Raw genomic sequence first — 56,691 nt, 5'->3', positions numbered from 1 at the left:
TAGCGGGCGCCAAACCAGACGCCGCGGTGTATCAGGCAGATCGCGTCAACCAGGGTGCGTCTCCTGCGGAGCCGATCGCAGCCTGCGGCAGCGGCTACGGATGCATCGCGCCATGCCCCCTTTCAACGGCTCAACAACGGATTTTGAACGATGGACCTGACCCCACGCGAAAAAGACAAACTGCTGATCTTCACCGCCGGCCTGGTGGCCGAACGGCGCCTGGCCCGTGGCGTGAAGCTCAATTACCCGGAAGCCATGGCCTATATCTCCGCGGCGCTGCTCGAAGGCGCCCGCGACGGCCAGACCGTGGCCGAGCTGATGCACTACGGCACCACCCTGCTGACCCGCGAACAAGTAATGGAAGGCATCCCGGAGATGATTCCGGAAATCCAGGTGGAAGCGACTTTCCCCGACGGCACCAAGCTGGTCACCGTCCACCAACCGATCGCCTGAGGCCGCCCATGACGTACTCCATCCGCGATGCCGTGCATGCCGACCTGCCGGCGATCCGCGATATCTATAACGACGCCGTACTCAACACCACGGCGATCTGGAACGAACAGGCCGTGGACCTGGGCAATCGCCAGGCCTGGTTCAGCGCCCGCCAGGCCCAGGGTTATCCGATCCTGGTGGCGGTCGACGCCGACGAAAGCGTGCTCGGCTATGCCTCGTTCGGCGACTGGCGGCCCTTCGACGGCTTCCGCCATACCGTCGAGCACTCGGTGTATATCCGCAACGACCAGCGCGGCAACGGCCTCGGCCCGCGCCTGATGCAAGCGCTGATCGAACGCGCCGGGGCCTGCGACAAACACGTGATGGTCGCGGCCATCGAAAGCGGCAATGCCGCCTCGATCCGCCTGCATGAACGCCTGGGCTTCGTCACCACCGGCCAGATGCCGCAAGTGGGCACCAAGTTCGGGCGCTGGCTGGACCTGACGTTCATGCAATTGACCCTCGATCCGGGGGCGCCACCGCCCACCGTCCACAAGGAGTGATACCCGATGAACGCCGCCCAACTGCGTCGAGTCCATGCGGAGAGCTTTGCCCACTATCGCCAGGGGTTGATTGATCTGTTGTTCGACGCCGTGGGCCACGGCGCCTCGGTCGGATTCATGGCCGACCTCGACGAGGAACAGGCCCGCGCCTACGTCAACAGCGTCCAGGCCAGCGTGACCGACGGCAGCCTGCTGCTGTGGGTGGTGGTGCAGGACGAGCGGGTCCTGGCCAGCGTGCAACTGGCGCTGTGCCAGAAGCCCAACGGCCTCAATCGCGCCGAGGTACAAAAGCTGCAGGTGCGCCACGACGCCCGCCGCCGTGGCCTGGGCCAACAGTTGATGCACGCCGTGGAACAGGCGGCGCGCCAGCACAAGCGCGGCCTGCTGTACCTGGACACCGAAGCCGGCTCGGACGCCGAAGCCTTCTACAGCGCCCAGGGCTACACCCGCGTCGGCGAACTGCCGAACTACTGCCAAAGCCCGGACGGCACCTACAGCCCGACCGCCATTTACTTCAAGACTCTGGGGCAACCCGTATGATTCCAGGCCAATACCAGATCCAGCCCGGCGACATCGAACTCAACACCGGCCGCCGCACCCTCAGCCTGAGCGTCGCCAACAGCGGCGACCGGCCGATCCAGGTGGGCTCGCACTATCATTTTTTCGAAACCAACGACGCCCTGACCTTCGACCGCGCCGCCAGTCGTGGCATGCGCCTGAACATCCCGGCCGGCACCGCCGTGCGCTTCGAGCCGGGGCAGACCCGGGAAGTCGAGCTTGTCGATCTGGCTGGGTTGCGGCGAGTTTACGGGTTCGCGGGACGAATCATGGGCGACTTGTAGACTTCAGCCGCAAGTCTCTAGCTGCAAGCTGCAAGAAAAAGCACTTCGCGGCGCTCCCCCTACATTGTTTTTACTTGAGGCTTGCAGCTTGAAGCTTGCAGCTCATAGGCGAGGATCATGGCAATGAAAATCAGTCGTCAGGCATATGCCGACATGTTCGGCCCCACCGTCGGTGACAAGGTGCGCCTGGCCGACACCGAGCTGTGGATCGAAGTCGAGAAGGACTTCACCACCTACGGCGAAGAAGTGAAGTTCGGCGGCGGCAAGGTGATCCGTGACGGCATGGGCCAGGGCCAACTGCTGGCGGCCGAGGTGGTCGATACCCTGATCACCAACGCGCTGATCATCGATCACTGGGGCATCGTCAAGGCCGACGTCGGCCTCAAGGACGGGCGCATTGCCGCCATCGGCAAGGCCGGCAACCCGGACATCCAGCCCGACGTGACCATCGCCGTCGGCGCCAGCACCGAAGTCATCGCCGGCGAGGGCATGATCCTCACCGCCGGCGGCATCGACACCCATATCCACTTCATCTGCCCGCAGCAGATCGAAGAGGCGCTGATGAGCGGCGTCACCACCATGATCGGCGGCGGCACCGGGCCGGCCACCGGCACCAACGCCACCACCTGCACCTCGGGGCCGTGGCACATGGCGCGCATGCTCCAGGCGGCGGACGCGTTCCCGATGAACATCGGCTTCACCGGCAAGGGCAACGCCAGCCTGCCGGAACCCTTGATCGAACAGGTCAAGGCCGGAGCCATCGGCCTCAAGCTCCACGAGGACTGGGGCACCACCCCGGCCAGCATCGACAACTGCCTGAGCGTCGCCGACCAGTACGACGTGCAGGTGGCGATCCACACCGACACCCTCAACGAATCGGGCTTCGTCGAAACCACCCTCGGCGCGTTCAAGGGCCGCACCATCCACACCTATCACACCGAAGGCGCCGGCGGCGGCCATGCCCCGGACATCATCAAGGCCTGCGGTTTGCCCAACGTGCTGCCGAGCTCGACCAACCCGACCCGGCCGTTCACCCGCAACACCATCGACGAACACCTGGACATGTTGATGGTCTGCCACCACCTCGACCCGAGCATCGCCGAGGACGTGGCCTTCGCCGAAAGCCGCATCCGCCGCGAGACCATCGCCGCCGAAGACATCCTCCACGACCTGGGCGCCTTCTCGATGATCAGCTCCGACAGCCAGGCCATGGGCCGGGTCGGCGAGGTCATCACCCGCACCTGGCAGACCGCCGACAAGATGCACCGCCAGCGCGGCCCGCTGCCGGGCGACGGCGCCGGTAACAGCAATTTCCGGGTCAAGCGCTACATCGCCAAATACACGATCAACCCGGCGATCACCCACGGCATCAGCCACGAAGTGGGCTCCATCGAAATCGGCAAATGGGCCGACCTGGTGCTCTGGCGTCCGGCGTTCTTCGGGGTCAAGCCGACATTGATCCTCAAGGGCGGGGCCATCGCCGCCAGCCTGATGGGCGATGCCAACGCCTCGATCCCGACCCCGCAACCCGTGCATTACCGGCCAATGTTCGCAAGCTACGGCGGCAGCCGGCACGCCACCAGCCTGACCTTTATCAGCCAGGCCGCGCTGGCGGCCGGGGTGCCGCAACAATTGGGGCTGAAAAAGCAGATCGCGGTGGTCAAGGGCTGCCGCGACGTGCAAAAGAGCGACCTGATCCACAACGACTACCTGCCGGATATCGAGGTCGACCCGCAGACCTATCAGGTCAAGGCCGACGGCGTGCTGCTCTGGTGCGAACCGGCGGAGGTGTTGCCGATGGCGCAGCGCTACTTCCTGTTCTAGAAAGCTGGCTGTTCTAGAAACCTGGATCCAACGGGCGCCCATCCGGGCCGCCCAACGGTCAGCAAAGCCGGACGTCTTACCGTGTTGAACGGCTCAATCGCGACTAGAATTCGACACGCCGTCCTCACTCTGCTGCCTGACAAGGTTCCCGGCCATGCGTCTACCCGATTTCATCGTGCAACAGGTTGATCGCATCGTTGATGAGTGGGAGCGGTTCGCCCGATCCATTGCCCCCGATACCGACTCCCTGACCCGCCTGCAATTGCGCGACCACGCCAAGTCCATCCTGCTGGCCGCCGCTCGCGACATGCGCACTGCCCAGACCGCCAGCGAACAGGCCGCCAAGGCGCGAGGCGAAGGCCCGGAAAAGACCCCGAGCCTCGACGAAGCCGCCGCCAGCCATGGCGAATTGCGCCACAACGTGGGCTTCGACCTGGTGCAGATGACCTCGGAATTCCGCCACCTGCGCGCCTGCGTGATCCGCCTCTGGGTCGCCAGCCTGGAGTCGCCGGAACTGGCCTATTTCCAGGACATGATCCGTTTCAACGAAGCCATAGACGAAGCATTGGCCGAGTCCACCGCGGCCTATGCCGAACAGGTCAACCGTTCGCGGGATATCTTCCTGGCGATTCTCGGCCACGACCTGCGAACCCCCTTGCAGGCGGTGAGCATGTCCACCGAGATGCTGGCGCGCAAAGTCGCGCTGGACGCCGATGCGCTGGCCTACGTGTCGCGGATCAAGAGCAGCTCCCGGCACATGGCGACGATGGTCGGCGACCTGCTGGAGTTCGTGCGCAGCCGCCTGGGCAGCAGCCTGCCCATCGAGCCCGCGCCCATGGACATGGCCAGTGCCGCCAAGGCAGCCATGGACGAAGCCTGCGCCGGCTGGCCGGACTGCACGCCGGCGCTGAACTTCCATGGCGACAGCCATGGCATCTGGGATCGCGGGCGCATCGAGCAGATGCTGCAGAACCTGATCGGCAACGCCCTGCAGCATGGCAGCAATAACCACACCGTGACCGTCACCCTCACCGGCGCCGCCGAGCAGGTGCTGCTGACCATCCACAACTACGGCCCGCCGATCCCCAAGGAAGCCTTGAGTACCCTCTTCGATCCGCTGGTACGCAGCGCCAACGAAGAACTCGGCAGCTCCTCCACCAGCCTCGGCCTGGGCCTGTTCATCGTCAAGGAAGTGGTCACCGCCCACCAGGGCAGCATCGAGGTCAGCTCCAGCGAGGCCGATGGCACCACCTTCACCGTGACCCTGCCGCGGGTGTCCCACGCCGAATAGTCGTAGAGAGCAAACGGCCGACATCCCTGTAACCGCTGCCGAGCCTGCGAAGCTGCGCTCGACCGCGAAGCGGTCGTAAACCAGGCACTGCTTTCCTTCAGGTAAACCGCTAATACAGGTTTTGCGAGGACTCCGTCCTCGAACGCAGCCTCGCGAGCTCGGCAGCGCCTACAGACGCTCGTCACTCGCTGAGCAGACGCCCCAGGCGCTGCTTGAGCATCTGGTTTTCCGTGCGCAATTCGCGGACTTCATCGAGCAGTTCCAGCGCCAGGGCGACGCCTTCCCACTCCAGTTCCAGATCGCGCCGCAACTTGGCGGCGCGCTTGGCGACCGCCAGTTCGTAATCGGTGAAACGCCAGTCCCGTGGCGCCGAGCCATGGGGATCGAGGATCCCGTGCTCGACGATTTCCATCACATAGGCGGCCGGTAGATCGGCCACCTCGCAGAACTCTTCCATATCCAGCTGAACGATCAGGGTGCTCATGGTTAGCGACTCCTTGTTTCAGATCAGAATGGGTTGCAGATCAGAAATGCTCCCGCGGATTGAAGGCGGCCTTTTTCGCCAGCTCCTGCCACAGCGCCTTGACGTCGTCGCCGGAGGCCTTGGGCATCACGGCCTTGAGCTGCACGAACAGATAACCGCGATGCCCGGCCTTGTTCAGCAGGCCATGGCCCTTGGCGCGCAGGCGTTGGCCGTTCTGGCTGCCGGCCGGCACCTTGAGGTTGATCTTGCCGGTCAGGGTCGGCACCGCGACCTCGGTCCCCAGCGCCAGCTCCCAAGGGGCCAGCGGCAAGGTGATGATCAGGTTCTCGCCCTCGATATCGAACTTCGGATGGGGCGCGAAACGAATGGTCAGGTACAGGTCGCCATTGACCCCGCCACCGACACCCGGCGCGCCCTGGCCCTTGAGGCGGATACGCTCGCCGTCGGTGACGCCGGCCGGGATCTTCACGTTCAGGCTCTTGCTGGTGTTGCTGACGTGCTGGCCGGCAGCGTTGTACTGCGGCACCTTGAAGCTGACCTTCTTCGACTCGGCCGACAGGGTCTCTTCCAGGAAGATCGGTAATTCCATTTCCACGTCTTGCCCCCTGCGCCCGGCGCTGCGCGATTGTCCACCGCCGAAACCCGGCCCGCGGTTGCCGAAGATCGAACTGAAGAAGTCCGAAAAATCCCCGCCATCGCCGAAACCGCCGGCATCCGCGCGACCCTTCCAGCCCGGTGGGCCCTGGAACGGCTGGCCGTGCTGGCCGTAACGCCGCAGATCGTCGTATTCGGCCCGCTTGTCCGCGCTTTTCAGCGCTTCGTAGGCTTCCGACGCGTCCTTGAACTTGGCTTCGGCGTCTTTTTCCTTGCTGACATCCGGGTGGTATTTGCGCGCCAGCTTGCGGTAGGCGGCCTTGATCGCCTTGTCGTCCGCCGTCGGCTCCACCCCGAGAATCTTGTAATAGTCTTTGAAGTCCATCTAAGGATCACCATCCGTTATCAATATGGCGCGGCGGGACGTACAGCATGCACTCTTGAACAGCGTCAAGGCTGATCGATCTCAATACTGTGACTCACGCGGCGCAGCAGAAGTTTATCGGCAGCTGGCGGCGGTTCTTGCGACCGCCCGATGGCTGCCCGGCCCATGCCTGCAAGTTTGGGGTGAAGAATAGTCTTTCAAGGCTTGCGGGTTTCGATTTAGCGGATAGTCGGCCTTCGATTCTGCGAACGACTGGCATACACTGCGCGGCCGTTTTTTCCAACCGGAACTCGAAAGACATGAAAAACGCATCTGCGGCCCGTGCCTGCGGTATCGACTTCGGCACGTCCAACTCCACGGTCGGCTGGCTGCGCCCCGGCATGGAAACGCTGATTGCGCTGGAGGACGACAAGATCACCCTGCCGTCGGTGGTCTTCTTCAACATCGAAGAACGCCGTCCGGTGTATGGCCGCCTGGCACTGCACGAATACCTGGAAGGCTACGAAGGCCGGCTGATGCGCTCGCTGAAGAGCCTGCTGGGTTCCAAGCTGATCAAGCACGACACCAGCGTGCTGGGCACGGCGATGCCGTTCAAGGACCTGCTGGGCCTGTTCATCGGCCAGCTCAAGAGCCGCGCCGAAGCCGCCGCCGGCCGGGAGTTCGAGGAAGTGGTGCTGGGTCGCCCGGTGTTTTTCGTCGATGACGACGCCGCCGCCGACCAGGAGGCCCAGGACACCCTGGTGGAAGTGGCGCGCAAGCTGGGCTTCAAGGAAGTCTCCTTCCAGTACGAGCCGATCGCCGCGGCCTTCGACTACGAGTCGACCATCGAGCGCGAAGAGCTGGTGCTGATCGTCGACATCGGCGGTGGTACCTCCGACTTCTCCCTGGTGCGCCTGTCGCCCGAGCGCCGTGGCCTGGACAACCGCCACGAGGACATCCTCGCCACCGGCGGCGTGCACATCGGCGGGACCGACTTCGACAAGCAGCTTTCGCTGGCCGGCCTGATGCCGCTGTTCGGCTACGGCAGCCGGATGAAGAGCGGCGCCTACATGCCCACCAGCACCCACATGAACCTGGCGACCTGGCACACCATCAACTCGGTGTACTCGCAGAAGTCCCAGCTGGCCCTGGGCAGCATGCGCTACGACATCGAAGACACCGGCGGCATCGACCGCCTGTTCAAGCTGATCGAACAGCGCGCCGGGCACTGGCTGGCCATGGAGGTGGAAGAGACCAAGATCCAGCTGACCCACGCCGACAACCGCGTGGTGCCCCTGGACCGTATCGAGGCCGGCCTGAGCGTGGACCTGAGCCGGGCGCTGTTCGAGTCGTCGATCGACAGCCTGCTGGAGCGCATCCGCGGCAGCGTCACGCAACTGCTGGGCGATGCCAATGTCGGCGTCGGCCAGGTCGATACGGTGTTCTTCACCGGCGGTTCCAGCGGCATCCCGGCCCTGCGCCAGAGCGTCGCGGACATGCTGCCCAACGCCCGCCACGTCGAAGGCAACATCTTCGGCAGTATCGGCAGCGGCCTGGCGATCGAAGCGAAGAAACGGTACGGATAAAAGCAGCGGCAAGTTGCAAGCTACAAGCCGCAAGTAAAAGCAGAAGCCTTATCTGCCTCAAACTTGCGGCTTGCAGCTTGCAGCTGCTTTTAAACCAACCCCGCCAGCTTCAATTCACTCTTCAGATAGGCGTAGTAAATCGGCCCGGCCACCACCCCCGGCAGGCCGAACGCCGCCTCGAACACCAGCATCGCCAACAGCAACTCCCAGGACTTGGCACTGATCTGCCCGCCGACGATCCGCGCGTTGAGGAAGTATTCCAGCTTGTGGATAAAGATCAGGTAGCCCAGCGCCGCCGCGGCCACCCAGATCGACAGCGACATGCCGACGATGGTGATCAGGGTGTTGGAGATCAGGTTGCCGATCACCGGCAACAGCCCCAGCAGGAAGGTCAGCACGATCAGGGTCTTGGTCAGCGGCAGCTTGACCCCGAACATCGGCAGGATCAGCGCGAGGAAGATCCCGGTGAAGAAGGTGTTGAGCAGGGAAATCTTGATCTGCGCGAAGACGATGTTGCGAAAGGCCTGGACCAGCAGGTGCAGGCGGTCGAACAGCGCGGCCGCCAATGGCTTGCGCTTGGTCAGGTCGGGCACGCGCTGCAAGGCGATGATCGCCCCCAGCACCATGCCGATCAGCAAGGTCACGAACATGTGCGCCGCGTCCTTGCCCACCAGTTGCAGCTCGCTCAGGTGCTTGCTGGCCCAGGCGCCGATGGCCACCTGGAACTCCGCCGCGCTGGCCGGCAGATAGGAGTCGAGGAACGGCGGCAGCTGGCCGCGCGCCTTGTCCACCACCGTCATGAACTTGTCCAGGGAAGCCCCCGGGTTCTCCGCTTCGTGCAGCAGGAAGCTGATGGCGCCGGCGAACAGCAGCGTCAGCACGCTGACCACCAGGGTGCCGAGCAGGGCCACCGCCAACCAGCGCGCCCGCCGACCTTCGATCAGCCGTTGCAGTTGCGGGGTGAGCATGTTGACCAGTTCGAACACCAGCAGGCCCGCCAGCAGGCTCGGTAATAGCCGCAACGGTATTACCAGCAACAGGCCGCCGAAGATGATCACCCAACTGAACAACAACAGATGACGCTGAGAAAACGTTGGCATACAGCCTCAAACAAACAGCGTGAAAGGATTGGCAGTCTGCCAGCGTTGCACTGGCGATGCGAGGCCGACAGGCGCGGGTTTGCTGGCGATCAACGATACAGGGTGTGTCAGGCAAACCGCCGCGACCGGACCGTGAACAAGCTCGCGCCTGCGAGGGAGAAGGTTATTGCTTCTTCAGGCACGTGCTCATGAAGGTCTTGCGCTCATCGCCCTTGAGGGCTTTGGCAGTGGCGTCGGCGTTGCAGGTCTTCATCCGTTCCTGCGGGGTTGCCGCGGCAGCCGGGGTGGCTTTCAGGCAGGTGCTCATAAAGGCTTTGCGTTCATCGCCCTTGAGGGCTTTCGCGGTGGCGTCGGCGTTGCAAGTGGTCATTTTGTTCTGCTGGGCGGTGGCGGCAAAGCCTTGGGAACAGAGCAGCAGACCGACCATCAACAAAGGGATACGCAGCATCTTCATGGAGTTTTCTCCTTGTTACCGCACCGACGGGCGCGGCCTCCAGCGCAGTGTAGACAAACCCTGTTACAGGTTCACCTGTTCTGTAGGCTGGTGCGCCGGTACTGCTCGGGGGTGCAACCGGCCTGGCGCTGGAACATCGCGATAAATGCCGAGGCGCTGCTGTAGCCCATGTCGAACGCCACCTCCTGGACACTGCGCGCGCTGTCCAGCGCCTCGATGGACGCCAGGAAGCGCAGGCGCTGGCGCCACTCGCCGAAACTCATGCCCAGCTCGCGCACGAATTGCCGGGCCAGGGTGCGTTCGCTGACATGAATCTGCCGCGCCCAATCGGCCAGCGCACGGTTATCCCCCGGGGCGGCCTGCAACGCTTCCAGCACTCCGAGCAAAGCCGGGCTGCTGGCATACGGCAGGTAACCGTCATGCACCGGCGCCTGTTGCAACTGGTCGAGCATTACCTGGGCCAGGCGGCCGTCCGCTTCCTGCTCGGGGATCTGCACATCGCGCGCGGCGAAGTCCTTGAGGATCGCCTTGAGGATATCGCTGATGGCCAGGGTACAGGCCTGCTGCGGCAGCGCCTGGCACAACTGCGGGGCCAGGCACACGGCGCGGTACACGATCGGCTGCGGGCTATAGAAACTATGCTCGGTACCCGGCGGAATCCAGATGGCGTACTGCGGCGGCGACATAAAGCGCTGGCCGGCGATTTCCATGTGCATCACGCCATGGGCCGAGTACTCCAGGCAACCCCAGGGGTGGCGATGTTCCAGCGCATGGCTGTGGGCGTCGAAATCGGCATAGCGGAAGTACACCGGCGCCGGCAGACCGCTGAAGGGCAGCAGGTCGATGTGTTTTTTGCTCATGCTGTCCGGATTCAGGGGCGGGTTGTCTGGATCGAAGTATAGGCCTGGATCCAGACAGAGGGATAATCACCCTTCATCAACGTTCTGGTTTTCCTCATGCAATACGCTTATCCGTTACTGGCCGTCTTTATCTGGGCCGGCAATACCGTCATCAACAAACTGGCGGTCGGGGCGATCTTCCCCGCGGAGATCGGTTTCTATCGCTGGCTGCTGGCCGGCCTGTTGTTCACGCCGTTCATGCTCAAGGCAGTGGTCGCCCATTGGGCGGTGATCCGCCCGAACCTGGGCAAGATCTTCATCCTCGGCGTGCTGGGTATGGCGGTGTACCAGAGCCTGGCCTACTTCGCCGCGACCCTGACCTCGGCCACCAACATGGGCATCATCCTCTCGCTGATGCCGCTGATGTCGCTGGCCATGGCCATCGCCAGCCTCGGCCAGCGCCTGACGGCCGGCGCCCTGGCCGGTGCCGTGTTGTCGTTTGCCGGGGTGCTGGTGGTGGTGTCGTCCGGCAGCCTCGACGTGCTGCTGGAACAGGGGGTGAACCTGGGCGACGCGATGATGCTGATCGCCACCCTGGCCTACGCGATCTACAGCACCCTGCTGAAAAAATGGCAGCTGCGCCTGCCGCCGCTGGTGCTGCTGTACCTGCAGGTGCTGGTGGCCGTGGTGGTGCTGTTTCCGCTGTTTCTGGCCTCGCCGAAAACCGGCCTGACCCTGCACAACATTCCCCTGGTGCTCTATGCCTGCCTGCTGGCCTCGATGCTCGCGCCGCTGGCGTGGATGCAGGCAGTGGTACGCCTGGGACCGAGCCGCACCACGCTGTTCTTCAACCTGCTGCCGCTGATCACCGCGCTGATTGCCGCCGTGGTGCTGCATGAACAGCTGGCGTTGTATCACCTGGTGGGTGGGGTGCTGACCCTGGGCGGGGTGATTCTGTCGGAACGCTGGACCACCGCGCTGGGGCGCAAGGCCAGCGCCGCCTGACAGATCGTCATCGCGAGCGTGCTCGCGATACACCTCAAGACCGCCACATCCCTCTCTGGCTATACCCCCGCCGCCTTCAACCGCTGCGCATGCTCGACGAACAGCCGGATCGGCTCGGCGCCCTTGCCCACCAGCCCCAGCGACTGGTTGACGATATCGAAGTGGTCCAGGGGGTAATCGTCGCCAATCACCGTGCCCAGGTGCGAGCTGTAGCGGCCGACCATGCCATCGCACTGCCCGGCCTCGCGGACAAAGGTCCTGGCGAACAGCCGGCAAGTGCGGTTGGTGCCGTCGAACAGGTTGCGCCCGCGATTGGTCTTGCCCGGCTGCAAGGTGCCGGACCAGGAGTAGTAGCGCACCCCGTTGACCTCTTCCGGCCCCTGCCCGCCCCAGGTGTCCGGCAGGCCCTGGGGATACTGGCGGTTGAACAGTGCCACGCCCTCGCTGGTCAGCGAGCGGTGCGAGGCATGGATATCCGCCGGCAGCTTCGGCCCGCGATAGCCGGTGTCGAGCCAGCTCATCAGCACGGCAATCACCCGCAGGATAAAACTCAGCACACGCCCGCGCAGGGTGTCGATGGAATGGTGGCGCTCGATGTAGTCGGCCAGTTCGGAGCCATGATTGGGCCCGGCCACCGAGGTCACCGAGGCCACCCAGTCCGGCCGTTTGGCCGCGGCATAGCGGGCGGTGAGCGAGCCCTGGCTGTGACCGATCAGGTTGACCTTGTCCGCGCCGGTTTCGCGGCGGATCTCCTCGATCCGCGCCAGCAACTGCTCGCCGCGCATCTCAGTGGAGTGCAGCGGCGAGACCTGCACGGCAATCACCGTGGCCCCGCCGCGGCGCAACGCCGACTCGATGCCGAACCAGTAGGAGTACAGCACCAGCCGGATAAACCCCAGCATGCCGGGGACCAGGACCAGCGGGTAACGCGTGGCAAGCTCTTGGGACATGGGAACATCCTTGTGATCGGACTTGTATCAGGGACCGCGGCGCCCAAGGCTGGATGCAGGACAGCAGCCAAGAGCATCGACAGCCAAGATGACAGCTTCACGACCACTGTATGACATTCCCCGGGATCCATCCCCTTCTACTTCAGCCCCACCACCCCGGCCACGATCAGCCCCACCGACAGCAGCTTGACCAGCGTCAGGCTCTCCCCCAGCAAGGCGAAACCGAGGAACACCGTGCCCAGGGAGCCGATGGCGGTCCAGATCGGGTAGGCGATGCTCACCGGCAGTTCACGCATCGCCAGGGTCAGGAAGTAGATGCCGCCCAGCGCGGCCACCACCGTCAGCAGCGACGGCCACAACCGGGTGAACCCCTCGGCGTACTTCATGCCCATGGCGAAGGTGACTTCGAAGGCGGCGGCGATCAGCAAGAACAGCCAGGCCATGTCGCCTCCTCAGAAGGTTCGCGCCAGTGCCAGCAGGCGCTGCTCGGCTTCGGCGCAGGACACCTGGAACGTGCGCTCGGCCGATTCCTCGCCTTCGGCCGCGACCACCGTGACGTCGTCGATACCGATAAAGCCCAGCGCCGTGCGCAACCATGGATCGGCATGGTTCATGGCCTCCAGCTCGCCGCCCGGGCCGAAGCCGAAGCCGCCGCGACTGGTGACGATCAGCGCTTTCTTGCCCCGCACCAGCGGCTCGTATTGGGCGATGCCGTTGTCCTGGACGGTATTGAAGGTCAGGCCCAGGCGCACGATCTGGTCGACCCAGGCCTTGAGGCCGCTGGGCACGCTGAAGTTGTACATCGGCGCCGAGATCACCAGCAGCTCATGTTCCAGCAGCTCCGTCACCAGCTCGTCACTCAGGGCCAGGTCGGCCTGCATCGACAGGGGCCGCGCCTGGGGTTCGGGATAAAACGCCGCGGCGACGAAGGCCTCGCTGACATGGGGCAGCGAAGCGCGACCGATTTCCCGGCGGGTCAACCGGCCCTGGGGATGGGCCTCGAGCCAGGCCTGGAGAAAGCGCTCCGTCAGCCGCCGCGAATGGGAACGTTCACCACGGGGGCTGCCATGTACTGCTAGAATTCTGCTCATCTGTCATTCCTCATCCTGGATCATTCTGGAAGACCGTAAAAGCCTTCCTGGGCGAGGAATAAAGCTATTGATGCAGGCCCCCTGGAACAAATGAGCAATAGTTGATCAGGATGAATCCATTTCACCCATAAGGTGACCCAGTATGTTTGCCAACCTGCCGTTGACCGCCCTGCGCGCCTTCGAATCGGCGTCCCGGCTCCTGAGTTTCAAGGCCGCCGCCGAGGAACTGTCGGTTACGCCCACGGCGATTTCCCACCAGATCCGCTCCCTGGAAAGCTGGCTGGGCGTGCCGCTGTTCCAGCGCCTGCCGCGCCAGGTGCGCCTGACCGAATGCGGCGAACGGCTGTTTCACAGCCTGCACGGCGCCTTGCTGGAAGTGGCGCAGAGCGTCGACAGCCTGCGCCCGCAACGCAGCGGCGCGAACCTGATGATCTCCACCACGCCGGCCTTCGCCGCGCTGTGGCTGGTGCCGCGCCTGGGGCGCTTTTATGCCCGGCACCCGAACATCAACCTGCGCCTGGACACCAACTGCGAGGTCATCGACCTGCAACAGGATGCGAGTGTCGACCTGGTGATCCGCTACAGCCTGGACGACTACCCCAATCTCTATGGGCTGTGCCTGTTCGACGAGTGCTTCGCGGTCTACGGCTCGCCGGAGCAGGTGGCCCTGGCCCGCCAACAGACGCCGACGCTGATCAGCGTGCGCTGGCACAATTCCAAGCTCTACGCCCATGGCTGGGAGGCCTGGTGCGACAAGGCGCAGGAAAGCTGGATGCAGGGCCGCCCGGTGATTCGCGAATACGACGAGGAACACTACGCCCTGCAGGCGGCCATTGCCGGCCAGGGCCTGGTGCTGGCCAGCAATATCCTGGTGTCGGAAAGCGTGACCAGCGGCCTGTTGCTGCCGTATCGCCCGGAGATCCATGTCGACGGCGCGGGCTACAGCGCCTTGTGCGTACCCGGGCGCGAACGGCATCCGCCGGTGCGGGCGTTTTTCCAGTGGTTGCGCGAAGAGGCCCAGGCGGCCGGGCATCCGATGCTCGCCGCTGGCTAATGCCCCAGGGACCAGGCAGGAGCGAGCTTGCTCGCGAAAAGATCGCCAAGGATGACCAGTTTTGGCAGACAGGTCGCCGCTTCGCGGCTATCGCGAGCAAGCTCGCTCCTACAGGAAAACTCCGTTTGCTCTCAACGCGTCGGCTTGACCGCCACCGGCGCCTTGCCCGAACGCATCTGCTCGAGTAGCGGCGCGCACTGGTTCGGCTCGCCACCGCTCGGAGCCACCAGCGCCAGCAATCCGGCCGCCGGCCCGGCGATCACCCCCAGCGCCACCATGCCGGCGCCGCGCAACATCAGCGGCACGGCCTCGACCCCAGCCTCCGGCTTGATGAACTTGCCTCGCACATAGAGCGGCGAGCGCAGGGAGAACAGGCGCAGGCCCTTGGATTCCGGAGTGATGGTCAGGTCCAGTTGCTCGCTGGCCATGTTCGCGGTGCCGTCGATGTAGACGATCGCGTTCTCGGTATCGAACACGAACAGGCGAGTGGTGGCCAGGCCGGTCTTGATGCCGAAGTCGGCGGCGGCGCAATTGATCTTCACTTCCTTGTCGCCAAACATTTTGCCGATCACATAGTTGCCGACGTTGAGCCCGGCGATCTCCATCAGGCTGCGGCTGATGGCGCCGTCGTTGATCAGCATCTTCAGCTCGCCGTTGGCGCTGCCGAGCAGGGCCGCCACCGAGTTGCCGCGCCCGGCGATATCGGCATCGCCATTGAGTTCGCCGAAGCTGGTTTTCATCGGCTCGAAGGTCGGGAACAGCTGCTTGAGCTTGAAGTTGCGCGCGGTCAGCTTGGCACGGCCTTCCAGCGGCGTGGCCTGGCCGTTGAGGCGAATCTGCGCATCCAGCTTGCCGCCGGCCACGCCGAAACGCAGCGGCTCCAGGCTCAGGCGCCCGTCGTCGAGCACCAGGTGGGTGTACAGGTCGGTGAAGGGCAAATCGGCGCTATGGACGATGCGCTTGCCGGTGAACTCGACATCGGCGTCCATGTCGCGCCAGCGCTCGGTGCGGAACTCTTCCACCGGCAGCACCTTGTCCGCCGGCTGCTTGCTGTCGCCGCCCCGGGCCTTCTGCTTGGCGTTGGAGTCGGCGCCGATCAGCGGCGCCAGGTCGCTGAACAGCAACTGATTGGACACCAGCGCACCAGTCAGCTTGGGCCGCGGCTGGCTGGCGACGTAGGTCAGGTTGCCGTGGATGTCGCTGTCGCCGATCTTGCCGTTGAAATCCTGGTACTGGAACTTCGCCCCGGCCGGGTCGCGCAACTGCGCGCTCAGGTGGCCATCGGTGGCATAGGCCGGCGAGTCCGGCAGGGTCACGCCAGTCAGCGGGTACAGGTTGCCCAGGCTGGTGCCGGCGAGCTTCATGCGCAGATCCAGGGCGCCGAGGTTGAGCGGGTCGGTCAGGGTGCCGGCCAGTTCGACGCGGGTATCGCCGATCGTTGCCTGAACTTGCAGCGGAAACGGCTTGCTCGCGTCCTGCAGCGCCAGCAAGCCGCCGATCTTGCCGGAGCCGGTGAGCGCCTGGCCGTGATATTGCCCCTTGGCCTTGAAGGCAAAGGCGTAGGACTGGGGAGCCGCGCCCTTCTCCTCGGCTTTCTTCGCCGCCTTGTCGCCAACGATGTCGCTGAACGGAATCGGCTTGCCCAACGGGTCGATCAGCAGGTCGAGGCGGGTTTTCAGGCTTTGGTCATTGAGGATGACATGGCCTTTGTCGAAGCCGATGGCGCCGATGTCCACCACCCAGTTGGAGGGTTCGGCGTTCGGGTCTTTCGGGTCGAACTGGAAAGTCCAGTTGGCGCGGCCGTCGGCCAGGCGTTCGAGGGCGGCGTTCGGCTCGGTGAGGTCGATGCGCGGAATGCGCACGCGCTGCGCCAGCAATGCCAGGGGCGAAATGCGCAACTCGACGCGCTTGAGGCTGACCATCTGCGGCACCTTGGACCAGTCGGGGTTGCCCAGGGTCAGGTCTTCGGCCACCACATGCGGCCACGGCACCCAGGCCCGCCAGCCGCCTTCGTCAAGTTCGCGTTGCCAGATCACCGCCAGGTTGCCGTTGATGGCGAAGGGGCGATGCAGTTCTTCGGAGACTTTGGCATTGAGTGGCGGCTTGATCCGGTTCCAATCGAAGAACGCGATGATCAGTACCAGCACGGCCAGCAGCAGGAAAAGGCTACCGACTGTCCAGGCGAGAATTTTACGAGTGCGCGTCATTGCACGGGGCTCCTGACTACCTGACGGGCGCCTGGATGGTGACGCCCTTATGAACTGCCGGGGTTGAAATCCACCGGTCATGGAAACTAGGACTGACAAACGGCCCGCAGGTTTAACCCGAAGCCGCGAATCAGACACAAAAGCACGGATTTTCCTGACCGAAGCGCCAGCTTGGCGTTACCGCCGCCGCACTTTTGCGAGGCGCAGATGGGTCGAAAATACCCACCCCGGTGCAAAACCCTTCTTCGGAAACGCCCGTTCTAGAGCCCTCGGGCAGAACAATCAATTCTGTTGATTATTACCATTGTCTTTATGAACTTTTATATCGATTTTGCGCGCGTAACATTGGCTCCGTACCCACTTTATCGCCCTCCCAAGGAGCAACCCATCATGAAACGCCAATTACTGCTTAGCCTGACCCTCTCGATCCTGGCAGCCAACGCTTTCGCCCTGCCAGCCGCTGAACAGGCTACCCCCCAAGTCAAGGCCAGCACCTCGGTATTCACCCAGACCCTGGCTTCCGACGGCGGCGACCGCACTCCACAAGGCCAGACCCTGGCTTCCGATGGCAGCGACCGCACCCCACAAGGCCAGACCCTGGCTTCCGACGGCAGCGACCGCACCCCACAAGGCCAAACCCTGGCTTCCGATGGTGGCGACCGTACCCCACAAGGTCAGACCCTGGCTTCCGATGGCAGCGACCGCACCCCACAAGGCCAAACCCTGGCTTCCGATGGTGGCGACCGTACCCCACAAGGTCAGACCTTGGCTGAAGACGGCTTCGATCGCACTCCCCTGGGCCAGGCTGTAGCCGAAGGCGGCCGTGATCGCCTGGAAGAGAAAGGTCTGGTTTAAGACGGCAACGACCGTTTGGCCTAATGCAACCCAGCTGTGAGTCAAGCCCATGATGCCTCTACAGAAAAGCCCGGTCCCTGGATCGGGCTTTGTTTTTTCCTGAGCCGCGCCGTTTTTTTTCTGCGTCCACCGCTCCGATCCAGGTCTCGCCTTCAGCCTACCGCCCCCACTAGGTTCGACGCCGGCAAAGTTGATTTGCTAGAGTGCGCCGCTCTCTTGATCAGAAAACCAGCCCGCCGATGCTGCCCCGCGCCGAACAGAAACAACAGACTCGCAACGCTCTGATGGACGCTGCCCGCCACCTGATGGAATGCGGCCGCGGATTCGGCAGCCTGAGCCTGCGCGAAGTGGCGAAAACCGCCGGCATAGTGCCGACCGGTTTCTACCGGCATTTCGACGATATGGACCAACTCGGCCTGGTACTGGTCAGCGAAGTCGGCCAGACCTTTCGCGAAACCATCCGCCTGGTGCGCCATAACGAATTTGTCATGGGCGGCATCATTGATGCCTCGGTGCGGATCTTCCTCGATGTAGTGGCAGCCAACCGCTCGCAGTTCCTGTTCCTCGCCCGCGAGCAGTACGGCGGTTCGCTGCCGGTGCGCCAGGCGATCGCCAACCTGCGGGAAAACATCAGCGCCGACCTGGCGGCCGACCTGACCCTGATGCCCAAGCTGCAACACCTGAACATCGCCGACCTGACGGTGATGGCCGACCTGATCGTCAAAAGCGTGTTCGCCACCTTGCCGGACATCATCGATCCGCCTGCGCAAGCCCTGCCCGAGCACCTCACGCCCCAGGCGAAAATCACCCAGCAACTGCGTTTCATCTTTATCGGCCTCAAGCATTGGCAAGGGCTGGGCAGCACCGAATAACCCCCGTCGCTGCGCTCAACCGCACAACCTCCTCCACCACCTCATCTGCCCGCCATGGCTCGCGCCAGAGCGGCGCTTCGCCGCGCATCAAAAAACAGCACAACGCACCAAGTCAGTGCTATAAATCAGCGCACGCCCTGAATTTGTAACAAAATAAAACAAAAGCCTGCCCCATTTTCAGGCGCTTTCCACCCGTTTCCGATCAGACCGCGCGATTGGCAAGGCACTTGCTCTACACCCTGCATCGCTCATAGCTGGAAGCCTTCCAATGCTGGTGATTCATCGCAGAATCGCGCCGCAACCCGACTGGTCCGCCGAGTTGCACCTGACCTTCGAAGCCCGCAGCAAAAGCCGCTTGCGCTGTTTTAGTGCCGACGGCGAAGACGCCGGGCTGTTTCTGGAGCGTGGCCAGCCGCCGCTGCACGACGGCGAATGCCTGCAAGCCGAAGACGGCCGGATCGTGCGGGTCTGTGCGCGTCCGGAAACCCTGTTGCATGTCACCTGCCGCAATGCCTTCGAACTGACCCGCGCCGCCTACCACCTGGGCAACCGCCACGTCGCGCTGCAAGTCGGCGATGGCTGGCTGCGCCTGCTCGACGATTATGTGCTCAAGGCCATGCTCGAACAGCTCGGCGCCAATACCGAAACCATCGAGGCGCCGTTCCAGCCGGAACACGGCGCCTACGGCGGCGGCCATCATCATTCCCGCCACGGCGACGAGGACTTCAACTACGCGCCGCGGCTGCATCAGTTCGGCGTCCGCCCATGAACCCGGCCTGGGCCCTGCTGCGCCTGGCCAGCCCACAACTGCCGATTGGCGGCTACAGCTATTCCCAGGGCCTGGAAATGGCCGTGGAACAGGCCAGGGTCAACGACCCGCACAGCGCCCGACGCTGGATCGGCGACCAGTTGCTGCTCAACCTGGCGCGCTTCGAAGCACCGCTGTTGCTGGCCCATTGTCAGGCGGCCACCGACGAGGATTGGGCGCAATTGCTGCAGCTGTGCCAGGAACATCGTGCCAGCCGCGAAACCCGCGAGCTGCACCAGGAAAGCCGGCAAATGGGCTATTCCCTGCAACAGCTGCTGAACGGCCTGCCGGAGCTGGATCCGCCGGCCCGCGCCTTTCTCGCGCAGATCGCCGAGCCGCATCTGGCCCTGGGCTGGGCCCTGGCCGCGCGGGCCTGGCGGATCAGCCCGCAGGACGCCCTGGCCGCCTGGCTGTGGAGCTGGCTGGAAAACCAGCTGGCGGTGCTGATGAAAACCCTGCCCCTGGGCCAGCAGGCTGCTCAGCGCATGACCAGCGAACTGTTGCCGTTGCTGCAAGAGGCCCAGCGCAATGCCTCGAACCTCGACCCCGAACATTACGGCAGCGCCACCTTCGGCCTGTCCCTGGCGTGCATGGCCCATGAGCGCCAGTACAGCCGCCTGTTCCGCTCCTAGGTCTTTTTAGTTTGGCGCCTTTTACTTGGTGCCTTTTATTGTGGAGAGTCACATGAACGCACAACCTCTGCGCGTCGGCATCGGCGGCCCGGTGGGCTCCGGCAAGACCGCCCTGACCCTGGCCCTGTGCCTGGCCCTGCGCGAACGCTACAACCTGGCGGTGGTGACCAACGATATCTACACCCGCGAAGACGCCGACTTCCTGGTGCACAACCAGGCCCTGGCGCCCGAGCGCATCATCGGCGTGGAAACCGGCGGCTGCCCGCACACGGCGATTCGCGAAGACGCCTCGATCAATCTCGAAGCGGTGGATCAGCTGAACCGGCGTTTTCCCGGCCTCGACCTGATTCTGGTGGAGTCCGGCGGCGATAACCTGTCGGCGACCTTCAGCCCCGAACTGTCCGACCTGACCATCTACGTGATCGACGTGTCGGCGGGCGACAAGCTGCCGCGCAAGGGTGGCCCGGGCATCTGCAAGTCCGACCTGCTGGTGATCAACAAGATCGACCTGGCGCCCCTGGTCGGCGCTTCGCTGGAGATGATGGACGGCGATACCCAGCGCATGCGCGGTGGCAAGCCGTTCGTCTTCAGCAATCAGAAGACCGGCCAGGGCCTGGAGGAAATCATCGCCTTTATCGAACGCCAGGGACTGCTGATCGCGGCCTGATCGCTCTTTTCAAAAAGCTCAACAAGGAAGCCTGTCCATGACACTCAAACGCATTCTCGGCACCCTCGCCCTGCTGCTGACTCCAGCTTTGGCCTTCGCTCACCCGGGCCACGGCGACAACGGCCTGATGGCCGGCATCAGCCACCCGATCGGTGGCCTCGACCACTTGCTGGCGATGGTTGCGGTCGGCCTGTGGGCCGCGCAGCAGCAAGGCGCGGCGCGCTGGGCACTGCCCTGCACCTTCGTCGGCACCATGCTGATCGGCGGCGTGCTGGGTTTTGCAGGGCTGAACCTGCCGGCCCTGGAAAGCGGGATCGCCGCCTCGGTCCTGGCCCTCGGCCTGGCCGTGGCCCTGGCGGTGCGTCCGCCGTTGAGCCTGGCGGTGGCCGCCACCGCGCTGTTCGCCCTGTTCCACGGCGTGGCCCACGGCCTGGAACTGCCGGACATGTCCAGCCCCTGGACCTATGCCGCAGGCTTCGTCGCCGCCACCGCGGCACTGCACGCGGCCGGTTACGCCGTGGTCCGGGTCCTGCCACAGGCCGCTGCGCCGCTGGTGCGCCTGGCGGGCGCGGCGTCCGCCGCGACGGGCGTGTGGTTGCTGGCCGGCTGAGTCGCCCAATACCGGCGCTCCTGTAGGAGCGCCGGTCGAAGCTCGATTGCTCGCGATGCGTTCTTGGCGACATACCCCGTCGCCTGGATCGCGAGCAAGCTTCGCTCCTACCCCGCACACCACGATCCCCGGGGCCTTCTCTGCTACCATGTCGCGCATTCCACCCTGCCGTGACGACGCCAGCCAATGCCCGATGTTTCCAGCCCCACTTCCCCGTCTGAATCGACCGCCCTGTTTACGGCCGTGCAACAGCATTTCCACAGCGTGATCGTGCCGCTCTGGCAGGGGCCGGGCTGGAATCCGGAACTGGCGTTGCCCTTCGAGGCGCTGGACGCCGAACATGCCCCGCTGCCGCCTCAGCGTTATCGGGCCATGGCCTGCGCCCGGCAGCTGTACCTGTTTTCCAGCCTGATCGGCGATGGTCGTACGCCGCTTGCCGAAGCGCGCGCCGCAGCGCTGTTCCGTTCCCTGCAACGGCACTTCCACGATGCCGAGCACGGTGGCTGGTTCTACAGCATCGATGCCCAGGGCGCGCCGCTGGACAGGCGCAAGGACCTCTACACCCACGCCTTCATCGTCTTTGCCTGCGCCCATTACTGGGCCAGGGTCCGCGAGCCGCTGGTGGAATCGGTGCTCAATGCCGCGCTGAAAGTGGTGGCCGAACGTTTTGCCAGCGGCGATGGCCTGTACGAAGCGGTCCTCGCCGAAGACTGGTCGTCCCTGGCTTGCGGCCCCTTGCAGAACCCGCTGATGCACCTGGCCGAAGCCTTCCTCGCCACCCTGGCCGTGCGTGACGACGCCGCCGTGCAAAGCGCGCTGCTGGCCCTGTGCACGGCCATGCAGCAGCGCTTCATCGAGCCACGGCATGGCCTGATGATGGAGAAACCGCTGGGGGCTGTGGATAACTGGTTCGAGCCGGGGCACCAGTTCGAATGGTTCTTCCTGCTGCAATCCTCGGCCTTGCTGCGCGGCTGCCCGCTGCACGCCTCGCTGGAGCGGGCCTTCGCCTATGCCGAGCAGGTTGGAGTGGATAACTCCAGCGGTGCGGTGAGCGGGATGCTGAGTGTCGAGGGCGACGTGCTCGACCCCACCCAACGCATCTGGGCCCAGGCCGAATACCTGCGCGCCCTGACCTTGCGCCAGGACAGCGCCGAACGCCTGCAGCACCAGTTGCTGGCGCTGCAACGACACTTCCTGCATGCCAAGGGCTGGAACGAATGCCTGGATGCCCATGGCGTACTCAGCCGCCGGGACATGCCGTCAACCACGCCTTATCACCTGGCGACCTGTTATCTCGGCCTGGCTGAATACTTCGGCTGATCTTTACATCGCTATCGCGAGCGAGCTTCGCTCCTACAGAAAAGGGTATGCCTGTGTAGGAGCGAAGCTCGCAATTGCGCGCCTGCGCTCAGGAAGGCCTCAGGCAATCCACTTGCGATCGCCGGTAAAGCTGATGGTCAGCCAGCGCGCCGCATCCGCCTTGCCGAGCTGTGTGGATATCTCCTCGCGCAGCTTGTCCAGCGTCGCCACGCCCTGCAATGGATAGTCCTGCGGCAGCACGATGTGAATCTCGATGAACCGCGCCCGTCCGTGCTTCTGCACATACGAGACGTAGTCGGCAAAGCCGTGCTCGACTGTCGCCTCGTCCATCACTTGGCGAACCTTGTCATCCAGTTGGTCCGGGACAATTCCCAGTACATCGCGTAACGCTGGCTTGAGGATATTGAGGGCCGGCGCGAGCATGCTCAGGGCCAGCAGGATCAGGATCGACGGGTCGACATAAGCGGCCCACTGGCCATAACCCTGGGTCTTGAGCAGCAACGCGATGAGAAAGCTCACCAGCAAGCCGATCGAGAGCATCGCGTCCACCAGCCAGCTGACGTTGTCGAACTGGATCAACGAGGATTTCAACGTGCGATTGCGATAACGGACGTAGAAGAAATAGGCGAAGCAGACGACGCTAAGCACCATCGCAAAAGGGATCACCAGGCCCAGTTCGATCTCGCGGCCACCGTTGATGATGCCGAACATACCGCTGAGAAAGGCGTAGATCGCAATCAGCAACAAAAAGCTGCCTTCGATCAGCAGCACCATCGGTTCCAGGTGCCAGAAGCCGAACTGAAAGCGCTGGTTGCTTTCCTTGGCGATCAGCTTGGCGGTGATCAGCATCAAGACCTTGATGACGGTCGCGATCAGCGAAAAAAAACCATCGAACAGAATCGATTGGGAACCGGAAAAAAAACCCGTGACGATAGCGGCGATCGCCACGGCGAACATCAGGACGGTCGATTGTTTGAGCAGTACCTGCTCACCTCGGTTACTCACATTTCCTCCTCGAGAACCTTTGACTTCGCGGCCTTGATGCAAGGCTGCGGTGGGTTGCGGAGCGGGAGTCTACCTTGTGCGGGCTGATTCAGGCCTGAACGGCTGTGTTGCCAAACGCATCGGCACGCGGAGTGTAGCCGCTGCCGCAGGCTGCGATAAGGCCCGGAGGGCCTTCGGCGATCTTGAAGAGCACGCCCTCTTCGAGGTCGATCGCAGCCTTCGGCAGCGGCTACAGGGGGAGCATTCAGCCCTTGGCATTGCGCTCGATGGCGAAGCCGGCCCAGGTCTGGCTCACCGGCATCAGTTCCAGGCTGTTGATATTGACGTGGGCCGGGGTGTTGAGCACCCAGAAGATGGTGTCGGCGATGTCCTGCGGCTGGATCGGCTCGGCACCGGCGTAGGTGGCGTCGTAGCGCTCCTGGTCGCCTTTGAAGCGCACCAGGGAGAACTCGCTTTCGCACAGGCCCGGCTCGATGTTGGTCACCCGCACACCGGTGCCTTGCAGGTCGCAACGCAGGTTCAGGGAGAACTGTTTGACGAACGCCTTGCTCGCGCCATACACGTGGCTGCCCGGATACGGGTAGTTACCGGCGATGGAGCCGAGGTTGACGATGCCGGCGCCGCGGCCATGGGCGATCAGCCGTGGCAGCAGCAGGCGGGTGCTGTACATCAGGCCCTTGATGTTGGTGTCGACCATGGTGTCCCAGTCGTCCAGGTCGCACTTGGGCGCCGGATCGACCCCCAGGGCCAGGCCGGCGTTGTTGATCAGCCCGCGCAGCTTGGCAAAGGACGGCGGCAGGTTGGCGATCGCTTCTTCCATGGCCTTGCGGTCCCGCACATCGAGCACCAGGCCGTGCACTTCGGTCTGCTTCGACAGCTCGGCGCACAGGGCGTCGAGACGCTCTTCGCGGCGCCCGGTCAGCACCAGCGACCAGCCGGCCTCGGCAAAACGACGGGCACAGGCTTCGCCAAAACCGGAGGTCGCGCCGGTAATAAACAGGGTGGAAGTCATGGTGTTCTCCTTGCTGGGCGTCGAACCGCCGTGGAAATGAAAAATCGTTTCGCAGCATGCCCGGCCTGAATCGCAGCGGCAACCGGAGGTTGTGCGAGCCCGGCTATCAGCCTCCCCTGTAGCCGCTGCCGAAGGCTGCGATCGGTCTGGGCGGCATTGCGTTCGAAGAGGGCGTGCTCTTCAAGATCGTTGAAAGGCCCTCCGGGCCTTATCGCAGCCTTCGGCAGCGGCTACAGAGACGCAACTGTACAAAAAACGACCAACAACCGCCAAGCCAGGCAGGTCGTGGCCCGCAGCCACATGCACGCACCTTATCCACAGGACGCTCCACAGTCTTTGGGGGCAAGTGCAAAAGTCCGCAAGCCGCTATCCACAGGGGCTGCAGGCGGTTTTAGAAAGTTTTTTGCTTGACCTGGGCATGGCGTCCATGCAGCCCCGACCGATACAGGCGACCGAACGGTCAGGCAAGGGATGCCTTCAAGCCAGTAACGACGCTGCCTCGGCGAGTCTTTCCAGAGTTTAATCACAGACTTATCCACAGGCTTGTCCAGGGGGGTTCCGCCCTTTGCCTGCGACAATAAAAAGGTTGACAACGGCCGCTCAAGGTCCGGCAAAAACGCCTGATCAAAAAACGATCGCCAGCCTGCAGGCCACGCCATTCAAGGCGTCCAGCCAGCTACTCCCACGTTACCCACAGCCAGTTCCACAGCAAACGGGGACAAGTCAAAACCTTGGCAAAACAACTATTTGCAGCGTCTTTATGCCGCGCTTTGCCAGCTTGCGCAGAATGTTTTCCACAATTTGCGTTTTCTGCTGTGGACAAGGTCATCCAGCCTCTGTAGGAGCGAGCTTGCTCGCGAAGAACCGGAGAACGACGCGTATATCCAGACAGCCAGCGTCATCGTTGACGAGCATCGCGAGCAAGCTCGCTCCCACAAGATCAAGGGGATAAAAAATGCCCCGGCGGCGTGAGCCGGCGGGGCAGGTCTTATCCACAGTACACAGGCTCAGTGCCCGCCCAGATACGCGTTACGCACCTCCTCGTTGACCAGCAGTTCCTGGCCGGTGCCGCTCAGGCGGATCTCGCCGTTGACCATCACATAGGCGCGGTCCGACAGCTTCAACGCGTGGTTGGCGTTCTGCTCGACCAGGAAGATGGTCATGCCGGTGGAGGCCAGCTCGCGCAGGGTGGCGAAGATCTGCTTCACCACGATCGGCGCCAGCCCCAGGCTCGGTTCGTCCAGCAACAGCAGCTTGGGACGGCTCATCAGCGCGCGGGCGATGGCGAGCATCTGCTGCTCGCCGCCGGACATGGTCATGGCCCGCTGGGTCCGACGCTCCTTGAGCCGCGGGAACAGTTCGAACATGCGCTGCATGTCTTCGCTGGCGTACTTGTCGCCGATGGGGATGGTGCCCATCAGCAGGTTCTCTTCCACCGTCATGTCCGGAAACACCCGGCGCCCTTCCGGCGACTGGGCGATGCCGTTGGAGGCGATGTAGTGCGAGGATTTGTGGGTGATGTCCACACCGCGGTAGATGATCTGCCCGGACTCGGCCCGCGGCTGGCCGAAAATCGACATCAGCAGCGTGGACTTGCCGGCACCGTTGGAGCCGATCAGGCTCACGGTTTCACCTTCGTTGATGTGCAGCGAGACTTTCTTCAGGGCCTGGATCGGCCCGTAGTACACGTCCAGGTCCTTGAGTTCGAGGATAGGCGCAGTCGTCATACCAGTTCCTCTTCGTCCGCACCCAGGTAGGCGGCAATCACTTTCGGGTCGTTGCGGATCGCTTCGGGCCCGCCCTCGGCGATCACGTTGCCGTGGTCGAGCACCACGATATGGTCGGAAATACTCATCACCATGCCCATGTCATGTTCGATCAGCACCACGGTCAGGTCGTGCTCATCGCGCAGCAGCCGGATCATCGCGCTGAGCGCTTCGGTTTCCTGGGGGTTGAGGCCGGCGGCCGGTTCGTCGAGGCAGATGATCTGCGGCCGGGTGCACATGGCGCGGGCGATTTCCAGGCGGCGTTGCTGGCCGTAGGACAACTCGCCGGCCAGGCGGTTGGCGCAGTCCACCAGGTCCACCACCTCCAGCCAGTAGAAGGCGTGGTCCAGGGCGTCGCTTTCAGCCTTCTGGTAACCCTTGGTATTGAGGATGCCGGACAGCAGGTTGCGGTTGACCCACATGTGCTGGGCCACCAGCAGGTTCTCCAGCACCGACATTTCCCTGAACAGGCGAATGTTCTGGAAGGTCCGCGCCAGGCCCGCCCGGTTCACCAGGTGGGTACCGCCGAACATCTTGTAGAACAGTCGGCTGGCAAAGCGCTTGGGCGACACGAAGTCGGTCGCGCGAAACGGCTCGCCCAGCAGCTTGATGACGTTGGTCGGCTTGCCTCGGGTATTGAGGGCGATGTGCCCGCCCGTGGCCTTGTAGAAACCGGTCAGGCAGTTGAACACCGTGGTCTTGCCGGCGCCGTTGGGGCCGATCAGGGCGAAGATGGAGTTGCGCTTGACCTCCAGGCTGACGTCGCTCAGGGCCTTGATGCCACCGAAGTGCATCATCAGGTTCTCTACCTTGAGAATGACTTCATCGCTCATGGCACGCTCCTCTCGACCAAGGCACCTTTACGCGGGGTCACCCCGGTACGGCTGATACGAATCAGGCCTCGCGGCCGCCAGATCATCATTAACACCATGAGAATGCCGAACAGCAGCACCCGGTACTCGGAGAAGCTGCGCAGCAGTTCCGGCGCCACGGTGAGGACGAACGCCGCGATCACCACGCCCACGGTCGACCCCATGCCGCCCAGGACCACGATGGCCAGGATCAGCGCCGACTCGAAGAAGGTGAAGGACGAGGGGTTCACGAAGCCCTGGTAGCTGGCGAAGAACACCCCGGCCAGGCCGGCGGTGGAAGCGCCGATGGTGAAGGCCGAGAGCTTCACCAACACGTGGTTCAGGCCCATGGCGCGGCAGGCGATCTCGTCTTCGCGCAAGGCTTCCCAGGCCCGGCCGACCGGCATGCGGGTCAGGCGGTGCTTGATGTAGAGCACCAGCAGCACCACGATGAACAGCACGATGTAGATGAACAGGAACTTCAGGTTGGGGTTGTATTCCAGGCCGAAGAACTCATGGAACGGCACCCCGCCATCCTTCGCCCGCCGAGTGAATTCCAGGCCGAAAATGCTCGGCGACGGAACCGGCATGCCGTTCGGGCCGCCAGTGAAGGACAGCCAGTTGTTGAGGATCAGGCGGATGATCTCGCCGAAGCCCAGGGTCACGATGGCCAGGTAGTCACCGTGCATGCGCAACACCGGGAAGCCGAGTATGCACCCCGCCAGCGCCGCGGCGAGGGCCGCCAGGGGCAGCACGGTCCAGAAGCCCAGGCCCAGGTACTGGTAACCCAGCGCCAGGCCGTAGGCACCGATGGCGTAGAACGCCACGTACCCCAGGTCGAGCAGCCCGGCCAGGCCGACCACGATGTTCAGCCCCAGGCCGAGCAGCACGTAGATCAGGCCGAGGATGACCACGGTCAGCAGGTACTTGTTGGCAAAGAACGGGAAGACGATAGCGATCACGATCAGCGCCGGGATGATCCAGCGCAGCCGCGACTTGTAGTCCGGCGCCCGCACATGCACGCCGGAGCCGGTGCTCTCGAAACCCTGGAGGATCTTCAGCCCCTTGGGCGTCTGCAGGAACAGGCTCAAGGCGAAACGGCCGATCATCACGATCGCCACCAGCCAGCCGACGCGGGCCGGTTGCAGGTTGAAGCTGTAGCCCTCGAGTACCACGCCCACGATAGGACCGAACACGATCAGCGAGATCAGCCCGGCCAGTACGGCGTCGATGAGGCTCTTTTTGATATCAATCGGTTTATTGGCAGCAGACATACTTATACCTTCGCCACGAGTGGGCGACCCAGCAGGCCTTGGGGACGGAAGATCAGAATCAGCACCAGCAGCGAGAAACTGAACACGTCTTTGTAGTCGGAGTTGATCAGACCGGAGAACAGCGACTCGGAGATCCCGAGGATGATCCCGCCGAGCATCGCGCCCGGCAGCGAGCCGATGCCGCCGAGTACCGCCGCGGTGAACGCCTTGATGCCGATGATGAAGCCGGCATAGAAGTCGAACGTGCCGTAGTTCATGGTGATCAGTACGCCCGCCAGCGCCGCCATGGCGGCGCCGATGATGAACACGTAGGAAATCACCCGGTCGGTGTTGATCCCGAGGATCGAGGCCATCTTGCGGTCTTGCTGGGTGGCGCGGCACATGCGGCCGAGCTTGGTGTACTTGATGATGTAGGTGAGCACGGCCATGCCGGCGAATGCCGCCACCAGGATGAAGATCTTGGTGTAGGTGAGCTGGACGAAACCGGTGCCGATGTCGACCTTCCAGGCGCCGGCCAGCAGCGTCGGTACACCTTGTTGCTTGGCGCCCTGGCTGATCTGCGCGTAGTTCTGCAGGATCAGCGAGATACCGATGGCGCTGATCAGCGGCGCCAGGCGGGTGGAGTTACGCAGGGGTTTGTAGGCGACGCGCTCGATGACCCAGCCATAGATCCCCGTCACGACGACGGTGAAGACCAGGGTACCGAGAATGAGTAGCGGGAAGGATTCGATGCCGAAGTAGGCCAGCAGAGCCAGACTGATTGCCGCGAGGTAAGCGGAAATCATGTAAACCTCGCCGTGGGCGAAGTTGATCATGCCGATGATGCCATAGACCATTGTGTAGCCGATGGCGATCAGACCATAGACGGACCCGAGGGTCAGTCCATTGATCAGTTGCTGCAGGAAAATACCATCCATAACGCAATCTCACGCATTTGAGAGACTGCACACAGCGGATACGACGGCCTGGGGTTCAACCACCCGCGCAACACAACAGTTGTGCAGCTCTACGAGAAAAGACAGGTACTGCACGGACACGCATGCAGCAGGCCTGCGCCCTCCCCTGGAGGAAGGACCGGCCTGCCCAGACGCTCATGTCACTTCTGTTTTTCCAGCTGGTGGTATTTGCCGTCCTTGTCCCACTGGTAAACCACGTAGTCGGAGACTTTCAGGTCGCCCTTGGCATCCCAGGTCTTCTCGCCCATCACGGTTTTCACCGGGTTGGCCTTGAGCCACTTGGCGGCGTCCTCGCCCTTGTTGGACTTGGCCCCGCCGAAGCCGGCAGCCAGTGCCTGGACCGACGCGTAGGCGTACAGGGTGTAGCCTTCAGGCTCGGTGCCGGCCTTGCGGAAAGCGTCGACCACGGTCTTGCTGTCCGGCAGCAGGCGCGGGTCGGCGCCGAAGGTCATGTACACGCCATCGACGTATTGCGGACCGCCAGCGGTGGTCACCAGTTCGTCGGTGACGATACCGTCGTCGGACATGAACTTGACGTCTTTGAGGCCCTGCTCGCGCATCTGGCGTACCAGCGGACCGGCTTCCGGGTGCAGGCCGCCGAAGTAGACGACATCGGCACCGGCGGCGCGGATCTTGGTGACCACGGCGCTGAAGTCTTTCTCGCCGCGGGTCAGGCCTTCGTACAGCACAGGCGTCACGCCGCGCTTGCTCAACTGGGCCTTGGTGGCATCCGCCAGGCCCTGCCCGTAGGTGTCCTTGTCGTGCAGGACCACGACTTTCTTGCCCTTGAGCACGTCAACGATGTAGTCGCCGGCGACGATGCCCTGCTGGTCGTCACGCCCGCACATGCGGAACATGGCGGAGAGGCCGCGCTCGGTGACCTGTGGGTTGGTGGAGCCCGGGGTGATGGCGATCACGCCCGCATCGCTGTAAACCTCAGAAGCCGGAATGGTCGACGACGAGCAGAAGTGACCGACCACACCGGCCACCTTGTCCTGGTCCACCAGGCGGTTGGCCACGGCCACGGCCTGTTTCGGTTCACAGGCGTCGTCGCCTTTGACCAGGACGATCTTCTCGCCGTTGACGCCGCCCTTGGCGTTGATCTCGTCAGCCGCTGCCTGTGCACCCTTCATGTACTGCTCGCCAAATGCCGCGTTGGCGCCTGTCATGGGACCCGCTACGCCGATCTTGAGGTCGGCCTGAGCAAACGCAGAAACACCCAACGCAGCTGCCACTGCGAGGGCCAGAAAGCCTTTCTTGTAAAACGTCTGGGACATGAGGTGGTGCTCCAAGGTTTTTTTAGTTGGCACTGCGACTTCACCGAATGCTCAGAGCAAGGGCCGTGCCATTGGTTTTTTATTCTGAAAAAAGTCGCTCTTTTATTGTTATTTCGACTGTTTCGAGCCCTTTTTTATTGGGCGTGCAACCGTCTAAACCGCGGAAGGTGAAACCTTACAAAACATCAGGCGCAACCCGACTGCGCCATCATTGCAACCGCGACGCAAATCAACGTGCAACCAGCCTGTAACAGCCTGCGTAACCGAACTGCACACTACTGGTGCAGGACTGCTACGCCCCGCACCACTACAGGCTAGTCGCTGCGCCGAAAAGCGCCGCACCCGGCAACATATTTCCTTTGTCAGATAACGATCCGCAGGCACTGGCCCGCGTGATACAGGGAGAACCCGGCCTCGTACAGGCAACTGCGCAAGCCCACGCCGGCCAGGGGCTGCATGGGGGCGAAGGGAATCGGCAAGGCCTGAGGATTTCCGTTACACAGGTAATCGGCGAACGCCTTGCCGACCACGGTACCGGTGGTCACGCCCCGGCCGTTGTAGCCGGTGACCGCCACCAGACCGGGCGCCGGCTCGAACAGACGCATCAGGTGATCGGGGGTAAAGGCGATGCAACCGGTCCAGGTGCACTCCCACTCCACCGTTTTCAGGTAAGGGAAATAGTGCTGTTGTACCCGGTCGGCCCAGGCCTTGAGGAACCAGGCCGGCTTCTGGTTGCCATTGCCCAGGCTGCCCAGCAACAGGCGGCCGTCGGCGTCCCGGCGAATGCTGCTGAGCACCTGGCGGGTATCCCAGGAACCCTGGCCACCCGGCAGGATCCGCTGCGCGGCTTCCTCGGTCAGCGGCCTGGAGGCGACCTGATAGTAGTAACCGGGGAAAAAATTGCGCCGCAATTCGGTCCAGTCGCCCTCGGTGTAGGCATTGGAGGCAATCACCACCTGCTCGGCCAGCACCGAGCCCTGGGCGGTTTGCACCGACCAGCGCTGGCCCTGGCGTTCGAGACGGGTCACCGGCGAATGGTCGAACAGTTGGCCACCCAGGTCGACCGCGGCCTTGGCCAGGCCACTGACATAGGCCATCGGATTGACCGTGCCGGCCCGGCGATCGAGCAAGGCGGCGGCGATCTTCCTGGTGCCGGTGGCGGTTTCACAAGCCGCGCCAGTCAACAGCTCGACCGGCGCGCCCCGACGTTTCCACTGGGCTTCCCGGCTGCGCAGGTCGGCCTCGCCCCGGGCGTTGTGCGCCATGTGCAGGGTGCCTTCGCGGCGCAGCTGGCAATCGATGCGGTATTTGTCGATCAGGCTGAACACCAGGGCCGGCGCCGCCCCCAGCATGCGGTTGAGCTGGCTGCCGACCGCCTCGCCGAAACCGGCCTCGATCTCGTCCGGCGGGATCCACATCCCGGCATTCACCAGCCCCACGTTGCGTCCCGAACCGCCGTGACCGGTGCGGTGGGCTTCCAGGACACAAACCCTCTTGCCCTGCTCCAGCAGGTGCACGGCGGCCGACAGGCCGGTAAAACCCGCGCCGATCACGCAGACATCCACCCTGACCTCGCCCTTGAGCGAGGCATTGTCAGGCCTTTGCGGCGTCAGTTTTTCCCACAGGCATTCTTCGCGTAACGGCATTGCCAGACTCCGAAATCAACGAACCACAGACCATGAACCAGCACCTCCCCTGTAGTCGCTGCCGCAGGCTGCGATCGACCGCTACGGTCGCGGCGAACTGAAGGCCGCCGCAGGCTCGACAGGAGATCGGGAACCAAGCTCCTTCGGAGCTTATCGCAGCCTTCGGCAGCGGCTACAGCGCCCGGCAGGCGGGCGCGATCGGGGTCGATCAATCGAAGGTAATACCCTGCGCCAATGGCAACTCCAGCGAGTAGTTCACGGTGTTGGTCTGCCGGCGCATATAGGCGCGCCAGGCATCGGAGCCGGACTCGCGGCCGCCGCCGGTTTCTTTCTCGCCACCGAAGGCGCCGCCGATTTCCGCGCCGCTCGGGCCGATGTTGACGTTGGCGATGCCGCAGTCGCTGCCCACCGCCGACATGAACTGCTCGGCCTCACGCACATCGGTGGTGAAGATGCAGGACGACAGGCCTTGCGGCACGGCGTTGTTCAGGCGCAGCGCTTCGGCGAAATCGCTGTAGCCCACCACGTAGAGGATCGGCGCGAAGGTTTCGCTGCACACCACGTCGCTCTGCTCCGGCATCTCGACGATCGCCGGCGACACGTAATAGGCGTTGGGGAACTGGTCTTCCAGCTGGCGCTTGCCGCCGAACACCCGGCCACCCTCGCTCAGGGCCTGCTCCAGCGCATCCTGCATGTTGTCGAAGCTGTGCTTGTCGATCAGCGGGCCGACCAGGTTGCCTTGCAGCGGATGGCCGATGCGCACCTTGGAATAGGCGGCCTTGAGGCGGGTGACGATTTCGTCCTTCACCGATTCATGGGCAATCAGCCGGCGCAACGTCGTGCAGCGCTGGCCAGCGGTACCGACGGCGCTGAACAGGATGGCGCGCACGGCCATGTCCAGATCAGCGCTCGGCCCCAGGATCATCGCGTTGTTGCCGCCCAGCTCGAGGATGCTGCGGGCGAAACGCGCGGCGACTTTCGGCGCCACTTCGCGGCCCATGCGGGTGCTGCCGGTGGCGCTGATCAGGGCCACGCGCGGGTCGTCCACCAGCGCTTCGCCGGCGTCGCGCCCGCCGATGATCACCTGGCTCAGGTACTCGGGGGCATCGCTGAAGTTCTTCAGCACGCGTTCGAACAGCGCCTGGCAGGCCAGGGCGGTCAACGGGGTCTTTTCCGAGGGTTTCCAGATCACCGGGTTGCCGCAGACCAGCGCCAGGGTGGTGTTCCAGGCCCAGACCGCGACCGGGAAGTTGAACGCGCTGATCACCCCGACGATGCCCAGCGGGTGCCAGGTTTCGCGCATGTGGTGGCCCGGGCGCTCGGAGGCGATCGTCAGGCCGTACAGCTGGCGCGACAGGCCGACCGCGAAGTCGCAGATGTCGATCATTTCCTGCACTTCGCCCAGGCCTTCCTGAGTGATCTTGCCGGCTTCCCAGGACACCAGCTCACCGAGGTCGGCCTTGTATTCGCGCAGCACTTCGCCGAACTGGCGCACCAGCTCGCCGCGACGCGGCGCCGGCACCTTGCGCCACAACTCGAACGCATGCTCCGCGCGACTGACCTGCTGCTCCACCTCGGCCGCGCCCTGCCAGTTCACCGAGGCGATGCGGCTGCCGTCGATCGGAGAATGCACGGGCTGCTTGCCCGATTGATACAGGGCCGGGTTCACACCAAGACGATCAAGCAATGCGGCAACCATGGGTCACTCCTTACAAATGGAAAGCAAAAAGTCGTAGCCGTTGACACAGCCATTCAGGACTGTAGTTGTAGCCGGCCCGAGACTTGCCAACAAACGACGATTAGGCGAGATATCATTCCGTTTATTCATGCTGCGCAGCCGGGACAAGAACAAGGAACCCTCGATGCTGAACAAACGCTACCTGCCCTCGATCACCGCCCTGCAGTGTTTCGAGGCCGTCACCCGGCACCTGAGCTTCACTCGCGCCGCCGAGGAGCTGAACCTGACCCAGAGCGCGGTCAGCAAGCAGGTCGCGCAGCTGGAAGAACTCCTGCAACACCTGTTGTTTCGCCGGGTACGTCGGCGCCTGCAATTGACTCCGGCCGGCGACCTGTACCTGGTGGAAGTGCGCAAGATCCTCTCGCAGATCGAGATGTCGACCCACTACCTGCGCTCCTACGGCGGCGAAACCGAAGTCCTGCGGGTGTCCACCCCATCGACCTTCGGTGCGCGCTGGCTGGTGCCGCGCCTCAAGGGATGGCGCCTGCGCCACCCGCAGATCCATCTGGACCTGTGCAACGAGCAGGAAGCCGACGACCTGCTGCAGGGCCGCAGCGACATGGCGTTCTACTTCGGCCAGGGTTCGCGCCCCGGCACCGAGTGCCTGAAGCTGTTCGGCGAAGAGCTGGTGGCGGTCTGCGCCCCGGGCAGCCTGCCGCAGAAGCCGTTCACCGACCCGACGCAGCTGGCCGAGCTGGTGCTGCTGCAACTGGCCTCGCGGCCGCAGGCCTGGCATGACTGGTTCGACAGCCAGGGTTACCACACCGAGCACAGCTATCACGGCCCGCGCTTCGAAACCTTCTACATGTGCATCCGGGCCGCCCAGGTCGGCTGCGGCGTGGCCCTGCTACCGCGGTTCCTGGTGGAAGAAGAGCTGGCCGAGGGCAAGCTGGTGCTGGCGTGGGACTACGCCATGCCCAGCCACGATGCCTATTACCTGGCCTACCCCGAGCATGCGGCCGAAGTGCCCAAGGTACGGGACTTCGTACGCTGGATGCTGGAACAGATCGACAGCCCGGCGCCGGCCTGATCCGGGATGGGAGCCAGACGGATGGACGCCATCGCGCTACTGGTACGGCACCGCTCTTGTAGGAGCGAGGCTTGCCCGCGATGGGGCCATCAGCCTCGACATCGTCCCCAAGCAAAAAACACTGGCAAAACCCACGGCGGATATGCGCCACTACTGCCTTCATTGAACAAGCTGGAAAGCCGCGCCCTTGATCGCGGCCAGTATGGAGATTCCCGTTATGAGCGAGAGTGTGTTTGCCGATCGCATCGTGCAGAACCTGCTCGACACCGACTTCTACAAACTGACCATGATGCAGGCGGTGCTGCACAACTACCCCAATGTGGAAGTCGAATGGGAATTCCGCTGCCGCAACAGCGAGGACCTGCGCCCCTATCTGGCGGAGATCCGTTATCAGTTCGAGCGCCTGGCCGACCTGAGCCTGAGCGCCGACCAGTTGAGTTTTCTCGAGCGCATCAGCTTCCTGAAACCGGACTTCCTGCGTTTTCTCGGGCTGTTCCGCTTCAACCTGCGGTATGTGCATACCGGTATCGAGAACGGCGAGCTGTTCATCCGCCTGCGCGGGCCCTGGCTGCATGTGATCCTGTTCGAAGTGCCGATGCTGGCGATCGTCAGCGAGGTGCGTAACCGCTATCGCTACCGCGAAGTCGTCCTGGAACAGGCGCGCGAACAGCTGTATCGCAAGTTCGACTGGCTGAGCGCCAACGCCAGCGCCGATGAACTGTCGCACCTGCAGGTGGCCGACTTCGGCACCCGCCGGCGCTTCTCGTACCGGGTCCAGGAAGAAGTGGTGAACGTGCTCAAGCACGACTTCCCCGGGCGTTTCGTCGGCACCAGCAACGTGCACCTGTCCCGCGAGCTGGACATGAAACCCCTGGGCACCATGGCCCACGAATGGATCATGGCCCACCAGCAACTGGGGCCGCGGCTGATCGACAGCCAGATCGCCGCCCTCGACTGCTGGGTCCGCGAGTACCGCGGCCTGCTGGGGATCGCCCTGACCGACTGCATCACCACCGACGCCTTCCTCAACGATTTCGATCTGTACTTCGCCAAGCTGTTCGACGGTTTGCGCCACGACTCGGGCGACCCGATCGCCTGGGCGGAAAAAGCCATCGCCCATTACCTGAAACTGGGCATCGAGCCGATGAGCAAGACCCTGGTGTTCTCCGACAGCCTGACGCTGCCCAAGTCCCTGGAGATTTTTCGTGCGTTGCGCGGTCGGATCAATGTCAGCTTCGGTATCGGCACCAACCTGACGTGCGATATTCCCGGTGTCGAGCCGATGAGCATCGTGCTTAAAATGGCCGCCTGCAATGGCCAGCCCGTCGCCAAGATCTCCGACGAAGCGGGCAAGACCCATTGCAAGGATCCCAACTTCGTCGCTTATTTGCGCCACGTTTTCCAAGTACCTGCCGCCCTTTCTGGCACATCAAGCAAGGAGTGAATCATGCAAGCCGTACAGCGTGAGATTGCTGAACAGCTCAAGGTCCAACCCCCTTTCAAGGACCAGGCCGATCTCGAGGCAGAAGTCGCCCGGCGGGTCGCGTTCATCCAGCAATGCCTGCTCAATTCCGGGCTCAAGGCCCTGGTGCTGGGCATCAGCGGTGGCGTCGACTCCCTGACCGCGGGCCTGCTGGCCCAGCGGGCGATGCGCGAACTGCGCGCCAGCAGTGGCGACCAGGGCTATCGTTTCATCGCCGTGCGCCTGCCGTACGACGTGCAGTTCGACGAACACGATGCCCAGGCCTCGGTGGACTTCATCGAACCCGACGAGCGCCACACCGTGAACATCGGGCCGGCGGTCAAGTCCCTGGCCAATGAAGTGGCGGCCTTCGAAGGCCATCAGGCGGTAACCCGGGACTTCGTCCTTGGCAACACCAAGGCACGCATGCGCATGGTCGCGCAGTACACCATCGCCGGCGCCGCCCACGGCCTGGTGATCGGCACCGACCACGCCGCCGAAGCGGTGATGGGTTTCTTCACCAAGTTCGGTGACGGCGCCTGCGACCTGGCCCCGCTGAGCGGGCTGGTGAAAAACCAGGTGCGGGCCATTGCCCGGCATTTCGGCGCGCCGGAGTCGCTGGTGGAGAAGATCCCTACCGCCGACCTGGAAGACCTGTCTCCCGGCAAGCCGGACGAAGCGTCCCACGGTGTGACCTACGCCGAGATCGACGCCTTCCTCCACGGCCAGCCGGTGCGCGAGGAGGCGTTCAAGATCATCTGCAACACCTACAACAAGACCCATCACAAACGCGTGATGCCATTCGCGCCATAAACAGCCCGTAGCCGCTGCCGAGCCTGCGAGGCTGCGCACGGCCGCAGAGCGGTCGCCAAACCAGGCGCCACGTTATGTTCGATGGACCGCGTGGGCAGGTTTTGCGAGGACTGCGTCCTCGTACGCAGGCTCGGCAGCGGCTACAAGTCTGTATACGCAGTTCCAGGCACAAAAAAAGCGCCCCGCAGGGCGCTTTTTCATCACACCGAATCAACCGATCACTTCAGCACCACAGCGCCTTTCATCATCGAGTTGTGGCCCGGGAACGAGCAGAAGAACTCGTAGCTTTCGCCAGCGGTCAGCTTCGACACGTCGAAGGTCACCGAATCTTTTTCGCCGGAGCCGATGATCTTGGTGTGGGCGATGACGCGGCTGTCGCCTTCTTTCAGGTAGTTCTTGTCGATGCCGGCGGCCATGCCGTCGGTAGCGATACCGGCCATGTCCGCGCTTTTGCTCAATACCCAGTTATGGCCCATGACGTTCTTCGGCAGGCTGCCGGAGTGGGTCAGGTTCACGGTGAAGGTCTTGCAGCTCTTGTCGATGGTGATTTCCTTCGTGTTGAAGGACATCTGGTCGGTGGAGTCGACATCGACCTTACATTCGGCGGCCATCAGCTGGCTGCTGGCCAGTGTCAGCAGGGATACCGCAACGAGTTTGGCAAACATGGTGAATCTCCAAGGCAGGGTTAACAAAATCCATCTGAATCCATGAAGGTGAAGACTGCCTGAATTTTTCACAAGTTCCTATGATTTACATCAAGAAATTGTATACAACTTTGCGCTATCGGCCTGATCGAGAGAATCAAACAGCCAGCCGCCAGCCGCGGGCCTATGCTCGGCGCACATCACTATCGGAGTGTCTGCCATGCACCTCAACAGTCTGTTCCGCAGCCTGCTCGCCGCCTATGCCTGTGGCGCCAGCGGCACCTATGAAAGCCCCCGCGGCGAGGATTGACCCTTGGAGCGCGGCCGGCCAGCCATTACTCTGTGGCCCTCACCGACCATGGAGTAAGGCATGTCTTTAGCGTCTGTATGCGTATTCTGCGGTGCCAGCACCGGCACCAACCCGGCCTACCGCGAGGCCGCCGAAGCCCTCGGGCGCCAGCTGGCCGAGCGCAAGCTGACCCTGGTCTATGGCGGTGGCGCCGTCGGCCTGATGGGCATAGTCGCCGACGCGGCCCTGGCGGCTGGCGGCGAAGTCATCGGCATCATTCCCCAGAGCCTCAAGGACAAGGAAATCGGCCATCCGGGCCTGACGCGCCTGGAGGTGGTCGACGGCATGCACGCCCGCAAGGCACGCATGGCCGAGTTGAGCGACGCCTTTATCGCGCTGCCGGGCGGCCTGGGTACCCTGGAAGAATTGTTCGAAGTCTGGACCTGGGGGCAGTTGGGCTATCACGCCAAGCCCCTGGGGCTGCTGGAAGTGAATGGTTTCTACGAGAAGCTCACGGGTTTTCTCGATCATATCGTCGGCGAAGGCTTCGTTCGCGCCCCGCACCGTGACATGCTGCAAGTGAGCGAATCGCCGCGCAAACTGCTGGAGGCGCTGGAGGCCTGGCAACCCACGGTAGTCCCAAAATGGGTCGAGCAGAAACCCGATTAACCGCCGAGCCCCGATACAAGGCAGAATACGCGCCGCTCAAACCTCACCTTCGACCCCAGAGGATCGCCCATGGCTAAACCCAATTACTCCTTCGCCAAACGTCAGCGAGACCTGGCAAAGGAGCAGAAGAAAGAGGAAAAGCTGCAACGCAAGAAAGCGGCCGCTGAAGAAGCCGGCGCACCAAGCCCGGATACAGAAGACGACGTGGCCGTCGACAACGCCGATGCAGTAGACGATCAGGCCCCCAAGGCCTGAGACCCGCCAGGCCCGATACCTCTATCAGGCCCTCGGGATCTGGGGTCGGCCATCCGTTGCCGACCCTCGGATACCCAACGCTTTGACAATCGAATCGCGATAACCCTGTGGCAAGTTGGCCGGTAGCTGGTCCGGCGCGAAAAGGCCGATTTCCTTGTGCTCGTGGCTGATGGTCGGCACAAAACCACCCAGGAGCCGGCAGCGATAGGTCGAGATAAAGACCTGCTTGCCGGGGATGACTTCGAACAGGTACGAATCCAGCGGCTCGCCCACCGCCACCCGCACGTCCAGCTCCTCCTCGATCTCCCGCGCCAGGCATTGGGGCGCTGTCTCCCCCAGCTCGATCCGCCCGCCGGGCAGCTCCCACTCGTCACGCTCGTTGAGCATCAGCACCACCAACCCCTCGGGGGATTGCAGCACGCCCTTGATCGATACCGGGAACATAAGTAACTCCTGTAAGCCTGTAGCCGCTGCCGAAGGCTGCGCTCGGGCGCGTAGCGGCCGTGTTTTTTAGACCGCTGGAAGGTTCTGCGAACCTTATCGCAGCCTGCGGCAGCGGCTACAGAGAGATCCGTTCATTCAGCGGCATCACCGTTACCCGCACTTCCGGGTCGTGGCTGCCGCCGCCGAGAATCACCCCACGCAACGGCGAGACATCGGAAAAATCCCGGCCCCAGGCCAGGGTGATGTGCTCCAGCGCCGGCTGCACGTTGTTGGTCGGGTCGAAATCCACCCAGCCGAGCACCGGGCAGAACACCGAGACCCAGGCATGGGAAGCATCCGCGCCGATCAGGCGTAGCTGCCCCGGTGGCGGCTGGGTCAGCAGGTAGCCGCTGACATAACGCGCCGCCAAGCCACGGGAACGCAAACACGCCAGCATCAGGTGGGCGAAGTCCTGGCAGACCCCGCGCCGCCGCTCCAGCACTTCCACCAGCGGCGTCGCCACCTGGGTGGCTTCGGCATCGAAGGTGAACTCGCTGAAGATCTTTTCCATCAACGCTTGCACCCCCAGCAACAACGGACGCCCGGCGGGGAAACAGCTTTCGGAGAACTCGACGAAGCTTTTCTTCAAGTGCACATAAGGCGACTCGAAGCGGTAACGACACGCCTCCATCAAGGCCGCGGACAACGGCCGGCTGCTGTAGGTCAGCGCACTGCGGGTGGCGTCCCAGGGCAATGAACGGGTGAAGTCCAGCGCGGGCCTGGCCAGCACCTCCACCGTCAGCTGCGCATTGACCAGCAGTTCGTCATGGGGCCGCTCGAACGCCAGCCGGGTCAGCGGGTTGCCGAACACGTCCAGCTCGTCGCGACGGCTGGTGGGGTCGGGGCTGATCAGCAGTTCCTGCTGGCTGCAATGCTGCCAGGCGCAGGCGCGCGGCCACAGGTGCGCCAGCTGCTGGGCCAGGGAAACCGGACTGTCGTAGTGGTAATGGGTATCGTGGAAGATCTGGTAATGAGCGCTCATCAGACGGATACCGTTCGTTGGCTGACATCGTCGACATGGGCGAAATGCCGCAGCGCCAGGCGGTCGGAGACCTGCCCGCTGGCATCGGCGATTTCCTGCAACAGGTCGGCCAGACCTTCGAGCGCCGCCCGCACGCTGGCCTCGCCGAACAGCGGGTTTTCCAGGCAGCCCAGGTCGAAGCGCCCCAGACGCCCCACCAGCTTGGGCAAACCGGCCTCGCGCGGTACGCCGAACTCGTCGTTCAAGCGATTGAGGGTCCGGGTCACCAGCTTCAGCTGGAACAGCACCGCATGGGGGTTCTGTTCGTCGAGCAGCAACAGGTCGAGCACCGGGATCAACTGCGCCACCGCCAGGTAGCGGGAACGGTAGGTGATGCTGCTGTTGCCCAGTTCCAGCAGCCACTCCAGCCCGGCCTGGTCGAACGCGGTGGCGCTGCGCAGGAAGGCCGCCAGGCTGCTGCTGAGAAACTGCAGGCGCTCGATGCGCCGGCCAATCATCAAAAAGCGCCAGCCTTCATCGCGGGTCATGTCGTCCAGGGCGAAGCCCGACAGCGCCGCCAGGGACATCACCAGGCGGTTGAGGAAGTCCAGCAGCTCGCCGAAGTCCGGCTCGCGGGCTTCCAGCGCCAAGGCTTCGCGCTGCAATTCCACCAGCGCCTGCCAGTTTTCCCGCGAAAGCTTGCCGCGCACCTGGGACGCCGCCCACTGCAGACGCTGCAGGTTGGAGCGCAGGCTGAAGGACCAGTCGTCCCCCTGCAGGGCCGCCAACAAACGCTCGGGCAGTTCGCCTTCGTCCGGCAACAGCATCAGGCTTTCACCCAGCTCGACCGCCGCCTGCAAGGCCTGCGGGTCATCGCCGTCGACATAGCGTGCCAGCATGATCCGCAACAGCCGCGCACTGCCATCGCAACGCTCGCAGTAACGGCCGAACCAGAACAGGTTTTCCACCACCCGCGACGGCAGGTACGGATCGCGCCGCACCAGTTCATGCACGCCGATGGTCCGCTGGCCTTTCCACTGTTCGCCGCTGGGCGCACGTTCGCCCAGCACCCAGGTGTCCTTGCTGGCGCCGCCGCGCTGCATCGATACCACCTCGGCATCGGCCTCGGCGGCCACCCGGGTCAAGCCGCCCGGCAGTACCCGGTAACCGTCGCGGCTGGCCACGGCATACACCCGCATGCCGATGGCCCGCGGTTGCAGCTGGCCGTCCTCGGCCTGCCAGACCGGCGCCTGGGACAGTTGCGCCAGCTCCTGGGCGACATAGGCATAAGGTCGCGCCCGCATGCGTTCGGCCAGGGCCTGGCGTTCTTTCTCGCAAAGGTCGCGACCGAACAACGGGGCAAAGCTCTGGGACGGGAACGCCGGCTTGATCAGCAGTTCCGGGAGTTTCTCCAGGGCCTGGGCCAGCACCGGCGCCTCGCCGCACCACCAGGTGGCGACGGACGGCAGAATCAGTTCTTCGCCGAACAGGTGCTCGCTGATCTTCGGCAGGAAACCCAGCAGGCCTGGCGACTCCAGCACGCCGCTGCCCAGGGCATTGGCCACCAGCACCCGCCCCCGCCGCACCGCCTCCAGCAGCCCCGGCACGCCGAGGGCCGAGTCGGTACGCAGTTCCAGCGGGTCGCAGAAGTCGTCGTCGAGCCGGCGCATGATCGCGTGCACCCGCCGCAGGCCGCTCAGGGTCTTGAGGTAGACCGTGGCGTCGCGCACAGTCAGGTCGCCGCCCTCTACCAACGGATAACCGAGCTGGCGCGCCAGGTACAGGTGTTCGAAATAGCTCTCGTTGAAACGTCCCGGGGTCAGCAGCACGATCAGTGGCGCTTCGTCGTCCCGGGGCGCCTGGCGGGCCAGGGTTTCCTGCAGGGTGCGGAAGAACCCGGCCAGGTGCTGCACCTGCAGATCGCGGTACAGGTCCGGAAAGGCCCGGGACACGATCATGCGGTTTTCCAGGGCGTAGCCGGCACCGGACGGCGCCTGGGTACGGTCGGCGGTGACCCACCAGCGCCCGTCCGGGGTGCGCGCCAGGTCGACCGCGTACAGGTGCAGGAAGGCGCCATCCGGCGGCTGGATGCCCTGGCACGGCCAGAGAAAGTTGTTATGGCCGAATACCAGTTCGGCCGGCAGCAGGCCCTCGCTGATCAGCCGCTGGGGCCCGTACAGGTCGGCCAGTACCGCATTGAGCAAACGCGCCCGCTGCGCGATCCCGGCGGACAGCTGCTGCCATTCATCGGCGGCGATCACATGGGGCAACAGGTCCAGTTCCCACGGCCGGTCGGCGCCCTTGGGGTCGGCATAGACGTTGTAGGTGACGCCGTTTTCCTGGATCTGCCGGGTCAGCAGCGCCTGGCGCTGCATCAGCTGCGCCGGCGTGCTGCGCTGCAACTGGTCGAACAGCCGGCGCCAGTGCGGGCGCACCGCGCCGCTGGCGTCGAGCAGTTCGTGGTAGGTACCCGCCGTCAGCGGGTAGTGGTCAAGCAGGTCAGGCATGGAAAGCTCGGCAGACGGCAAGGTAAGTCAGATTAACGCAGACACATGACGCCCGGATATGCGAAACATTCGGGCGTCGTGTCTGCTTTAGAAACGTCGCAAATCGAGTGTCATCGGCAACTCGTCGTTGATCGTCAGGCTCGGCACCGACAAGGTGCCGGGGCTATGCCCCAGGCGGAAGAAGCGCGCCATGCGCCGGCTCTCGGCCTCGTTGGCATTCACCGGTAGGCTGTCGTAGTTGCGCCCGCCCGGGTGGGCCACATGGTATTGGCAACCGCCCAGGGAACGCTGCATCCAGGTGTCGAGCAGGTCGAACACCAACGGTGCGTGCACCGGGATGGTCGGTTGCAGGCAGTTGAACGGCTGCCAGGCCCGATAGCGCACGCCGGCGACGAACTCCCCGACCCGCCCGGTGGGCTGCAGCGGCACCGCGACACCGTTGCAGGTCAACAGGTAGCGCTGCGGCGCCAACCCGGCGAGCTTGACCTGCAGGCGCTCCAGCGATGAGTCGACATAACGCACCGTGCCGCCAGCGGAGCCCTCCTCCCCCAGCACATGCCAAGGCTCCAGGGCCTGGCGCAGCTCCAGTTCGACACCGCCGACCGCGTAATCGCCGACCTTGGGGAAACGGAACTCCAGGTGCGCGGCGAACCACTCGGCGCGCAGCGGATAGCCGGCGGCGTTGAGCTCGACGATGACATCGGCGAAGTCCTGCTCGATGAAGTGCGGCAACAGGAAGCGGTCGTGCAGCTCGGTGCCCCAGCGCGCCAGCTTGGCCGGTGCGTAGGGCTCGCGCCAGAAGCGCGCGACCAAGGCCCGCAGCAACAGTTGCTGGGCCAGGCTCATGCGCGCATGGGGCGGCATTTCAAAGGCGCGCAGTTCCAGCAGGCCCAGGCGGCCTGTAGCGCCATCCGGCGAGTACAGCTTGTCGATGCAGAACTCGGCGCGATGGGTGTTGCCGGTGACATCGATCAGCAAGTTGCGCAGCAGCCGGTCGACCAGCCACGGTGGGCACTCCTCGCCCGGTTCGGGCATCTGCGCGAAGGCGATTTCCAGCTCGTACAACGCATCGTTGCGCGCCTCGTCGACCCGCGGCGCCTGGGAGGTGGGGCCGATGAACAACCCGGAGAACAGATAGGACAACGACGGATGGTTGTGCCAGTAGCTGATCAGGCTGCGCAACAGGTCCGGCCGGCGCAGGAACGGCGAATCCGCCGGCGTCGCGCCACCCAATACGAAGTGGTTGCCGCCGCCGGTGCCGGTATGGCGCCCGTCGATCATGAATTTCTCGGTGGTCAGGCGGGTCTGCCGGGCTTCCTCGTAGAGGAATTCGGTGCGCTCCACCAGCTCGTCCCAACTGGCGGACGGCTGCACGTTGACCTCGATCACGCCCGGATCGGGGGTGACGCGGAAGTTGCTCAGGCGCGGATCGCTCGGCGGCTCGTAGCCCTCCAGCAGCACCGGGCAATGCAGCTCCTCGGCGGTGGCCTCGATGGCGCTGACCAGCTCCAGGTAATCCTCCAGGCGCTCCAGGGGCGGCATGAACAGGTACAAGCGCCCGCCCCGCGCCTCGGCGCAGAACGCGGTGCGGGTCAGCCAGTCGGCGGACTGGTCGATCTGCGGCACCCGCTCATCGGCCTCGGCCGCTTCGCCGTGTTCGCGCAGTTGCGCACTGTCCGGCAGCTCGGGCAGCTCCTGGTTCGGGTCGGTGGGGTGCACATAGGGATACTCCGCCGCTGTCACCCAGGGCTGGGACGCCAGCGGCAGGCGATAACCCAGGGGCGAATCCCCCGGGATCAACCGGCAATGGGTATCGCGCAGGTACCAGCGGCCGCTCTGCCACTGGTCGCCCCTCGCAGTACGGGCCAGCGGCAGGACCTGGCCGATAACCTTGTCCAGGCCCTGACTGAACACCTTGCGCAGGCGCGCCCGCTCCAGCTCGTCCGCCAGCCGCGAATCCTCGGCGCTGACGTTCTGCGGCAAGGTGCCTTCACGCCACAGGTAGTAGAAATTGTCTTCGTAGGCCGGGAATACAAAGCGCGCGGGCAGCTTCAAGCGTTCGGCGACGCTGGCGAGGAAACGCCCGGCCAGCTCGCTGTCGGCGCCATAGTCTTCATGTTCGTCGGCAATCAGCGCGGCGTTGTGCCAGATCGGCACGCCGTCGCGGCGCCAGTAGCAGTTCAGCGACCAGCGCGGCAATTGCTCGCCCGGGTACCACTTGCCCTGGCCAAAGTGCACCAGGCCCTTGGGCGCGTAGTGGTTGCGCAGGCGCTGGAACAGCTCGGCGGACAACCGGCGCTTGTTCGGCCCGAGAGCCGCGGTGTTCCATTCGGCGCCATCCGGGTCGTCGATCGAGACGAAGGTCGGCTCGCCGCCCATGGTCAGGCGCACGTCGCCTGCCAGCAGGTCGGCATCGATCTGCCGGCCCAGGGCCTGGATCGCCAGCCATTGCTCCTCGGTGTAGGGCTTGGTGACCCGCGGCGCTTCCCAGACCCGCTCCACCGACATCTCGTGGCCGAACTCGCATTCGCAAGGCTCCACCAGGCCGCTGATCGGCGCCGCCGAGGACGGATCGGGGCTGCAAGCCAACGGGATATGCCCTTCCCCGGCAAACAGCCCGGAAGTGGCGTCCAGGCCGATCCAGCCGGCGCCGGGCAAGTACACCTCGCACCAGGCGTGCAGGTCGGTGAAGTCGACCTCGGTGCCGGACGGGCCGTCGAGGGATTTGACGTCGGCGGTCAGCTGGATCAGATAGCCGGAAACAAAGCGCGCGGCCAGCCCCAGGTTGCGCAGCAGTTGCACCAGCAGCCAGGCGGAGTCGCGGCAGGAGCCGGAAGCCTTGTCCAGGGTCTGCTCCGGCGTCTGCACACCGGGCTCCATGCGGATCAGGTAGCCGATGTCTTCGCTCAGGCGCTGGTTCAGGGCCACCAGGAAATCCACCGCCGGTATCGGCGTGCGGTCGATGCCCTCAAGGTACGCCTTGAACTTCGGCGTCAGTGGCAGGGTTTCCAGGTAAGGCGCCAGCTCGCGCTGCTCGTCGGCGGCATAGGCGAAGGGGATTTTCTCGGCGTAGGGCTCAAGGAAGAAATCGAACGGATTGAAGACCGCCATCTCCGCCAGCAGATCGACTTCGATCCGCAGCTCGTCGGTCTTCTCCGGGAAGACCAGGCGCGCCAGGTAGTTGCCCTGGGGGTCCTGCTGCCAGTTGATGAAGTGCTGCTCGGGCTGAACCTTCAGCGCATAGGAGAGAATCCGCGTGCGGCTATGGGCCGCCGGACGCAGGCGAACGATCTGTGGGCCGAGTTCGACCGCGCGGTCGTAGCGGTAATGCGTGACATGGTGCAATGCGACATGGATCGACACGGCGTGCCTCCTGCGGGCCTGAACGTACACGAAAGCGCGCAAGACTTATGCCAGAGCACCAGTCCCGGGGCTTTCCCCAACGGCTGTGGGCAGTACAGCACCAAAAGCGAGCGGTGCGTGCTTCGGCGTGCGCAGGGTTGCACATAAATGTGGCGACAGGATGTAACCGGCGGTCAGCGCACCCGCTTCAGGCCGGCTTCCAGTCGCTGCAGGCGCCGGCGTTTGCGCGCCGCCACTTGCAGCACCTTGAGCCCGCGCTGGTAGCGCCGGGTGCTCATCAGGTACAGCCCGGCCAGGGGAATGCACAGGACAAAGGCCGGGAACAGTCGCTGGCGGGAGTCCAGCAGGACCAGCAGCGCACATGCGAGGCAGAACACCAGCGCGCCGAACAAGGCCCAGGCGCCACGCGGGTAGCCGCGGATCACCAGCATGAAACACAGGCTCATCAGCAGGCCAGCGCCCAGCATGGCCATCGCGGCGTAGTTGGCGACCTGGAAGTCACGGGGGAAATACAGATGGGGCACCTGCGCGGCGGTCAGCGAGATGCTGAAGACCGTCGTCATCATCACCGCGATGTGAATCACCCCGAAACGCCGCACATAGGGCTGCCAGGCAAGCCATTCGGCGGTCTTGAGGCGTAGCAGCCGGTCTTCGACCTGCCGTTGTTGCGGGGTTTTGCGGCGACGTAACACGCGGCGCTTCCTTGAGTTGATGCCAATCCTGGGGGCGCACCTTAACAAACCCGAACGCCGAAATGCACAACGCCAACCCTGGGGTTGGCGTTGTGTCTGTGGCATTGGGTCCGTACAGCAGTGGCCTTAGCGGGGCACGACCGGTTTGCGGGCCGGCTTCTTGCCTTTGCCCTTGGCCGCATCCGTGCGTTCCTTGGCGGCCTGCTTGTTGCGGGCCATCGCGGCGGCCTTGGCCTGTTCGCGCTTGTCCCACGGGTTGCTACCGTCGCTGCCGCGTGGAGGCAGGCCGGTGTGCTGGGTAAGAATTTTGGTGGTTTCCTTGGCCACTTTGTGGCTGCCAGCCGGCGTCGAGTTCTTGCGACGGGCGCTCTGGTAGCTGTCGGTCGACGGCTGATGCAAAGGAATCAACTGGTTCTTGCCCGGCCCGATCAGGTCGGCGCGACCCATGCGGGTCAGCGCTTCACGCAGCATCGGCCAGCCTTTCGGGTCGTGGTAACGCAGGAACGCCTTGTGCAGGCGACGCTGCTCCTCGCTCTTGACGATGGTCACCCCGTCACTCTTGTAGGTGACCTTGCGCAGCGGGTTCTTGCCCGAGTGGTACATCGCGGTGGCGGTGGCCATCGGCGACGGGTAGAACGCCTGCACCTGGTCGGCGCGGAAACCATTGCCCTTGAGCCACAGGGCCAGGTTCATCATGTCTTCGTCGGTGGTGCCCGGGTGCGCGGCGATGAAGTACGGAATCAGGTACTGCTCCTTGCCCGCTTCCTTGGAGTACTTCTCGAACATCCGCTTGAACCGGTCGTAGCTACCGATGCCCGGCTTCATCATCTGGTTGAGCGGACCTTCCTCGGTGTGTTCCGGGGCGATCTTCAGGTAGCCACCGACGTGGTGGGTCACCAGTTCCTTGACGTACTCCGGCGACTCGACCGCGAGGTCGTAGCGCAGGCCGGAAGCGATCAGGATTTTCTTCACCCCCGGCAAGGCGCGGGCGCTGCGATACAGCTGGATCAGCGACGAGTGGTCGGTGTTCAGGTTCGGGCAGATGCCAGGGAACACGCAGGACGGCTTGCGGCACGCGGATTCGATTTCCGGGCTCTTGCAGGCGATGCGGTACATGTTCGCGGTCGGGCCGCCGAGGTCGGAAATGACCCCGGTAAAACCTGGAACCTTGTCGCGAATCTCTTCGATCTCGCGAATGATCGACTCTTCGGAACGGTTCTGGATGATCCGCCCTTCGTGCTCGGTGATCGAGCAGAAGGTGCAGCCACCGAAGCAGCCACGCATGATGTTCACCGAAAAACGGATCATGTCGTAGGCCGGGATCTTCTCCTTGCCGTACGCCGGGTGCGGGATGCGCTGATACGGCATGCCGAACACGTAGTCCATCTCTTCGGTGGTCATCGGGATGGGCGGCGGGTTGAACCAGACATCGATCTCGCCATGCTTCTGCACCAGCGCACGGGCGTTGCCCGGGTTGGTTTCCAGGTGCAGCACGCGGTTGGCGTGGGCGTAGAGCACCGGATCGTTACGCACCTTTTCCATGGACGGCAGGCGGATCACGGTCTTGTCCCGGGTCATCTTCGGGCTGGCCAGGATCTGCACGACCTTGGCTTCCTGGGGATCTTCGACCGGGCCCTTTTCCTGCTCGATGGCACAGGCCTGGGTGTCCTGGGTGTTGACGTACGGGTTGATGATCTTGTCGATCTTGCCCGGACGGTCGATACGCGTGGAGTCGACTTCGTACCAGCCCTGCGGCGTGTCACGGCGAATGAACGCGGTGCCGCGCACGTCGGTGATGTCTTCGATCTTGTGCCCGTAGGACAGGCGCTGGGCGACTTCGACAATCGCCCGCTCGGCGTTGCCGTAGAGCAGGATGTCGGCGCTGGCGTCGATCAGGATCGAGTTGCGCACCCGGTCCTGCCAGTAGTCGTAGTGGGCGATGCGGCGCAGGGAGGCTTCGATGCCGCCCAGGACGATCGGCACGTGCTTGTAGGCTTCCTTGCAGCGCTGACTGTAGACCAGGCTGGCGCGGTCCGGACGCTTGCCCGCCAGGCCACCCGGGGTGTAGGCGTCGTCGGAGCGGATTTTCTTGTCCGCGGTGTAGCGGTTGATCATCGAGTCCATGTTGCCGGCTGCGACGCCGAAGAACAGGTTCGGCTCGCCGAGCTTCATGAAGTCGTCTTTGGACTGCCAGTTCGGCTGGGCGATGATCCCGACGCGGAAGCCCTGGGACTCCAGCAGCCGGCCGATGATCGCCATGCCGAACGACGGGTGATCGACGTAGGCATCGCCGGTGACGATGATGATGTCGCAGGAATCCCAGCCGAGCTGATCCATTTCCGCCCTGCTCATCGGCAGGAACGGCGCCGGTCCGAAACATTCGGCCCAGTACTTGGGATAGTCAAATAACGGCTTGGCTGCTTGCATGTCGATGACCGGTATAGGTGTAGATGAGGGCGCGTTTATTTACAGAGAAATTCGCGGGCGCGGAATATAGCACAAAAAATAACCAATTCCGACGACTATGGTCGGAAATCGGTGGCCTGTAGCCGCTGTCGCAGACTGCGATCGGCTGCGCGGCAGACGCAACGCTCACCCATCGAACGAAGGCCCTGCGGCCTCTGTCGCAGCCTGCGGCAGCGGCTACGGCTGTTTATTCGTCGTCGTCGAAGTTGTAGCTGCCCGGCGCGAGGTTCTCGAAGCGGGTGTACTTGCCGATGAACGCCAGGCGGATAAAGCCGATGGGGCCGTTCCGCTGCTTGCCGATGATGATCTCGGCAATGCCCTTGTGCTCGGTCTCGGGGTGATACACCTCGTCCCGGTACACGAACATGATGACGTCGGCGTCCTGCTCGATCGCTCCGGATTCCCGCAAGTCGGAGTTCACCGGGCGCTTGTTCGGGCGCTGCTCAAGGGAGCGGTTGAGCTGGGACAAGGCCACTACCGGGCAGTTGAATTCCTTGGCCAGGGCCTTGAGGGAACGGGAGATCTCGGAAATCTCGTTGGTCCGGTTGTCGCCGCTGGAACCCGGGATCTGCATCAGCTGCAGGTAGTCGATCATGATCAGGGCGATGTCGCCGTGCTCACGCACCAGGCGGCGGGTCCGCGCGCGCATTTCCGAAGGGCTGATACCGGCGGTGTCGTCGATGAACAGCTTGCGATCGTTGAGCAGGTTGACCGCCGAGGTCAGGCGCGGCCAGTCGTCGTCTTCCAGCTGGCCGGAACGCACCTTGGTCTGGTCGATACGGCCGAGGGACGACAGCATACGCATGATCAGCGATTCGCCTGGCATCTCGAGGGAGTACACCAGCACCGCCTTGTCGCTGCGCAGTACGGCGTTTTCCACCAGGTTCATGGCAAAGGTGGTCTTACCCATGGACGGACGACCGGCGACGATGATCAGGTCGGCGGGCTGCAGGCCGCTGGTCTTCTCGTCGAGGTCGGTGTAGCCGGTGGACAGGCCGGTGATGGCGTTGTCGGTGTTGAACAGGGTGTCGATGCGGTCGATGGCCTTGGTCAGCAACTCGTTGACGCCCACCGGGCCGCCGGTCTTCGGACGCGCTTCGGCGATCTGGAAGATCTGCCGTTCGGCTTCGTCGAGAATCTCTTCGGCAGTGCGGCCTTCGGGGTTGAAGGCGCTGTCGGCGATCTCGGTGCTAATGCCGATCAACTGGCGCAGGGTGGCGCGCTGGCGAACGATCTGCGCATAGGCCTTGATGTTGGCCACCGACGGCGTGTTCTTCGCCAGTTCGCCCAGGTAACCCAGGCCACCGACCTGGGACGTCTGGCCTTCCTTGTCCAACTGCTCGGACAGGGTCACGACGTCGATCGGCATGTTCTGATCGGCCAGCTTGGCGATCGCACGAAAGATCAGGCGGTGGTCATGTCGATAGAAATCGCCGTCGGAGACTTGATCGAGCACCCGCTCCCAGGCGTTGTTGTCCAGCATCAAACCACCGAGCACGGCCTGTTCGGCCTCGATGGAATGTGGCGGCACCTTCAGGGCAGCGGTTTGCAGATCGTATTGCTCGGGAGCGGAGATATCGTTCATGGCCACTTGGTTTTTTAGGAAAAGCAGGGGTTTGAAAAACTGAGGGTACAGAAAGACAAAGGGCACGACCTGTAAACAGGATCGTGCCCGATGTTACCGGCTAGCTCCCGAGGGTGCCAGCCGACAAGTACTGCTTAAGCTGCTACCACGACAACGCGTACGGTAGCTTCAACTTCAGCGTGCAAGTGCACGGCTACGTCGAATTCACCTACGTTGCGGATGGTGCCGTTCGGCAGACGAACTTCGCTTTTTGCAACTTCAACGCCGGAGGCGGTCAGTGCATCAGCGATGTCGTGGGTGCCGATCGAACCGAACAGCTTGCCTTCGTCACCAGCGGTGGCAGTGATAGTCACTTCCAGCTCAGCCAGTTGGGCAGCGCGAGTTTCGGCAGAAGCCTTTTTCTCTGCAGCCAGTTTTTCCAGCTCGGCACGACGCGCTTCGAACGCAGCCAGGTTGGCAGCGGTAGCAGCGGTGGCTTTGCCGAAAGGCAGCAGGTAGTTACGGCCGTAACCAGCCTTAACGTTTACCTTATCGCCCAGGTTGCCCAGGTTGGCGATTTTTTCCAGCAGGATCAGTTCCATTTGGTAATAACCTCTTAACTTTTAACCTTCACCGTTCGCAGGACCGTTATCGGCGTCTTTCGGCGCCGAACGACCGCGAAAATCAATCAGGCTGTCGACTATGGCCAACACCACGAGCAACGGATAGATCAGCTGCATAAACAGCAACAGCGTTACGTACAACCCCACCAGCCAGAACCTGGCCAGTCGCCCTTGCGCCACCAGCCCGTGAATCAGGGCCAGCCCGGCGAACACCAGCGGTACGCTGCACAACGGCGTCAGCATCGCCATCTGTGGACCGAGGTTCGGTCCCAGCAGCATGCAGGCCAGCAGCAACATCGCCAGTCCCAGCGGGAGCTTGATAGCGCGAAACTCGCGCCCAAAACCACCCGGGTTGTACAACAACGCCTGCCAGTAGCGCCCGACAATCAGGCTCAGCACACTGACGACCTGCAACAAAGCCGCAATCAGGCCGGTCAGGACCGGTGCGATCAGTGAGGCGAGACGAGCCCGCTCTTCAACCGACAGCTGCTGGTAGAGATCACCGAGGGCCAACGGCAGGATTTTTACCAACTCCTGCGAGAGCATCTCGATCTGGGGGCGGTAAGCCACACCCAGCACTCCAGCAAACACCAGGCCCAGCGCTATGCTGACCAGCAGCACACGGTTCCAGGATTCGCTTGCGCGCAAAACCAACGCAAGGCCCGAAGACCCGAGCAACACCATGAGTGCGCGTGGATCGTCGGAATACAGCCACCAGAACAATGCCGGCAGCAATCCCAGGGCGAGGACACCAAGGGCGTCGCTCAAACCGCGCCGCAGGAGCACCAGGCTTCCCGCAGCAGCACCCAACCAATACAACAACGGCAATGCCGCACATCCGGCCACTACCAGAGTGGCCTGCATACGGCCGCGCATGATGAACTCAGCTAAGGCGCGCATGCATTCAATCCCTTACTACTTGTCGACTGCCCGGTCTCAGCGGCCGTGGCTGTCGGTGTAGGCCAGCAGGGCCAGGAAGCGGGCGCGCTTGATAGCGGTGGCCAGCTGACGCTGATAACGAGCTTTGGTACCGGTGATACGGCTTGGAACGATTTTGCCGGTCTCGGATACGTAGGCTTTCAGAGTGTTGAGATCTTTGTAATCGATCTCTTTCACGTCTTCAGCGGTGAAGCGGCAGAATTTACGACGACGGAAGAAACGTGCCATGTAATTGGCTCCTCAAAAGGTCCGTGGATTACTCGTCAGCGTTATCGCTGGCGTCGCTGTTATCGCTGTCATCGCCATCGGCGCTGTCAGAATGCTCAGGACGGTCACGACGCTCACGGCGCTCACTGCGGTTCTCTTCAGCCTTGAGCATCTCGGATTGGCCAGTGATGGCTTCTTCGCGACGGATGACCAGGTTACGGATCACAGCATCGTTGTAACGGAAGTTGTCTTCCAGCTCAGCCAGGGCTTTACCGGTGCACTCAACGTTCAGCATCACGTAGTGAGCCTTGTGAACATTGTTGATTGCGTAGGCCAGTTGACGACGGCCCCAGTCTTCCAGACGGTGGATTTTGCCGCCGTCTTCTTCGATCAGCTTGGTGTAACGCTCAACCATGCCGCCGACTTGCTCGCTCTGGTCAGGGTGGACCAGAAAGATGATTTCGTAATGACGCATGAATGCTCCTTACGGGTTGTAGCCTGCCGCTCAAAAGCGGTCAGACAAGGAGTGAATGACACTTGTGTGTCTTGCCTCAGAGATAGGCACATATGCGCCTGCCGCAACGGCAAGGGGCGCAATTGTAGAGAAGGGGGAACAGCGGCGCAAGGCAATTGGTGATTATTTGAACAACTGGGCGCCAGGGCGCGCCAAACCTGCCAGACAGGCCTGCTCACGACTGCGGCACCTCGGTCGGGCCGCTATCGCGAGCAAGCTCGCGCCTGCATAGGAGGGAGGAAACTCAGGCCTTCTTGGCTGCGCTCTTGGCTTTGGCCGCACGCTGGCGCGTGGCTTCGAACAGGCACACGCCGGTAGCCACCGAAACGTTGAGACTGCTGACGCTACCGGCCATCGGCAGGCGCACCAGGAAATCGCAATGCTCGCGGGTGAGGCGACGCATACCCTTGCCTTCGGCGCCCATGATCAGGATGGTCGGCCCGGTCAGGTCCTGGTCATACAGTTCCTGCTCGGCTTCGCCAGCCGTGCCGACGACCCACAGGCCGCGCTGCTGAAGCTTTTCCAGGGTGCGCGCGAGGTTGGTCACGGCCACCAGCGGAATCACTTCCGCGGCGCCGCACGCCACTTTACGCACGGTCGGGGTCAGGGTCGCCGATTTGTCTTTCGGCACCAGCACCGCCAGCGCACCGGCCGCATCGGCAGTGCGCAGGCAGGCGCCAAGGTTATGCGGGTCGGTCACGCCGTCCAGCACGAGAAGCAGCGGCGCACCCTCGGTACGGTCGAGCAACTCATCGAGCATCGCTTCGCCCCAGACCTGGCTTGGGCTTACTTCAGCCACGACGCCCTGGTGAACGCCTTCGACCCAGGCATCCATTTCGCGACGCTCGGCCTGCCCGACCGCCACGCGATTCTGCCCGGCCAGGTCCACCAGCACCTGTACACGCGGATCGCTACGGCCTTCGGCCAGCCAGATCTGCTTGACGCGCTTGGGGTGGTGACGCAGCAATGCTTCTACAGCGTGCACGCCGTAGATCTTTTCCAACTGACTCATGACTTGGCCTTGGGTTTACGCGCCCCGCCGCTTTTCGTTGCAGGACCTGCGCCCGCTTTCGGCGGACCTTTACGATGTTTGCTCGGCTTGCTGGACGCCGGCTTTCCGGACTTTCCCCCAGACGCCGCTTTACCGCCGCTCTTGGCTTCGGCCAGCAACGCCTGCTTCATTTCACGACTCTTGCGCACTTCGGCGTTTTTCGCCGCCGCATCGCTGGAGCGGTAGGCCTCGACCGGCTTCTCCTTGGCCGGGCCACGACGCCCGGCCTTGGCTGGAGCGGGCTCGGCAGCCGTCTTGGCCGGAGGCGCATCGACAGCACCACGCTTTTTGCGACCGATCGGCGCACTGATGGTTTTTTCCGCCATCTCGAAGTCGATCTTGCGCTCGTCCAGATCGACGCGCATGACCCGCACTTCCACGCTGTCACCCAGGCGGAAGCTGCGGCCGGTGCGCTCACCGGCGAGGCGGTGATGCACAGGATCGAAGTGGTAGTAGTCGCCTGGCAGCGCCGTGACATGCACCAGACCTTCGACATAGATATCGGTCAGTTCGACGAACAGGCCAAAACCGGTCACCGCAGTGATCACGCCCGGGAACGCCTCGCCCACGCGATCTTTCATGTATTCGCACTTGAGCCAGTTCACCACGTCGCGGGTCGCTTCGTCGGCACGCCGCTCGCTCATCGAGCACTGCTCGCCAAGCTGCTCGAGAATCGCCTCGTCGTAGGGATAGATGCGCGCCTTCGGAATGCTCATCGCACCGGCACGACGCACATGAGGCGTGTTCTGCTTGGAGTGGATGACACTGCGAATCGCCCGGTGCGTCAGCAGGTCCGGGTAACGGCGAATCGGCGAGGTGAAGTGGGTATAGGCTTCGTAGTTCAGGCCGAAGTGGCCCTGATTGTCAGCGCTGTACACCGCCTGGCTCAAGGAGCGCAGCATCACGGTCTGGATCAGATGGAAGTCCGGACGATCCTTGATGCTTTCCAGCAGGGCCTGGTAGTCCTTCGGCGTCGGGCCGTCCTTGCCTTTATGCAGGGACAGGCCGAGCTCGCCGAGGAAGGCGCGCAGTTTTTCCAGGCGCTCTGGCGGCGGGCCGTCGTGAACGCGATAGAGCGCGGGGATTTCGTGCTTCTTGAGGAATTCGGCGGTGGCCACGTTGGCCGCCAGCATGCATTCCTCGATCAGCTTGTGCGCATCGTTGCGGGTAGTCGGGCGAATTTCCGCGATCTTGCGCTCGGAACCGAAGATGATCCGGGTTTCCTGGGTCTCGAAGTCGATGGCGCCACGGGTATGACGGGCACCGAGCAAAACCTTGTACAGCGCATAAAGCTGCTTGAGGTGCGGCACGACATCGGCGTATTCGCCACGCAGCTGCTTAGCCTCGCTGGTTTTCGGCTGTTCGAGGATAGTGCTGACCTTGTTGTAGGTCAGGCGCGCCTTGGAGTGGATCACCGCTTCGTAGAACTGATAGTCGGTCATCTCGCCGGATTTGGAGATGGTCATCTCGCACACCATGGCCAGACGATCGACTTTCGGGTTCAGCGAGCACAGGCCGTTGGACAGCTGTTCCGGCAGCATTGGCACCACGCGCTCGGGGAAGTACACCGAGTTGCCGCGCACCTGAGCCTCGGCATCCAGCGCCGAACCGATCTTCACGTAACTGGAAACGTCGGCAATCGCCACGTACAGCTTCCAGCCACCGCCGAACAGGCGCAGCTTGCCGGGCTTGGCTTCGCAATAGACCGCATCGTCGAAGTCGCGAGCGTCTTCGCCGTCGATGGTGACGAACGGCAGATCACGCAGGTCGATGCGCTTCTCTTTGTCCTTCTCTTCGACTTCCGGCTTGAGCTTGCCGGCTTCCTTCAGCACCGCCTCGGGCCAGACGTGAGGAATATCGTAGGTGCGCAAGGCAACATCGATTTCCATGCCCGGGGCCATGTAGTTGCCCACGACCTCGACCACGTCGCCTTGCGGCTGGAAGCGCGGAGTCGGCCAGTGGGTGATCTTCACCTCGACGAACTGGCCGATCTTGGCGCCGGCATTACGACCCGGGGTCACCAGCACTTCCTGCTGGATCTTCGGGTTGTCCGCCACCACAAAACCGATTCCGCCTTCTTCGAAATAACGGCCGACGATGCTCTCGTGGGCACGGGACACTACTTCGACGATCATGCCTTCGCGGCGACCGCGGCGATCCAGACCGGAAACCCGGGCCAGTGCACGGTCG

At 63.5% G+C, this 56,691-nt stretch carries 53 protein-coding genes (1 of these 53 cut by a window edge); 21 read left to right on the top strand and 32 right to left on the bottom strand.

All coding sequences use genetic code 11. The features are described from left to right. The first annotated feature begins 150 nt into the window (after positions 1-150). The 6 genes from ureA (at position 151) to AC3RCP_RS04305 (ending at position 4,952) form a co-directional block, all read left to right on the top strand. On the top strand, positions 151-453 hold the full coding sequence (ureA, locus tag AC3RCP_RS04330; RefSeq protein WP_007927275.1) for an urease subunit gamma: 303 nt from the start codon (positions 151-153) through the stop codon (positions 451-453). Positions 454-461: 8 nt separating this feature from the next. Next, positions 462-995: a GNAT family N-acetyltransferase gene (locus AC3RCP_RS04325; protein ID WP_101336704.1), complete on the top strand. Its 534-nt coding sequence runs from the start codon at positions 462-464 to the stop codon at positions 993-995. A 6-nt stretch (positions 996-1,001) separates the two neighbouring features. Further along, positions 1,002-1,535 (top strand): GNAT family N-acetyltransferase, encoded by a 534-nt coding sequence (locus AC3RCP_RS04320; protein ID WP_087089953.1) that lies wholly within the window; start codon positions 1,002-1,004, stop codon positions 1,533-1,535. Beyond that, on the top strand, positions 1,532-1,837 hold the full coding sequence (locus tag AC3RCP_RS04315; RefSeq protein ID WP_101336703.1) for an urease subunit beta: 306 nt from the start codon (positions 1,532-1,534) through the stop codon (positions 1,835-1,837). Before AC3RCP_RS04320 ends, AC3RCP_RS04315 begins: the two co-directional genes overlap by 4 nt. Positions 1,838-1,960: 123 nt before the next feature. Beyond that, positions 1,961-3,661, top strand: a complete 1,701-nt coding sequence (gene ureC, locus AC3RCP_RS04310) for an urease subunit alpha (RefSeq protein ID WP_101336702.1) — start codon at positions 1,961-1,963, stop codon at positions 3,659-3,661. A gap of 154 nt (positions 3,662-3,815) precedes the next feature. After that, positions 3,816-4,952, top strand: a complete 1,137-nt coding sequence (locus AC3RCP_RS04305) for a sensor histidine kinase (protein ID WP_007930998.1) — start codon at positions 3,816-3,818, stop codon at positions 4,950-4,952. Between the two features lie 181 nt (positions 4,953-5,133). Here AC3RCP_RS04305 and AC3RCP_RS04300 read toward each other — a convergent pair whose 3' ends face one another. Both AC3RCP_RS04300 and AC3RCP_RS04295 read right to left on the bottom strand, forming a co-directional pair. Beyond that, entirely contained in the window at positions 5,134-5,436 is a 303-nt protein-coding gene (locus tag AC3RCP_RS04300; protein ID WP_007923674.1) for a chaperone modulator CbpM, read from the bottom strand. 40 nt (positions 5,437-5,476) lie between these two features. After that, positions 5,477-6,415 carry a DnaJ C-terminal domain-containing protein gene (locus AC3RCP_RS04295; protein WP_101336701.1) on the bottom strand — a complete coding sequence of 313 codons (939 nt, stop codon included), beginning with the start codon at positions 6,413-6,415 and terminating at the stop codon, positions 5,477-5,479. A 299-nt stretch (positions 6,416-6,714) separates the two neighbouring features. On the opposite strand from AC3RCP_RS04295, the gene AC3RCP_RS04290 reads away from it, so the two are divergent. Beyond that, on the top strand, positions 6,715-7,980 hold the full coding sequence (locus AC3RCP_RS04290; RefSeq protein WP_101336700.1) for an Hsp70 family protein: 1,266 nt from the start codon (positions 6,715-6,717) through the stop codon (positions 7,978-7,980). 89 nt (positions 7,981-8,069) lie between these two features. Here the strand turns inward: AC3RCP_RS04290 and AC3RCP_RS04285 are convergent, their stop codons facing one another. The 3 genes from AC3RCP_RS04285 to AC3RCP_RS04275 form a co-directional block, all read right to left on the bottom strand. After that, the gene (locus AC3RCP_RS04285) at positions 8,070-9,080 is read right to left on the bottom strand and encodes an AI-2E family transporter (protein WP_007932772.1); all 1,011 of its coding nucleotides are present in this window, start codon (positions 9,078-9,080) and stop codon (positions 8,070-8,072) included. Between the two features lie 163 nt (positions 9,081-9,243). Then, positions 9,244-9,534 carry a PsiF family protein gene (locus AC3RCP_RS04280; RefSeq protein ID WP_007932771.1) on the bottom strand — a complete coding sequence of 97 codons (291 nt, stop codon included), beginning with the start codon at positions 9,532-9,534 and terminating at the stop codon, positions 9,244-9,246. A gap of 71 nt (positions 9,535-9,605) precedes the next feature. Continuing rightward, positions 9,606-10,394: an AraC family transcriptional regulator gene (locus AC3RCP_RS04275; protein ID WP_101336699.1), complete on the bottom strand. Its 789-nt coding sequence runs from the start codon at positions 10,392-10,394 to the stop codon at positions 9,606-9,608. A gap of 96 nt (positions 10,395-10,490) precedes the next feature. Between AC3RCP_RS04275 and AC3RCP_RS04270 the strand changes: the two genes are divergently transcribed. Then, complete coding sequence (locus tag AC3RCP_RS04270; RefSeq protein WP_101336698.1) at positions 10,491-11,378, top strand: DMT family transporter; 888 nt, start codon at positions 10,491-10,493, stop codon at positions 11,376-11,378. A gap of 59 nt (positions 11,379-11,437) precedes the next feature. Here AC3RCP_RS04270 and AC3RCP_RS04265 read toward each other — a convergent pair whose 3' ends face one another. The 3 genes from AC3RCP_RS04265 to AC3RCP_RS04255 all read right to left on the bottom strand — a co-directional run bounded on the left by AC3RCP_RS04265 (position 11,438) and on the right by AC3RCP_RS04255 (position 13,419). Continuing rightward, on the bottom strand, positions 11,438-12,328 hold the full coding sequence (locus AC3RCP_RS04265) for an esterase/lipase family protein (protein WP_492571425.1): 891 nt from the start codon (positions 12,326-12,328) through the stop codon (positions 11,438-11,440). A 137-nt stretch (positions 12,329-12,465) separates the two neighbouring features. Next, the gene (locus AC3RCP_RS04260; protein WP_007932767.1) at positions 12,466-12,771 is read right to left on the bottom strand and encodes a DMT family transporter; all 306 of its coding nucleotides are present in this window, start codon (positions 12,769-12,771) and stop codon (positions 12,466-12,468) included. A 9-nt stretch (positions 12,772-12,780) separates the two neighbouring features. Further along, complete coding sequence (locus AC3RCP_RS04255; RefSeq protein WP_101336696.1) at positions 12,781-13,419, bottom strand: FMN-dependent NADH-azoreductase; 639 nt, start codon at positions 13,417-13,419, stop codon at positions 12,781-12,783. Between the two features lie 142 nt (positions 13,420-13,561). Here AC3RCP_RS04255 and AC3RCP_RS04250 point away from each other — a divergent pair, with 142 nt between their 5' ends. Further along, entirely contained in the window at positions 13,562-14,473 is a 912-nt protein-coding gene (locus AC3RCP_RS04250) for a LysR substrate-binding domain-containing protein (RefSeq protein WP_492571424.1), read from the top strand. 131 nt (positions 14,474-14,604) lie between these two features. Here AC3RCP_RS04250 and AC3RCP_RS04245 read toward each other — a convergent pair whose 3' ends face one another. Then, positions 14,605-16,680, bottom strand: a complete 2,076-nt coding sequence (locus tag AC3RCP_RS04245; protein ID WP_101336694.1) for an AsmA family protein — start codon at positions 16,678-16,680, stop codon at positions 14,605-14,607. A gap of 390 nt (positions 16,681-17,070) precedes the next feature. Here AC3RCP_RS04245 and AC3RCP_RS04240 point away from each other — a divergent pair, with 390 nt between their 5' ends. From AC3RCP_RS04240 to AC3RCP_RS04210, 7 genes are all read left to right on the top strand, one after another. Beyond that, positions 17,071-17,535 carry a hypothetical protein gene (locus tag AC3RCP_RS04240; RefSeq protein ID WP_101336693.1) on the top strand — a complete coding sequence of 155 codons (465 nt, stop codon included), beginning with the start codon at positions 17,071-17,073 and terminating at the stop codon, positions 17,533-17,535. A 239-nt stretch (positions 17,536-17,774) separates the two neighbouring features. Further along, entirely contained in the window at positions 17,775-18,407 is a 633-nt protein-coding gene (locus tag AC3RCP_RS04235) for a TetR family transcriptional regulator (RefSeq protein WP_007925240.1), read from the top strand. Between the two features lie 268 nt (positions 18,408-18,675). Further along, a complete protein-coding gene (ureE, locus tag AC3RCP_RS04230; RefSeq protein WP_123411524.1) occupies positions 18,676-19,176 on the top strand; it encodes an urease accessory protein UreE in 501 nt (166 codons plus the stop codon). Then, positions 19,173-19,847 carry an urease accessory protein UreF gene (locus AC3RCP_RS04225; RefSeq protein WP_101336692.1) on the top strand — a complete coding sequence of 225 codons (675 nt, stop codon included), beginning with the start codon at positions 19,173-19,175 and terminating at the stop codon, positions 19,845-19,847. Before ureE ends, AC3RCP_RS04225 begins: the two co-directional genes overlap by 4 nt. Positions 19,848-19,899: 52 nt before the next feature. Beyond that, a complete protein-coding gene (gene ureG, locus AC3RCP_RS04220; RefSeq protein WP_492571423.1) occupies positions 19,900-20,514 on the top strand; it encodes an urease accessory protein UreG in 615 nt (204 codons plus the stop codon). Between the two features lie 37 nt (positions 20,515-20,551). Beyond that, a complete protein-coding gene (locus AC3RCP_RS04215; protein ID WP_009041932.1) occupies positions 20,552-21,124 on the top strand; it encodes a HupE/UreJ family protein in 573 nt (190 codons plus the stop codon). Positions 21,125-21,310: 186 nt separating this feature from the next. Then, positions 21,311-22,444 (top strand): AGE family epimerase/isomerase, encoded by a 1,134-nt coding sequence (locus AC3RCP_RS04210; RefSeq protein WP_101336691.1) that lies wholly within the window; start codon positions 21,311-21,313, stop codon positions 22,442-22,444. 99 nt (positions 22,445-22,543) lie between these two features. On the opposite strand, the gene AC3RCP_RS04205 is transcribed toward AC3RCP_RS04210, so the two are convergent. The 9 genes from AC3RCP_RS04205 to amaB form a co-directional block, all read right to left on the bottom strand. Next, the gene (locus AC3RCP_RS04205; protein ID WP_492571422.1) at positions 22,544-23,449 is read right to left on the bottom strand and encodes a cation diffusion facilitator family transporter; all 906 of its coding nucleotides are present in this window, start codon (positions 23,447-23,449) and stop codon (positions 22,544-22,546) included. Positions 23,450-23,693: 244 nt separating this feature from the next. Continuing rightward, a complete protein-coding gene (locus tag AC3RCP_RS04200) occupies positions 23,694-24,461 on the bottom strand; it encodes an SDR family oxidoreductase (protein WP_007925222.1) in 768 nt (255 codons plus the stop codon). A 1,007-nt stretch (positions 24,462-25,468) separates the two neighbouring features. Next, positions 25,469-26,188, bottom strand: coding sequence for an ABC transporter ATP-binding protein (locus tag AC3RCP_RS04195; RefSeq protein WP_007925221.1), 720 nt, complete (start codon positions 26,186-26,188; stop codon positions 25,469-25,471). Next, the gene (locus AC3RCP_RS04190; RefSeq protein ID WP_007925220.1) at positions 26,185-27,060 is read right to left on the bottom strand and encodes an ATP-binding cassette domain-containing protein; all 876 of its coding nucleotides are present in this window, start codon (positions 27,058-27,060) and stop codon (positions 26,185-26,187) included. Before AC3RCP_RS04190 ends, AC3RCP_RS04195 begins: the two co-directional genes overlap by 4 nt. After that, entirely contained in the window at positions 27,057-28,352 is a 1,296-nt protein-coding gene (gene livM, locus AC3RCP_RS04185; protein ID WP_007925219.1) for a high-affinity branched-chain amino acid ABC transporter permease LivM, read from the bottom strand. The genes AC3RCP_RS04190 and livM overlap by 4 nt, the downstream gene beginning before the upstream one ends. Positions 28,353-28,354: 2 nt before the next feature. Then, the gene (locus tag AC3RCP_RS04180; RefSeq protein ID WP_007925218.1) at positions 28,355-29,269 is read right to left on the bottom strand and encodes an ABC transporter permease subunit; all 915 of its coding nucleotides are present in this window, start codon (positions 29,267-29,269) and stop codon (positions 28,355-28,357) included. A 179-nt stretch (positions 29,270-29,448) separates the two neighbouring features. Continuing rightward, the gene (locus AC3RCP_RS04175; protein WP_007925216.1) at positions 29,449-30,585 is read right to left on the bottom strand and encodes a branched-chain amino acid ABC transporter substrate-binding protein; all 1,137 of its coding nucleotides are present in this window, start codon (positions 30,583-30,585) and stop codon (positions 29,449-29,451) included. Positions 30,586-30,947: 362 nt separating this feature from the next. Then, positions 30,948-32,231 (bottom strand): L-pipecolate oxidase, encoded by a 1,284-nt coding sequence (gene amaA / locus AC3RCP_RS04170; protein WP_087089922.1) that lies wholly within the window; start codon positions 32,229-32,231, stop codon positions 30,948-30,950. 208 nt (positions 32,232-32,439) lie between these two features. Then, the gene (gene amaB, locus AC3RCP_RS04165; RefSeq protein WP_007925211.1) at positions 32,440-33,930 is read right to left on the bottom strand and encodes an L-piperidine-6-carboxylate dehydrogenase; all 1,491 of its coding nucleotides are present in this window, start codon (positions 33,928-33,930) and stop codon (positions 32,440-32,442) included. 163 nt (positions 33,931-34,093) lie between these two features. Between amaB and AC3RCP_RS04160 the strand changes: the two genes are divergently transcribed. The 3 genes from AC3RCP_RS04160 (at position 34,094) to nadE (ending at position 37,274) form a co-directional block, all read left to right on the top strand. After that, a complete protein-coding gene (locus tag AC3RCP_RS04160) occupies positions 34,094-34,999 on the top strand; it encodes a LysR family transcriptional regulator (protein WP_101336687.1) in 906 nt (301 codons plus the stop codon). Between the two features lie 217 nt (positions 35,000-35,216). After that, a complete protein-coding gene (gene pncB / locus AC3RCP_RS04155; protein WP_007925207.1) occupies positions 35,217-36,443 on the top strand; it encodes a nicotinate phosphoribosyltransferase in 1,227 nt (408 codons plus the stop codon). A 3-nt stretch (positions 36,444-36,446) separates the two neighbouring features. Continuing rightward, positions 36,447-37,274, top strand: a complete 828-nt coding sequence (nadE, locus tag AC3RCP_RS04150) for an NAD(+) synthase (protein WP_007925206.1) — start codon at positions 36,447-36,449, stop codon at positions 37,272-37,274. 218 nt (positions 37,275-37,492) lie between these two features. Here nadE and azu read toward each other — a convergent pair whose 3' ends face one another. Beyond that, entirely contained in the window at positions 37,493-37,939 is a 447-nt protein-coding gene (azu, locus tag AC3RCP_RS04145) for an azurin (protein ID WP_007921507.1), read from the bottom strand. A gap of 349 nt (positions 37,940-38,288) precedes the next feature. Here azu and AC3RCP_RS04140 point away from each other — a divergent pair, with 349 nt between their 5' ends. Together AC3RCP_RS04140 and AC3RCP_RS04135 are read left to right on the top strand one after the other, a co-directional pair. Further along, on the top strand, positions 38,289-38,876 hold the full coding sequence (locus tag AC3RCP_RS04140) for a cytokinin riboside 5'-monophosphate phosphoribohydrolase (RefSeq protein ID WP_492571421.1): 588 nt from the start codon (positions 38,289-38,291) through the stop codon (positions 38,874-38,876). A 69-nt stretch (positions 38,877-38,945) separates the two neighbouring features. Beyond that, on the top strand, positions 38,946-39,131 hold the full coding sequence (locus tag AC3RCP_RS04135) for a hypothetical protein (protein WP_492571420.1): 186 nt from the start codon (positions 38,946-38,948) through the stop codon (positions 39,129-39,131). A 24-nt stretch (positions 39,132-39,155) separates the two neighbouring features. On the opposite strand, the gene AC3RCP_RS04130 is transcribed toward AC3RCP_RS04135, so the two are convergent. From AC3RCP_RS04130 to rnr, 13 genes are all read right to left on the bottom strand, one after another. Next, complete coding sequence (locus tag AC3RCP_RS04130; RefSeq protein WP_085533638.1) at positions 39,156-39,575, bottom strand: NUDIX hydrolase; 420 nt, start codon at positions 39,573-39,575, stop codon at positions 39,156-39,158. A gap of 115 nt (positions 39,576-39,690) precedes the next feature. After that, a complete protein-coding gene (locus AC3RCP_RS04125; protein ID WP_492571419.1) occupies positions 39,691-40,596 on the bottom strand; it encodes a transglutaminase family protein in 906 nt (301 codons plus the stop codon). Beyond that, a complete protein-coding gene (locus AC3RCP_RS04120; RefSeq protein ID WP_274305367.1) occupies positions 40,596-43,082 on the bottom strand; it encodes a circularly permuted type 2 ATP-grasp protein in 2,487 nt (828 codons plus the stop codon). The genes AC3RCP_RS04125 and AC3RCP_RS04120 overlap by 1 nt, the downstream gene beginning before the upstream one ends. An 87-nt stretch (positions 43,083-43,169) precedes the next feature. Continuing rightward, complete coding sequence (locus AC3RCP_RS04115) at positions 43,170-46,445, bottom strand: transglutaminase family protein (protein WP_492571418.1); 3,276 nt, start codon at positions 46,443-46,445, stop codon at positions 43,170-43,172. Positions 46,446-46,618: 173 nt separating this feature from the next. Then, positions 46,619-47,137 carry a hypothetical protein gene (locus tag AC3RCP_RS04110; RefSeq protein ID WP_101336681.1) on the bottom strand — a complete coding sequence of 173 codons (519 nt, stop codon included), beginning with the start codon at positions 47,135-47,137 and terminating at the stop codon, positions 46,619-46,621. Between the two features lie 126 nt (positions 47,138-47,263). Continuing rightward, positions 47,264-49,564 (bottom strand): YgiQ family radical SAM protein, encoded by a 2,301-nt coding sequence (locus tag AC3RCP_RS04105; protein WP_007921487.1) that lies wholly within the window; start codon positions 49,562-49,564, stop codon positions 47,264-47,266. Positions 49,565-49,790: 226 nt separating this feature from the next. Beyond that, on the bottom strand, positions 49,791-51,188 hold the full coding sequence (gene dnaB / locus AC3RCP_RS04100) for a replicative DNA helicase (RefSeq protein WP_007921486.1): 1,398 nt from the start codon (positions 51,186-51,188) through the stop codon (positions 49,791-49,793). 134 nt (positions 51,189-51,322) lie between these two features. Further along, positions 51,323-51,769: a 50S ribosomal protein L9 gene (gene rplI / locus AC3RCP_RS04095; RefSeq protein ID WP_007921484.1), complete on the bottom strand. Its 447-nt coding sequence runs from the start codon at positions 51,767-51,769 to the stop codon at positions 51,323-51,325. A gap of 21 nt (positions 51,770-51,790) precedes the next feature. Then, positions 51,791-52,690 (bottom strand): hypothetical protein, encoded by a 900-nt coding sequence (locus AC3RCP_RS04090; protein ID WP_009041913.1) that lies wholly within the window; start codon positions 52,688-52,690, stop codon positions 51,791-51,793. A 36-nt stretch (positions 52,691-52,726) separates the two neighbouring features. After that, complete coding sequence (gene rpsR / locus AC3RCP_RS04085) at positions 52,727-52,957, bottom strand: 30S ribosomal protein S18 (protein ID WP_002551829.1); 231 nt, start codon at positions 52,955-52,957, stop codon at positions 52,727-52,729. Positions 52,958-52,985: 28 nt separating this feature from the next. After that, positions 52,986-53,411 carry a 30S ribosomal protein S6 gene (gene rpsF, locus AC3RCP_RS04080; RefSeq protein WP_007921481.1) on the bottom strand — a complete coding sequence of 142 codons (426 nt, stop codon included), beginning with the start codon at positions 53,409-53,411 and terminating at the stop codon, positions 52,986-52,988. Between the two features lie 283 nt (positions 53,412-53,694). Continuing rightward, entirely contained in the window at positions 53,695-54,462 is a 768-nt protein-coding gene (gene rlmB / locus AC3RCP_RS04075; RefSeq protein ID WP_023970226.1) for a 23S rRNA (guanosine(2251)-2'-O)-methyltransferase RlmB, read from the bottom strand. After that, on the bottom strand, positions 54,459-56,691 hold the 3' portion of the coding sequence (rnr, locus tag AC3RCP_RS04070) for a ribonuclease R (protein ID WP_101336680.1). Its footprint extends 374 nt past the window's final position; 2,233 of the gene's 2,607 nt are visible here — the last part of the coding sequence; the start codon falls outside the window, past its right edge; it ends in the stop codon at positions 54,459-54,461. The genes rlmB and rnr overlap by 4 nt, the downstream gene beginning before the upstream one ends.

The sequence above is a fragment of the Pseudomonas sp. GW822-FHT05A08 genome, assembly GCF_058800485.1.
Note: the sequence above shows the minus strand (reverse complement) of the source record. Positions and strands in the feature narration are given on the sequence as shown.

Coding starts and splice junctions, on each gene's coding strand:
- AC3RCP_RS04270 (WP_101336698.1), top strand. CDS start 10,491: ATGCAATACGCTTATCCGTTACTGGCCGTCTTTATCTGGGCCGGCAAT.
- AC3RCP_RS04130 (WP_085533638.1), bottom strand. CDS start 39,575: ATGTTCCCGGTATCGATCAAGGGCGTGCTGCAATCCCCCGAGGGGTTG.
- ureG (WP_492571423.1), top strand. CDS start 19,900: ATGAACGCACAACCTCTGCGCGTCGGCATCGGCGGCCCGGTGGGCTCC.
- livM (WP_007925219.1), bottom strand. CDS start 28,352: ATGTCTGCTGCCAATAAACCGATTGATATCAAAAAGAGCCTCATCGAC.
- AC3RCP_RS04245 (WP_101336694.1), bottom strand. CDS start 16,680: ATGACGCGCACTCGTAAAATTCTCGCCTGGACAGTCGGTAGCCTTTTC.
- rlmB (WP_023970226.1), bottom strand. CDS start 54,462: ATGAGTCAGTTGGAAAAGATCTACGGCGTGCACGCTGTAGAAGCATTG.
- AC3RCP_RS04265 (WP_492571425.1), bottom strand. CDS start 12,328: ATGTCCCAAGAGCTTGCCACGCGTTACCCGCTGGTCCTGGTCCCCGGC.
- AC3RCP_RS04305 (WP_007930998.1), top strand. CDS start 3,816: ATGCGTCTACCCGATTTCATCGTGCAACAGGTTGATCGCATCGTTGAT.
- rplI (WP_007921484.1), bottom strand. CDS start 51,769: ATGGAACTGATCCTGCTGGAAAAAATCGCCAACCTGGGCAACCTGGGC.
- AC3RCP_RS04255 (WP_101336696.1), bottom strand. CDS start 13,419: ATGAGCAGAATTCTAGCAGTACATGGCAGCCCCCGTGGTGAACGTTCC.
- AC3RCP_RS04275 (WP_101336699.1), bottom strand. CDS start 10,394: ATGAGCAAAAAACACATCGACCTGCTGCCCTTCAGCGGTCTGCCGGCG.
- AC3RCP_RS04120 (WP_274305367.1), bottom strand. CDS start 43,082: ATGCCTGACCTGCTTGACCACTACCCGCTGACGGCGGGTACCTACCAC.
- nadE (WP_007925206.1), top strand. CDS start 36,447: ATGCAAGCCGTACAGCGTGAGATTGCTGAACAGCTCAAGGTCCAACCC.
- azu (WP_007921507.1), bottom strand. CDS start 37,939: ATGTTTGCCAAACTCGTTGCGGTATCCCTGCTGACACTGGCCAGCAGC.
- rpsR (WP_002551829.1), bottom strand. CDS start 52,957: ATGGCACGTTTCTTCCGTCGTCGTAAATTCTGCCGCTTCACCGCTGAA.
- AC3RCP_RS04140 (WP_492571421.1), top strand. CDS start 38,289: ATGTCTTTAGCGTCTGTATGCGTATTCTGCGGTGCCAGCACCGGCACC.
- AC3RCP_RS04280 (WP_007932771.1), bottom strand. CDS start 9,534: ATGAAGATGCTGCGTATCCCTTTGTTGATGGTCGGTCTGCTGCTCTGT.
- AC3RCP_RS04090 (WP_009041913.1), bottom strand. CDS start 52,690: ATGCGCGCCTTAGCTGAGTTCATCATGCGCGGCCGTATGCAGGCCACT.
- dnaB (WP_007921486.1), bottom strand. CDS start 51,188: ATGAACGATATCTCCGCTCCCGAGCAATACGATCTGCAAACCGCTGCC.
- AC3RCP_RS04260 (WP_007932767.1), bottom strand. CDS start 12,771: ATGGCCTGGCTGTTCTTGCTGATCGCCGCCGCCTTCGAAGTCACCTTC.
- AC3RCP_RS04325 (WP_101336704.1), top strand. CDS start 462: ATGACGTACTCCATCCGCGATGCCGTGCATGCCGACCTGCCGGCGATC.
- AC3RCP_RS04300 (WP_007923674.1), bottom strand. CDS start 5,436: ATGAGCACCCTGATCGTTCAGCTGGATATGGAAGAGTTCTGCGAGGTG.
- AC3RCP_RS04240 (WP_101336693.1), top strand. CDS start 17,071: ATGAAACGCCAATTACTGCTTAGCCTGACCCTCTCGATCCTGGCAGCC.
- AC3RCP_RS04315 (WP_101336703.1), top strand. CDS start 1,532: ATGATTCCAGGCCAATACCAGATCCAGCCCGGCGACATCGAACTCAAC.
- AC3RCP_RS04160 (WP_101336687.1), top strand. CDS start 34,094: ATGCTGAACAAACGCTACCTGCCCTCGATCACCGCCCTGCAGTGTTTC.
- AC3RCP_RS04135 (WP_492571420.1), top strand. CDS start 38,946: ATGGCTAAACCCAATTACTCCTTCGCCAAACGTCAGCGAGACCTGGCA.
- amaB (WP_007925211.1), bottom strand. CDS start 33,930: ATGGTTGCCGCATTGCTTGATCGTCTTGGTGTGAACCCGGCCCTGTAT.
- ureC (WP_101336702.1), top strand. CDS start 1,961: ATGAAAATCAGTCGTCAGGCATATGCCGACATGTTCGGCCCCACCGTC.
- AC3RCP_RS04125 (WP_492571419.1), bottom strand. CDS start 40,596: ATGAGCGCTCATTACCAGATCTTCCACGATACCCATTACCACTACGAC.
- AC3RCP_RS04285 (WP_007932772.1), bottom strand. CDS start 9,080: ATGCCAACGTTTTCTCAGCGTCATCTGTTGTTGTTCAGTTGGGTGATC.
- AC3RCP_RS04200 (WP_007925222.1), bottom strand. CDS start 24,461: ATGACTTCCACCCTGTTTATTACCGGCGCGACCTCCGGTTTTGGCGAA.
- ureE (WP_123411524.1), top strand. CDS start 18,676: ATGCTGGTGATTCATCGCAGAATCGCGCCGCAACCCGACTGGTCCGCC.
- AC3RCP_RS04190 (WP_007925220.1), bottom strand. CDS start 27,060: ATGAGCGATGAAGTCATTCTCAAGGTAGAGAACCTGATGATGCACTTC.
- AC3RCP_RS04175 (WP_007925216.1), bottom strand. CDS start 30,585: ATGTCCCAGACGTTTTACAAGAAAGGCTTTCTGGCCCTCGCAGTGGCA.
- AC3RCP_RS04225 (WP_101336692.1), top strand. CDS start 19,173: ATGAACCCGGCCTGGGCCCTGCTGCGCCTGGCCAGCCCACAACTGCCG.
- AC3RCP_RS04210 (WP_101336691.1), top strand. CDS start 21,311: ATGCCCGATGTTTCCAGCCCCACTTCCCCGTCTGAATCGACCGCCCTG.
- AC3RCP_RS04215 (WP_009041932.1), top strand. CDS start 20,552: ATGACACTCAAACGCATTCTCGGCACCCTCGCCCTGCTGCTGACTCCA.
- rpsF (WP_007921481.1), bottom strand. CDS start 53,411: ATGCGTCATTACGAAATCATCTTTCTGGTCCACCCTGACCAGAGCGAG.
- amaA (WP_087089922.1), bottom strand. CDS start 32,231: ATGCCGTTACGCGAAGAATGCCTGTGGGAAAAACTGACGCCGCAAAGG.
- pncB (WP_007925207.1), top strand. CDS start 35,217: ATGAGCGAGAGTGTGTTTGCCGATCGCATCGTGCAGAACCTGCTCGAC.
- AC3RCP_RS04235 (WP_007925240.1), top strand. CDS start 17,775: ATGCTGCCCCGCGCCGAACAGAAACAACAGACTCGCAACGCTCTGATG.
- AC3RCP_RS04290 (WP_101336700.1), top strand. CDS start 6,715: ATGAAAAACGCATCTGCGGCCCGTGCCTGCGGTATCGACTTCGGCACG.
- ureA (WP_007927275.1), top strand. CDS start 151: ATGGACCTGACCCCACGCGAAAAAGACAAACTGCTGATCTTCACCGCC.
- AC3RCP_RS04195 (WP_007925221.1), bottom strand. CDS start 26,188: ATGACGACTGCGCCTATCCTCGAACTCAAGGACCTGGACGTGTACTAC.
- AC3RCP_RS04320 (WP_087089953.1), top strand. CDS start 1,002: ATGAACGCCGCCCAACTGCGTCGAGTCCATGCGGAGAGCTTTGCCCAC.
- AC3RCP_RS04250 (WP_492571424.1), top strand. CDS start 13,562: ATGTTTGCCAACCTGCCGTTGACCGCCCTGCGCGCCTTCGAATCGGCG.
- AC3RCP_RS04105 (WP_007921487.1), bottom strand. CDS start 49,564: ATGCAAGCAGCCAAGCCGTTATTTGACTATCCCAAGTACTGGGCCGAA.
- AC3RCP_RS04295 (WP_101336701.1), bottom strand. CDS start 6,415: ATGGACTTCAAAGACTATTACAAGATTCTCGGGGTGGAGCCGACGGCG.
- AC3RCP_RS04180 (WP_007925218.1), bottom strand. CDS start 29,269: ATGGATGGTATTTTCCTGCAGCAACTGATCAATGGACTGACCCTCGGG.